A 56,711-nucleotide genomic window follows, 5' to 3' on the forward strand; every position below is an offset into this window, starting at 1 on the left:
TCCCCCACAAGGGGGGAGATCAGCTGTATTACTGTCTTTGCACAATCTGAAACGTTTCCGGTTGTGCAAAGGCAGTTATGCCAATGTGATCTCCCCCTTGTGGGGGAGATGTTCGACAGGACAGAGGGGGGTGATTGCCGCCTGTGCACGATTCATGGTTCGTGGTTCGACAAGCTCACCATGAGGGAGAGGGGTGGATGCAAGGCTAATCGCAGAGATCGCGGATCACGAAGGGTTGCAGAACTTGCTCCCTTCATCACCCCTCTCCCTCATGGTGAGCTTGTCGAACCACGCACCACGAACCTGCACCATACCCCGCAGCAACAAACATCGTCACCAGCAGTTTACACCCAAATCAGCTGTAATTGCTCAAACCCCTGAATGAACAGGCTGGGCAGACACCGTCACATCCTGAAGGCGCACGAAGCGGAAGCCTTTTTTCTGTAAGGCGAGCACGCCCTTGGCAACACCTTCTCCGGCCACACGGCTGGGCTGGTTGATGTGGGCGATGATGACGTCACCATCTTTGGCGGCGGAAATGCGCTTTTCCACCTGCCCCGCCATCAGCGAAGCGCCCATATCGGCATTGAGCGAGTAACCGGCAACGCGGTAGCCCATGTCGTGGATGATGCGCATGCCGTTTTCGCTGTAACGAGCCGTCGCGTCGCGATACCAGACCGGCTTGGCGACCGACGCTGTCAACATAGCATCGACACCGCCCTGAATCTCACTGCGGATACCCGCCTCGGTGCCAGCCGTTTTCAGCCCGAACATGGTCGGCTGGTTGTCGATAGCGGGGACATGGTTCAGCCCATGGTTCTCAAGTTCGAACAGATCGGGGTGCGTCTTCATGACGGCAAGCGCTTCGGCATTGCGCCGCATCCAGCGGGCGGTGACGAAGATCGTCGCCGGAATATGGTTTTCAACCAGCGTGTTCAAGATGCGCAGGTCCGTCTGGCCCGAACAGGCGTCGAGCGTCAAAGCCACCTGTGGAGAGACCGCACCGCCCTTGGCAATGTAGAGTTTTGGCTCGACGAAAGACGCCTGATCCTTGGCCGTTGCGATACCCGCAGGGGCGATCAGAAGAAGAGCAGCGATGATTGCAGAAGCTGAGCGCACGATATTGACCAATAATGAGGATTTCGCGCAGCTACACGCGCAGATCGCGTCCAAAATGCGGCATTGGCCCTGTGAACAGGGCCAATAACACTACTTTTTCTTCGCCGAAGCCTGCGCCGCCGCCAGACGGGCAATCGGCACACGGAACGGCGAGCAGGACACATAGTCGAGACCCGTCTCTTCACAGAAGTGAATCGAAGCCGGATCGCCGCCATGTTCGCCGCAAATGCCAAGTTTGATATCCGGGCGCGTTGCCCTGCCCTTTTCCACGCCAATGCGCACCAGTTCGCCCACACCATCCACATCGATGGAGACAAACGGGTCCTGCTCGATAATGCCCTTCATCTGATAGGTCATCAGATAGGATGAGGCATCGTCGCGCGAAATACCGAAGGTTGTCTGCGTCAGATCATTGGTGCCGAAGGAGAAGAACTCAGCCACTTCGGCAATCGAATGGGCACGGACAGCGGCACGCGGCAGCTCGATCATCGTACCGACGAGGTAGTTGATCTTGATATCCGCTTCCTTCATCACATCGGCAGCAACCGCATCGATGCGAGCCTTGACGAAATCAAGTTCAGCGCGAAGGCCAACCAGCGGCACCATGATTTCAGGCTCGATAGGCGCGCCGGTGGCTTCGGCGGCCTGTATGGCCGCTTCAAAGATCGCCCTTGCCTGCATCTCGGCAATTTCCGGATAGGAAATGGCAAGGCGGCAACCGCGATGCCCGAGCATCGGGTTGAACTCATGCAGGCTGTCAGTCCGCTCCCGCAGTTTTTGCGGGCTTATTTTCATGACAGCCGCAACGTCAGCAATTTCCTCATCCGTCTTGGGAAGGAATTCGTGCAGCGGCGGGTCGAGCAGTCGAATTGTGACCGGAAGGCCGTTCATGATTTCAAAGAGTTCCTTGAAATCAGCACGCTGCATCGGCAGCAGCTTGTCGAGCGCCGCACGGCGGCCCTTTTCGTTGTCGGCCAGGATCATCTCGCGCATGGCAAGAATGCGGTCGCCGTCAAAGAACATGTGTTCGGTGCGGCAAAGGCCGATGCCCTCGGCACCAAACGACCGCGCCATGCGGGCATCGGTTGGCGTGTCGGCATTGGCGCGCACTTTCATGCGGCGTGTGCGGTCGGCCCATTCCATGATCTTGGCAAAATCGCCTGAAAACTCAGGCTGCAGCATGGGCACGGCGCCCTTGAGCACCTGCCCGATACCGCCATCGATGGTGATGATATCGCCCTTTTTCAGGAGCACACCGGCGGCGAGCAGCGTTTCATTGCGATAGTCGACGCGCAGCGAACCCGCGCCCGAAACGCAGGGCTTGCCCATGCCGCGCGCCACCACGGCCGCATGGCTGGTCATGCCGCCGCGCGTGGTCAGGATGGCCTCGGCGGCGTGCATCCCGTGAATGTCTTCCGGGCTGGTTTCAATGCGCACGAGAATGGCCTTGCGTCCCTCGGACTTCAGCTGTTCGGCATCCTCGGACGAGAACACGATCTCACCCGTGGCGGCACCCGGCGATGCAGGAAGGCCGCTGCCGATGACATTGCGCTTGGCTGACGGGTCGATTGTCGGGTGCAAAAGCTGATCCAGCGACGCCGGATCAATACGCAGCACCGCCTCAGCCTGACTGATCAGGCCTTCATTGGCCATTTCAACCGCGATTTTAAGCGCTGCCTTGGCGGTGCGCTTGCCGGAGCGCGTCTGCAACATCCACAGCTTGCCGTTCTCGATGGTAAATTCGAGATCCTGCATGTCGGTGTAGTGCTTTTCCAGCCGGTCCGACACGGCGCAGAATTCGGCGAAAGCAGCCGGCATCAGCTTTTCCAGTGAAGGCTTGTCGGAACCAGCTGCAATGCGCGCATCTTCGGTGATGTTTTGCGGCGTTCTGATGCCCGCAACCACATCCTCACCCTGCGCATTGACCAGAAACTCGCCATAGAGCTTCTTTTCGCCAGTGGACGGATTGCGCGTGAAGGCAACGCCGGTTGCCGAGCGCTCGCCCATATTGCCGAACACCATGGCTTGAACACTGACCGCCGTGCCCCAGCTTTCCGGGATATTGTGCAGGCGGCGATAGGTGATCGCGCGGGCATTCATCCAGCTGGAGAATACGGCACCAATGGCGCCCCAAAGCTGCTTTTCCGGATCCTGCGGGAATGGTTCTTCCAGCTCTTCCTCGATCTTGGCCTTGTAAAGGTCGATAACGCCCTTCCAGTCATCGGCTGTAAGCGCCGTATCGATCTCATGGCCAAGATTGGCCTTGGTATCCTCAAGAATTTCCTCAAAGACAGAATGGTCAAGCCCCATCACCACATCGGAATACATCTGGATAAAGCGGCGGTAACTGTCATAGGCAAAACGCGGATCACCGGATTCGCGGGCGATGGCTTCCACCGTCTCGTCATTGAGGCCGAGATTGAGCACCGTATCCATCATGCCGGGCATGGACGCGCGGGAACCGGAGCGCACCGAAACAAGCAAAGGTTTTGACTTATCGCCGAAATCGCGACCCGTCACCTTGGCGATGTGACCAAGTGCTTTTTTGACATCGGCTTCAAGCGTATCGGGATAGCGGCGGCCATTATCATAAAACCAGCTGCACACTTCCGAAGTGATGGTAAACCCCGGAGGGACCGGCAGCCCAAGCGCGCACATTTCCGCGAGATTGGCACCTTTGCCACCCAGAAGATTGCGATCACCGGCGGAGCCTTCCGCCTTGCCGTCACCGAATGTGTAGACCCACTTCACCATTGCAGCCTCCCTGCCGCCGTCCATGTGCCGCAAAGCACTGATGAAGGTCTATTCGATAGAAAAGGCAAGCACCATCGAAAAATGCTGCATCGCAGCATTCAAATCGATTAGCAGGGTAAATCCGCGTTAATCTTTGAAATCCTTCGTCATTTCAAGCTTGAAGCAGTCCATAAGTCTAATGCTGAATTGGTGGGTTATAGTTCGTGGTTCGACATAACAACCATGAGGGCGATGGATGGATTGCAATGATAATCGCCAAGGGTGCCGAGCTTGGCTCCCTGCATCCCTCCTCTCCGTCATCCTCGGGCTTGACCCGAGGACCCACAATCTAAAAGCGCGGGGCATCCAGGTTCGTTTTAACCCGTTAGCCGTGGGTCCTCGGGTCAAGCCCGAGGATGACGGAGATGGATGGGGTGTGGGGAGTCAAGCTCTGCAACCTTGGCGGTTAGCGTTGCATCCACCCCTCTCCTTCATGGTTGTTATGTCGAACCACGCGCTATGCTCATGCAAGAACCTCTTGAACCACGCACTGATATGGTGAAATCTAGCTTGCCTCGCGCAGTTGCTCGGCGGTCTGGAGATCGACCGATACCAGCTGGCTGACACCCTGCTCGGCCATGGTGACACCAAAGAGGCGGTTCATGCGGGCCATGGTGATGGGGTTGTGGGTGATGACGACGAAACGCGTCTCGGTTGAGGCGGCCATCTCGTCCATCAGATTACAGAAGCGCTCGACATTATGGTCATCGAGCGGTGCGTCCACCTCATCGAGCACGCAGATGGGTGCGGGATTGGTCAGGAACACCGCAAAGATCAGCGCCATGGCGGTCAGCGCCTGCTCGCCGCCAGAGAGCAGCGTCATGGTCTGCGGCTTCTTGCCGGGCGGGCGGGCGAGAATTTCGAGGCCGGCTTCCAGCGGATCTTCCGATTCGATCAGTTGCAGCTCTGCCGTACCACCACCGAAAAGGTGGGTGAAGAGCCGCTGGAACTGGGCATTCACCACTTCGAACGCCGCAAGCAGCCGCTCGCGGCCTTCACGATTGAGGCTCTGGATCGCCTGACGCAGTTTTTTGACCGCCTCGATAATGTCTTCGCGTTCGCTGACAATCGCCTCAAGCCGCGCTGACAGTTCTTCCTGTTCTTCCTCGGCGCGCAGGTTGACGGCACCAAGGCGCTCGCGCTCGATCTTGAGCCGCTCCAGATTGCGATCCGTCGCATCGACATCGGGCAGCGGATCATTGGGGCCAAGGCCGGTCAGCTTCATTGCTTCGTGCGGGGCGCAGTTCAGCGCCTCGGCAATACGGGTTTCGGCGTCCTGGCGGCGTTCCTGCGCAGCGGCAAGGCGCTCCTCGGAGCGGGCCCTGCCCTCGCGCGCCGTGGCAAGCGACTGGATGGCATCGGTGGCGGCGCGGTCAAGTTCCTGCTGGCGTGCCTCGGCAATAGCAAGCCGGTCTCCGGCTTCCTTGCGCAAAGCTTCGGCTTGCGACAATTGCGACAGCAGCGCCCGGTTGCGTTCGGCAATTTCGTCAGGCGCATCCACCAAATCGGCAAATTCTTCCTCGGCTTCCTGGCGGCGCTCGGTCAGGGATTCGATCTGACGATCGGCATTTTGCGCACGATCATTCCAGCTTTTACGCTCAAAGCCGATGGATTCAAGCCGCCGCATGCGGTTCTCAGCTTCGCGGCGCAGACCTTCATGCGCCGCACGCGCTTCAGCAAGAGTTGCGCGATCCGTCATGACCTCAGCGGTGAGATGCGCAAGCCGGATATTGACTTCTTCAAGGTCCGGCGCGCGGGCCAAACGATCCTCGGCTTCAAGGTATTGCTCCTGCGTTTCGGCCAAGGTCTCGGCAAGACGTGATTTGCCTTCATCCAATGCGGCGCGGCGGCTGGAAAGCTGCCCGGCGGCGCGTTCGGCAGCGGCCAGTGCCTCGCGCGCGTCGCTGACACCACGCTGCATGGCGCGCCAATGATCACGGGCGGTGCGTTCATTTTCGACCGACTGGCGCACGGCAGCTTCCGCTGCGGCAATCGCCGCTTCGGCTTCACGCAAATGCTTTGTTGCCTCGACCACTTCGATATCAAGTTCGGCAAGGCGGTTTTTCTGGGCCAGACGCTGAGCGGCAGGTGTCGGCGCATCGGCGCTGGCCGTATAGCCATCCCAGCGCCAGAGCGCACCTGAACGGCTGACGAGCCGCTGTCCTGTTTTCAAGGATGTTTGCAGCCGTGCGCCATCAGCCTCATCGACGATACCGATCTGGGCAAGGCGGCGAGCCAGCTGGAGCGGTGCCTTGACGACGCTGGCAAGCGATTTGAGACCTGATGGCAAGGCGGGATCATCGCCAGCCCCATCCACGTCGCCCCAGAAAACCGGGGCGCTGCGATCAACAGGCGCGTCCAGATCTTCACCCAGCGCCGCACCGAGGGCGATTTCAAAACCCTTTTCTACTTTGACCGCCTCAACGACAGCGGGAAACAGATCGGAACCGCCGATATTGATCATTTTTGCCAAAGTCCGGGCTTCGGTCTCGATGCGGTTCAAATTGCTGCGGGCATCCTGCAAGGGCTGGCGCAACTGCGCTTCATTGCGGCGCGCCGTTTCAACGGCAGCTTCAGCGGCCAGCGCACCTTCTTCAGCGTGCTCAAGTGTAGCTTCCGCCGTTTCGACCAGCGCCTGCTTCTCGATGGGGTCGGCAAGGGCGGCGATCTGCGCCGTAATCCCGGCAAGATCGCGCTCCACATCGTCCATCTGCCGGACAAGACGCTCGCGGCGCTCAGCACTTTCGCGCAGATTCCGTTCAACCTGCGCCCGTTCGGCGGTCGCCTCGGCACGCTCGGCTGTCACCTTGGCAAGTGCTGCTTCACTTTCCTTCAGCTTGGCGTCGGCCCGTTCAAAATCAGCGCGGGTTTCCAGCTCGTGCTCACCCGCATTGGCATTGTCTTCATTCAGCGCGCGTTCTTCCGCATCGAGGCGAGCGATAATATCGGCATTATCGCGCACCATCTGCTCTTCGCGAGAGATATCGGATGTGAGCTGGGCAAGGCGCTTTTCCAGTTCCGACTGGCGGGCACGGATACGCTGGGCTTCTTCATCGATCTGTGAGCGGGCAATGGTCAGGCGCTGCAATGCCGCTGCGGCCTTGGCTTCCGCCTCGCGCAGATCGGGCAGTTTGTGCGCGCCAATGGCCTGTTCCTTGGCCGCATTCATCTGAACCTGCGCAAAATCACCGACACCCGATGTGGCCGCTGATAGAGCCGATTGCGCCTCGGCTTCCTGATTTTTGGCAACAGCCCACTTCAGATGCAGAAGAATAGCTTCCGAACGGCGAATATCCGCCGACAGGCTTTTGAAACGGTTGGCCTGGCGCGATTGCCGTTTCAGGCTCTCGATCTGAGTTTCCAATTCGCCAACGACATCTTCCAGCCGTTCCAGATTTTGCTCGGCTGCCCGCAGGCGCAGTTCAGCCTCATGGCGGCGGGTATGCAGACCCGAAATGCCAGCGGCCTCTTCCAGAAGTGCACGGCGTGCCTGCGGCTTGGCCTGAATGAGTTCACCGATGCGGCCCTGCCCGACCATGGAGGGTGAACGGGCGCCTGTCGACTGGTCAGCAAACAGCAGTTGCACGTCCTTGGCGCGGGCGTCCTTGCCATTGATGCGGTAGACCGAACCAGCCTCACGCTCGATACGGCGCGAGACCTGCAATTCATCGGCATCATTGAAGCTTGCCGGGGCGCTGCGGTCCTGATTGTCGAGGAAAAGCGTCACTTCAGCCGTATTGCGCGATGGGCGCGTGCCGGAGCCGGAGAAAATAACGTCATCCATGCCGGATGCGCGCATATTCTTGTAGGAGTTTTCGCCCATCACCCAGCGCAGGGCTTCCACCAGATTGGACTTGCCGCAGCCATTGGGGCCGACAACGCCGGTTAGCCCGCCTTCAATGACGAATTCGGCGGGCTCGACAAAGGATTTGAAACCGAGAAGGCGGAGTTTTGTGAAGCGCATCAGACGGCCCTTCCCCAAAACGCCATAGGGACGGACGCGATAAGGCGTCCGCCAGATTTCAACAGGCAGCTATCAGAGTAGACCGTCGATAATCGCTGACATTTCGTCAACCGATAGGGCTCCTGCATACTTCGTGCCGTTGATGAAGAATGTCGGTGTGGCATTCACGCCGAAATCCTTGGCTCCGCGGTCACGCGATGCATTCACATCATCCAGAAGTTTTTGGTTCGTCAAGCAAGCGTTGAACGACTCCTGTGTAAAACCGGCCAATTTGGAGATTTGCAGCAAAGGTTCTACCGCATTTGCCGATGCAGCCCATTGTTCCTGCTGTTTGAACAGCACATCAACCAGCGGATAATAACGATCCTCAGGGGCGCAGCGTGCCAGCATGAAGGCAGCGGCAGCGCGCGGATCGAACGGGAATTCGCGCAGGATGAGTTTTGCCTTGCCCGTATCGATGTACTTTTCCTTGATGGTCGGCAACGTCGCAACGGTGAAGTGCGCGCAGTGCGGGCAGGTCATCGATGCATATTCAATGATGGTGACAGGCGCTTCGGCCTTGCCCATCACGATATCCTTCAAGGGGCCCTGTTCCAGAAGCTTGGCCGGATCAATCTTGCCGGCAGCCTCAGGGATTTTCACATCGGATGGTACAGGCGTCGAAGCAGCAGCAGGCTTTGCCGCATCTTCTGACCATGCCTGGTTGCCCGCAGTTGCAGCGAGCGCCGCCGTCGATACGGCCGCGAGGGTCAGAATGTTTCGGCGTGTCAGCATTTCGGTCATAAGGATCACCTGTCTCCGGTGTTGATTATGCGTTGATTGACTCAATAGAGCCCCATGGCAGTCTCTTTAAGGCAGAGCTTGCATTCTGTCTTTGAATTTTTCGTGATCTGGACGGGAATAAAATCAAGTCAATGGGATAACGGGGTGGGTTGTTGGTATTTGGTGGTTTGAGTGTTGATGGGCTGACGAAGCTGTGGGGTGTGGTTCGTGGTTCGACAAGCTCACCATAAGGGAGAGTGTGGATGTAACGCTAATCACCTACGTTGCAGAACTGGACTCCCTGCAACCCACCCATGCCTGTCATCCTCGGGCTTGACCCGAGGACCCATAATTTAAAATGTTGAATATCCGGATTTACCTGATCTTTTTAGCAGTGGGTCCTCGGGTCAAGCCCGAGGATGACGGAGATGGATCATGAAAGGGAGCCAATCTGCGCGACCTTTATGCTGCAACCGCCGCACTCGAACCTAACGCTTGATCTTTTCCGCGTGGATGCTCTGGCCGAGGCGTTCCAGTGCCTCACGCAAGCTGTCATCCTCGATGGCTTCCACCACGCGGCTGATCTTGCCCTTTGTGGCAGCATCAACAGGCGGTAAAGCGCGCCGCTTCGGTGCGGGCAGAGTAATCGCCTTCTGCTCGATCTTGATGCGGCCGACGGCGGCGAAGCCCAAAAATGCGTTGACGCGGCTGATGATTTCGCCGGTTTCGTGCTGAATGCGCATGGCTGTAAAGCCCTGACAGGCGATAACCAGCGTTGCGGGCTGGAATGGGTCGTCTTCATGGGCGCGGCGCGGCCATAGCAATTTCAATGGACGCGACTGATCGCCGAGAGCCGGACCAACCACCTCTTCCCACGCCTGAACGAGTTCAATCGTGATGCCGGCGCGCTTGCGCAGGACAGGGTCGAGAATGCCCGATGCGGGATCCGCCAAAGGCCGGAATCCTCTTTGCTTGCGGTCATTGCTCATCGTACCAAATGCCTTGCATCAAGGAAGGGAAGTGTCAGCGGCCATTATAGCCGCGAAACCACTCAACAAACAAAGGAATACCCTCTTCCAGCGTCGTCTTCGGGCAAAAGCCCAGATCGCGCGTGGCAAGATCGATGTCGGCAAACGTGCGCTCGACATCGGCTGGCGGCATTGGTTCGAACTTTTTGATGGCTTCCCGGCCCACAGCCTGTTCGATGATCTCAATAAAGCGCAACAAAGCCACTGGATTATTATTGCCAAGATTATAAACAGGCGCGGTCTCATCGGGATTGGTCAGGATGCGATTGATCGCACCCAGCACACCGCTGACAATATCGTCGATGAAGGTGAAATCACGCGCCATCTTGCCGTGATTATAGACCTTGATCGGCTCGCCCTTTGAAATGGCATCGGTAAAGAGCCATGGGGCCATATCAGGGCGGCCATAGGGGCCGTAGACGGTGAAGAACCGCAAGCCAGTGGACGCGACCTTGTGCACATGGGCATAGGAATAGGCCAGCAATTCCGCCGATCGTTTTGTTGCCGCATAGACGGAAACCGGGTTGTTGACCGGATCGCTTTCGGAAAATGGCACTTTGGTATTGGCACCATAGACCGATGATGAACTGGCATAGACCACAGGTGGGTGTTTTGGCATGACGCGCGCCTGTTCGAAAACCGTCACCTGACCATGCACATTGGCGTCGACATAGGCGGCAGGATTTTCAACCGAGTAACGGACACCGGCCTGAGCCGCGAGATGCACAATGACATCCGCATCCATGTCTCGGGCAATGGCGGCGCGCAATTCTTCAGGTTTGGCGATATTGGCCCTGATAAAGCGGACACCAGCCAGACCTTCGAGCGCTGACAGGCGCGTTTCCTTGAGAGCGACCTGATAGTAATCATTGAGATTGTCGATGGCGACGACCTCGAAACCTTCACTGGCCAGCCGTCTTGCCACGTGAAAGCCGATAAAGCCTGCCGCTCCGGTAACAATCGCTTTCATTTCAATACTTTATCCCAAACACCCATTATTATTATGCAGCCAGAGCGGCCTTGTCATCTTCGGCGCGGTCTGCGATTTCCCGCATCGACAGATAGGGTATCGTGCCGGAAACCGAAGAAATGAGAAGCGTCATATAGATGAAAACCGCATCGGTGGCATCATGACCGAACATGATGCCGAACATGCCTGTTATCACATAACTGGTAACGAGCAGCAGCGAAAGCGCCATCATCAGATCACGGCCCGGTCCGGGTTCTTTCAACCTTGCCGCAACAATAGGCGCAGATAACAGCAGGAGCAGCGCCAGAATACCCAATACGCCACCGTCAACAGCAGCATTCAGAAACCCATTATGGACATGGGTGAATGTCATATATTTCTCAACGGGCAATTCCAGAGCCTCATTGACAGACCGCATGCGATTTTGCGGACCCTGCCCGATGAAAGGTGAAGCAAAGAATGCCTTCTCGGCACCGCTCCACAGCTGAATCCGGGCGCCCAGCGAACTCATATTATCAGGCTTTTCATCGAGTTGGACGATATCGATCTGCAAGGCGCGATAACGATCAAGGATTTTGGGTATCGCAGCCAGGGCCACCACGACAAGCAAAAGTACAATCAAAACTTTTACCGTTCTGTTGATCGTCGGCAATGTCTGACCGCGCAGATACCAAAACAGAATGGCGCAATGAACGGGAATCACCAGCCATGCGGACCGGGTTCCGGAGAGAAACGCGCAAATTATACCGCAGGTGAAACCGGCAATTGCAATTATGCGTTCGGTCCTACTTTCTGAATGGACATTGAGCAGTGAAATACTGCCGAAAAGAACCGTGAAAAGTCCGAACACAGCGGCATTACCTGCACCGCCTGCTGCCCGGCTCTCAATAAACAGCACCTGAATAATGCTGTAGATCAGAGCCCCAATCATCCCGATGCCTGCGCCTGTAACAAAGAACGGTACGAGGCGCCCCTGCAAACTCACTCTGAGACGAGGGATAAGTGCCCATACCGCCAGAAACGGGATCATTTTCAGGAGATATTCGCCGCCCTTTGCCAGATTGGGGCTGAGAACAACGGTGAGAGCCGTGACCAGGACATAGGTGGTGAAAATCCACGCAATGACGCGATCCTGCCGTGTCATCTGATACGGATAGCGCTTCAGGCTCAGTGAAATGATCGCCCAGAGGAACGCGCACACCAGCGTCACCGATGTTCCGCTGACCAGCAAACCCGGGAAAAGCGCAAACAGAAACGTGAATATACGATTGTTCCGGTCGATACCGATCAAACGCCCTTTGGTGGGAAGCAGCAGGGCGTTGGTCAACTGAGCTGGAAACATTTATGAATCCGAATATTCTTGAATTTGCGATCGCAACCGTTTCATAAGAAATGTCACACCACTTCCCTGTAAAGCAGTTTTGGATTGATGCAACCTATAACCACTAAACTGCTACTATGGTATAATTCCCACCATCGAATTTTACCCTGGCGCATAACGCCTGATGAACACAAGTCAGGAATTGTGGCAGATCCTTACCGAATCTGGCTGTCGGAAATCATGCTTCAACAGACAACGGTTGAGGCAGTAAAGCCCTATTTCCTGACCTTTATAGACAAATGGCCAAGCGTTATGCACCTCGCTGCGGCCACTCAGGATGATGTCATGCGGGCATGGGCCGGGCTTGGTTATTATTCGCGCGCCCGCAACCTGAAGAAGTGCGCCGATATTATCGCGGCCGATTTCGACGGGCGTTTTCCTGATGATTTTATAAAGCTTAAATCATTGCCGGGGATTGGCGATTATACTGCGGCGGCCATTGCATCCATCGCCTTTGACAGGCCGATTGCGGTTGTTGATGGCAATGTCGAGCGCGTCATTACACGGCTTCATGCTTTGGCCACGCCGCTGCCCGCGGCAAAACCCGAGATCCGGCGCCTGATGCAATTGCTGACCCCAGACAAACGTCCGGGTGATTTTGCCCAGGCGATGATGGATCTCGGTGCGACGATTTGCACACCCAAGCGCCCGGCCTGCGTGATTTGTCCGCTCAATGACAATTGCGAGGCGCTTAAAACCACCGACCCCGAATTTTTCCCGGTAAAGGCACCCAAAAAGGACAAGCCGGTTCGTCTTGGCGCGGCATTCGTGGCAATTTCGACCGAGGGTGAAGTCTATCTACGCGGACGGGCACAAACGGGATTGCTCGGCGGTATGGCTGAAGTACCGACAACAGAATGGACATCACGGATCGACGGCGAAACCGGCGTCGAAGCTGCGCCGTTCAACGCAAAGTGGCTGCCCAGCGGTTCGATTACCCATATTTTCACGCATTTTGAACTGCGGCTGACGATCTATCGGGCGGAGAATATTCAAAAACAGGCCAGCAATGACGGCTGGTGGATACGCATTGAAAATCTGGACGGCGAGGCATTGCCGACGGTCATGAAAAAGGCCATTGCTGCCGCGATACCGGATGCATTCGAGAAGAGAAGGAAAGAGGCATGACACCCGTCAAACACATCGTTTTCGACATCGGACAGGTTCTTATTCACTACGATCCCGATGTTGCTTTTCGCAGTGTCATCCCTGATGAGACCGAGCGTAAATGGTTTTTCGAAAACATCTGTACCCATGAATGGAATCTTGAACAGGATCGTGGCCGCAAATGGGCCGATGCCGAAGCGCTGCTGATTGCCGATTTTCCTGATCGGGAACATCACATTCGTGCTTTCCGGCAGAACTGGCACCAGATGATCACCGGTTCAATTGATGATAGTGTCGTGATCATGCGCAAGCTGATCGCCGACGGGCATGATGTGACCATGCTGACGAATTTTGCGTCCGATACGCTGCGGGAAGCTTGGCAGCGCTTCCCCTTCCTGACCGAAAGCCGTGGTGTGACCATTTCCGGCGATATCGGCCTGATCAAGCCTGACAAGGCGATCTACGACCACCATGTTGCAACGTTTGGTGTTGACCCTGCTGCAACACTCTTCATTGACGACAGTGCAAAGAATGTCGCTGGCGCACAGGCTGCCGGCTGGCAGTCGGTGCAGTTCATCAATCCGCAGACGCTGCGCGCAGACCTTCATCATCTCGGCATTCGTGTCTGAACCAGAACGACGAAACGCCCAAGGCAGCAACCTTGGGCGTTTCGAGATCAGAGCGGCACTGGAGGTCTCGTCCGATCGGATTAAGGGTTAGATGCCAGCGGACGCCATTCCGTCGCGAACCTGCCTGCGCAGTTCATCAATGGGTTTCAGCTTGCCGTCCTCTTCATAGTGCCAGAACGTCCAGCCATTGCAGGCATCAAAACCTTGCACCTTGGCGCCCATGCGGTGAATTGAACCGGCATCGCCATTGCTGGAAACAGTGCCGTCAGCCCGCACGATAGCGGCGTGACGCTGGCGCGCATCGCTCAAAACCACACCCGGCTTGAGCAAGCCCGCTTCAACAATGCTGCCAAAGGCAACGCGCGGTTCTGCACGCTTGCCGGTCATGACCTTGAGTTCGGCTCCGCCGAGTTCCTCGACCGAGGCAATCCGGCTCATCGCCGCGTCGATATATTTCTGCTCACGTTCAACGCCGACAAAATGGCGGCCAAGGCGTTTGGCGACCGCGCCGGTTGTTCCTGATCCGAAGAACGGATCGAGAATGACATCACCGGGCTTGGATGAAGCCATGAGAAGACGGGCCAAAAGGGCTTCCGGCTTCTGTGTCGGGTGGACTTTGTCGCCATTCTCATCTTTCAGACGCTCCGCACCGGTGCAGATGGGAAACAGCCAGTCGGACCGCATCTGCAGATCGTCATTGGCAGCCTTCATCGCTTCATAGTTGAAGGTGTAGCCCTTGCCTTTCTGATCGCGCGACGCCCAGATCATGGTTTCATGCGCATTCTGGAAGCGGCGGCCACGGAAATTCGGCATCGGGTTGTTCTTGCGCCAGATAATGTCATTGAGCATCCAGAATCCGAGATCCTGCATGATCGCACCAACGCGGAAGATGTTGTGATAGGAGCCGATGACCCAGATCGTGCCATTCGGCTTCAGCACGCGGCGGCAGGCAAGCAGCCATGCGCGGGTAAAGGCATCATAGGCCTGAAAACTATCGAACTGGTCCCAATGATCATCGACAGCGTCGACCTTTGACTGGTCGGGGCGATGCAGATCGCCATCAAGCTGCAGATTATAGGGAGGGTCGGCGAAAATAACATCAATCGAATGATCAGGGAGACGATTGAGGGCGGCAACACAGTCGCCTTTGAGGATCGTGTCGAGCCAGGACGATTGCGGTGCAGCCTGGGGCAGGTCATTGACGAGACGAACAACGGACATGGGATACTCGATTACTGGAGACGCGTTACTGAACTGTCCTTATGGTTACCGAGCAGGGTAAACATCGCGTTAAAGCCAATCGATATCTCCGGCGATATCTCTGACCGGTGCGCTTTTCTTTGACGCCCCGGCAATAAGAGTGTAGTCGATGCCGGTAATCCCCCAAGCTTGACCCAAAGCTGCTCAATGCAGCTATTTTTCACGAACAGGTATGACGGAATGGAACCCCAGCTGATTATTTTCGACTGCGATGGCGTGCTCGTTGATTCAGAGATACTCGCCGCTGAAGTCGAATCGAAACTGTTGACAGAGTCGGGTTATCCGATCGAACCGGAGGCCATTGCCGAACGCTTCGCCGGACTAACCTGGACCGACATTCTCATTCAGGTGGAAAAAGAATCCGGCGTGCCGATCTCCGCCTCGCTTATTGAAGAATCCACGCGCCAGATGGATCACAAACTGCGCAATGAACTCAATGTCATCGATGGTATTGAGCAGGTCGTTGCCGCCCTGAAATATCCCAAATGCATAGCGTCGAACTCGACCAGCGCTGCATTGAAGATGATGCTGGAGCAGAGCACGCTCTATGACCTCTTCGCCCCGAACATTTTCTCGGCACGCGAAGTGGGAAGCCAGAAGCCAAAGCCTGCCCCTGACGTTTTCCTGTTTGCGGCAAAACATTTCAATGTCGAACCCGCCCGCTGCATCGTGATCGAGGATTCATCGCACGGCGTCCATGCGGCAGCAACTGCTGGAATGCGTGTTATCGGCTTTACCGGCGGTGCCCATACTTATCCGGGTCATGCGGACAAGCTAACCGATGCCGGTGCTGAAACCGTCATCAGCCGCCACCGCGACCTGCCCGCCGTTCTCGAGGCAATGGCCGTCTGGTCCGAGGCTGTATAAGCTTCAACCTATTATCTCTCGAAGAGCCATCACCAGCCGGTCGCACTCGGCGTCTGTGCCGATGGTGATGCGAAGATAATCATGAATCCGTGCTTTGGGGAAATGCCGGACCAGAATTGCCCTGCTCTTGAGCTGGGCAGCAAGGTGCGCCCCGGATTGAGCCGGGTGTGCGGCAAAGACAAAATTGGCCAGGGATGGGAGCACCTGAAAACCCAGATCACGCAGGGAAGCGGACAAACGCTCCCGGCTGGCTGTAATCAGGCGACAGTGTTCTTCAAACCAGACATGATCTTCCCAAGCCGCAATGGCCCCTGCCAGAGCGAGGCGATCAAGCGGATAGGAATTGAAACTGTCTTTGACCCGTTCCAGAGCCTCAATGAGGGGCCTTTGCCCGATGGCAAAGCCGATTCGAAGACCGGCAAGAGCGCGTGATTTCGAAAAAGTCTGGGTCACGAGCAAATTTGGATAAAGCTTCACCAGCGGTACAGCACTTTGCGCGCCGAAATCCACATAGGCTTCATCAATAACCACGACCTGATCCGGGTGATCTGCCACCAAGGTTTCGATATCGCTCAGCGGCAGGGCGCAGCTGGTGGGTGCATTGGGATTCGGGAGAATGATCGCGCCGCATGGCTGCCTGTAATCGGAAACATGCACCGTCATGGCATCGTCGAGAGGCACTTCGCGGAACTCGATCCCGTAAAGGCGGCAATAGGTTGGATAGAAACTATAGGTAACGTCAGGAAAAAGCAGCGGAGCGTCATGCTTCAACAACGCCTGAAAAGTATGTGCGAGCACCTCGTCAGAGCCATTTCCGATGAAAACCTGATCAGGATTGACGCCGTGGCTTTCTGCAATCGCCGCGCGCAACTGGAAAGCTGTCGGGTCCGGATAGAGGCGAAGCGAGTCCGTTACTTCGTTCGAAATGGCCGCCAGAGCACGCGGCGACGGCCCATAGGGGTTTTCGTTGGTGTTGAGCTTAACCAGATCACGCAGGGTGGATTGCTCCCCGGCGACATAGGGCGTCAATGCATGAACAATAGGGCTCCAGAAACGGCTCATACAAATTCTCCGATAAAGCGATCTCTTGCATCTGATTTTTGCAACATCGCAAAACCGGATTGTTATAGCAAAAGCCCAACCAGATGTTTTCCGCAAGGAAAGCCGCACGCAACAACTGTTGCGCGCGAATTCGTTCTGTGAAGGTAAAGCGATACTACGTCCGGCTAAAGGCCAGCGCGACGTGCGGCCTTCTTTATTTATTTCTTCTTTTTGGTTTTCGTCTTTGCCTGCGTATCATCCGGACCTTCATCAAATCCGATGAAAATCTGAACATCCTTGGCTGATGGTGCCGGGAAGCTGACATTGGGATCGTTGAAAATGAACTGTGACGCAGCTGACGTGTCGGTTGCCGAAATCGGCTGCTTGTACAGTTTGGAATAGAGCACGTTCGAGCCCTGCATCACGGCAACACGGATCGGCATGGTCAGCGTACCGGCACTGAACTTCGGACCTGGAACCACTTTGCCTGAGACCGCGACATTCATGGTCAACGTACCTTCACCGCGCTTGCAGGACCGGCTCTGATCGCCAATCGAAGCCTGATAGATCAGGTTTTCTGGCGCTTTGGGTGCCTTGCCGTAATTATTGAAGATAGCTGTACCTTCACGGATCGTCACCCCAGGGCAATAGGCGGTCAGCTCGGTTGCCGTGATACGGGCCTGCGCTTCCGCTACTGCCGGGTCCTTTGATGGATCTTTTTCACCGGTTGTGCTGCAGCCTGCAAGACCCACAGCGAAAATCATGCCGCAAAGTTGATAGAAGGGCAGAGATTTATGTGTTTCTGACTTCATGAACTGAACTTTCCTTGACGAACGAACCTGTTCTATACCAACGGTAAGGTAAGAATACGACGGTGCTTTCCAGCTTTCTGCCACAGGAGTTGGCTGGCTCGCAAGCGCGGTACAAAAGGCGAATGATATGAAATATGCAAGTACTCGTGGAGAAGCGCCTGTTTTGGGCTTTTCCGACGCCCTTCTGGCTGGTCTGGCGCGTGATGGTGGTCTTTATCTGCYTCAGGAGTTTCCACAGTTTTCCGCAGATGAGATTCGCGCGCTGCGCGGCAAAAGCTATGAAGACGTCGCCATCCGTGTTCTGACCCCATTTATTGCGGGTGATATTGATCAGGCTGATTTCGAACGCATGGTGCATGAAGCCTATGCCACTTTCCGCCACAGCGCTGTCTGCCCATTGGTCCAGACCGATCACAATGAATTCGTGCTTGAACTCTTCCATGGCCCGACCCTTGCCTTCAAGGATGTGGCGATGCAGCTTCTCGCCCGGTTGATGGATTATATTCTCACCAAACGCGACCAGCGCGCGACGATTGTCGGCGCCACATCTGGTGATACCGGCGGCGCTGCCATTGAAGCCTTCGCCAACCGCGACCGCACCGATATTTTTATTCTGTTTCCGCACAATCGCGTTTCGCCGGTACAGCAACGCCAGATGACGACTTCCGCTGCGTCAAATGTGCATGCGCTGGCCATCGAAGGCAATTTTGACGATTGCCAGTCACTGGTCAAAGGCATGTTCAACGATCTGAATTTCCGTGATGCGCTGTCACTGTCCGGTGTGAATTCGATCAACTGGGCGCGCATCATGCCGCAGATCGTCTATTATTTCACAGCAGCTGTTTCCCTCGGCAGCCCTGATCGTCCGGTGTCGTTCACGGTTCCCACGGGCAATTTCGGCGATATTTTTGCCGGTTATGTTGCTAAGCGCATGGGTCTTCCCATCGACCGGCTGGTGATTGCCACCAACGATAATGACATTTTGACCCGGACACTGGAAACGGGAAGATACGAAACACGCGGTGTGATGCACACGACCTCTCCGTCCATGGATATTCAGGTCTCCTCCAATTTTGAGCGTCTGCTGTTTGAAGCCCATGACCGGGATGCCGATGCGCTGCGCCGCCTGATGAGTGGGCTGACGCAATCGGGAAGTTTCACCATTGCGGACGCGCCTTTGAACAAAATCCGCGCCGAGTTCGACGCGGGACGCTCGACGAAGGCTGAAACGGCAGTGGCAATCAAAGATGTTCTCGATCAATCGGGCTATCTGCTTGATCCGCATTCGGCGATCGGTATCAAAGTCGCGCGTGAAAAGGTTCAATCTGGAACACCGAGTGTCGTTCTTGCGACCGCTCATCCGGCCAAATTTCCTGATGCTGTTGAGGCTGCAAGCGGCATCCATCCGGCGCTTCCGCTTTGGCTTGGCGACCTCATGCAGCGAAAAGAACACTATACGGTACTTCCCAACGACCTTAAAAATGTGGAAGAGTATGTAAGCCGTCATTCAAGAGCGGCGAAGTAAGGAGCATTGCATGGGCGTTGAAATCAGTCGCCTCTCCAACGGTCTGACGATTGCGACAGAGACAATGCCGCATGTGGAGAGTGTAGCCCTTGGCATCTGGGTCAAGGCAGGATCACGTAACGAGGCGAGCAATCAGCACGGTATTGCCCATCTTCTCGAACATATGGCTTTCAAAGGGACGGAAAATCGCTCTGCCTGGAAAATAGCCGCCGATATTGAAGATGTGGGCGGCGAGATCAATGCCGCTACAAGCGTTGAAACAACATCCTTCTACGCCCGCGTTCTGCGCGATGACATGCCGCTGGCGATCGATATTCTTGCCGACATTCTCAACAGTTCCAAATTTGACGAGGAAGAACTGGAACGCGAGAAAAACGTCATCATGCAGGAAATCGGTGCGGCGCATGACACGCCCGATGACGTTGTCTTCGACCGGTTCACCGAAACCGCGTTCAAGAATCAGACCATTGGCCGGACCATTCTTGGCACACCGGAAACCGTCCAGTCCTTTTCCTCTGCCAATCTGCGAACCTATATGGATGACCAGTACAGCGCCGAGCGCATGGTCGTTGTCGCTGCAGGCGGCGTCAAACATGATGATTTCGTCCGCGAAGTCGAAAGCCGTCTTGGCTCCTTCCGGGCAAAGACAACAGCGCCCGAGCCTGATGTCGCGCATTATGTTGGCGGCGATTTCCGCGAACAGCGCGAGTTGATGGACGCTCAGGTCGTTCTCGGCTTTGAAGGCCGTGCCTATCATGTGCGCGACTTCTATGCCTCACAGCTTCTCGCCATGATCCTTGGTGGCGGCATGTCATCGCGGCTGTTTCAGGAAGTGCGCGAAAAGCGCGGGCTTTGCTATTCGGTCTATGCGTTCCACTGGGGCTTTTCCGACACTGGCGTTTTCGGCATCCATGCCGCTACGGGCCGCAATCACCTAAAGAAGCTCGTACCCGTCATCATCAATGAACTGCATGAAGCCGCCCGCAATATCGGACAGGACGAACTCAACCGCGCGCGGGCGCAATATCGTGCCAGCCTGCTGATGTCACATGAGAGCGCTGCAAGCCGCGCTGGCCAGATTGCCCGCCAGTTGCTGCTTTACGGCCATGCCGTTTCGACCGAGCAGCTGGTGGAGCGTTTGTCCAAGATCACGACCGAGCGCCTGACCGATCTTGCCGGACGGCTTTTCATCGACTCGTCGCCGACCTTGGCTGCGGTTGGTCCCATCGCACCTTTGATGAAATATCAGGATATTCGTCAAGGGTTGGCACCGATAACGCCGAGCCAGCGAAAAATAGCGGTCTAACGGCTCAAGCGCCATGATCGCCCTGCCCTTCCTGAAAAGCGCTTCGCTCTCACTGCAGGGCGAAAGGCTTTATCTGCGAGCCCCGCAGGTTTCCGACTATCGGGCCTGGGCCCATCTGCGCGCCCAGAGCCGGGATTTTCTGACGCCGTGGGAGCCGCTCTGGGCGGATGATGATCTGGAGCGCAGTTCATTCCGGCACCGGATTCGCCATTATGACGAGGAAGCAGCGGCAGGAACGGCGCATCCGTTTTTTCTTTTCCACAATTCTGATTCACGTCTTCTGGGCGGCATCACGCTTGGCAATATCCGGCGCGGGGTCGGCCAGAACGGTATGATTGGCTACTGGACAGGCGCGCCCTATGCCGGACAGGGCTATATGGGCGAGGCTCTAAGCCTGCTGATATCCCATGCTTTTACTAAAGTACGGTTGCACCGGCTGGAAGCGGCCTGTATTCCAAGCAATGAAAGATCGATCCGCCTTCTCGAAAAAGCCGGATTTCAGAGGGAAGGACTGCTACGCTCCTACCTCAAAATAAATGGTATGTGGCAAGACCATCTGCTCTTCTCGCTCTTAGAAGACGATGTGCGACGCTAAAATAAAGGTTACATTCGTGGCATCATTGACCGGACTCATGCTGAAAGGCTTATCGAGGATTTTTGTCCTCATCTTTTTGATGACGTCCATGCTGTCAGCCGCCAACGCGTTTGAAACCATCAAGATCACCAAGGAAAGCACTGCTCTCGATCTCTCCAAAGCCGTGGAGATTTACCGGAATCAGGGCGAGACCTTCCAGATTTCCACTGCACCGGGCACGGATGGTATTGTCCGCCGCATCGAAGTGCAGGCCAATGACAGTCGCTCAACAGGCGATTGGGCGGCGTTCTCGCTGGCCAATCCCACTGACGAGCAGATCGACCGTCTGATCGTCGCGCCGCATTTCCGTCTGGTCGGTTCGGGTTTCATCTGGCCGGACCTCGGTTCGACACGCATCACCTCGATTACCCCCAGCGAGGGCTTTGCCCTCGACCGGCAGGCCAGTGAAGATGCCGACATCTTTCTTGTCACGCTCAATCCCGGTTCGGTCATTACCTTTGTCGCTGAACTTGCTTCCCCCAACCTGCCGCAGGTCTATGTGTGGGAGCCGAACGCTTACAAGGATACGGTCAATTCCTATACGCTTTATCGCGGTATCCTGCTCGGCATTGCCGGTCTGCTCGCGCTGTTCCTGACCATCCTTTTTGTCGTCAAGGGAACCTCACTTTTCCCCGCAACGGCCGCCATGGCATGGGCAGTTCTTGCCTATATCTGCGTGGATTTCGGTTTCTGGAACAAGCTTATCGAGATAACGCCCGGCAATGAGCAGATGTGGCGAGCGGGCACCGAAGTGGCGCTTGCAGCGACACTGGTGATCTTTCTGTTCACCTATCTCAATCTCAACCGGTGGCATGACAATTTCAGCTATGGCGCTCTGACATGGATCTTGGGCCTTGGTATCCTTTCCGGCGTGGCGATTTTTGATCCGCCCATTGCTTCGGGTATCGCGCGTTTCTCGTTTGCGCTGACCATCATTGCCGGCATTGTGCTGATCGGCTTCTTTTCGTTCCGAAGTTATGACCGGGCAATCATGCTCATACCGACATGGCTACTTCTGCTTGTCTGGATGACGGGAAGCTGGCTGACCGTATCGGGCATTCTCGCCAATGATATTGTCCAGCCTGCGCTGGGCGGTGGTCTGGTGCTGATCGTCCTGCTCATTGGTTTCACGGTCATGCAGCACGCCTTTTCCGGCGGCGCTTTGCAGCAGGGTCTGTTCTCTGACGTGGAGAGACAGGCGCTGGCTATTATCGGCTCGGGCGATATCGTCTGGGATTGGGATGTGCCGCGCGACCGCGTTGTCACCACCCCTGATCTCACCAATTTCCTCGGCGCTTCGGCAAGCTCGCTGCATGGGGCTGTGCGCAACTGGCTGCCGACCTTGCATGCGGATGATCGCGACCGCTTCCGCACCACGCTCGACGTCATTCTGGAAAACCGCCGCGGCCGCATTTCGCAGACATTCCGCCTGCGCGCCAATGATGGTCATTATTACTGGTACACGCTGAAAGCCCGGCCTGTTATCGGTTCGGATGGTGAAATTGTCCGCTGTGTCGGCACGCTTATCGATGTGACCGAACAGAAAAAAGCGGAAGAACGCCTGCTGCACGATGCGGTGCATGACAATCTGACCGGCTTGCCAAACCGCGAGCTGTTTCTTGATCGCCTCGGTTCTGTCATCACCATGGCGCAGACTGAAAGCAAGATTCGCCCGACTGTCTTCATCATCGACATTGATCGCTTCAAGCAGGTGAATGATGGTCTTGGCATGTCGGCGGGTGACACCTTCCTTTTGACCGTATCGCGCCGTCTGCATCGACTGTTGCGCCCGCAAGACACGCTGAGCCGCCTTTCCGCCGATCAGTTCGGCCTCATTCTGGTATCGGAAGTCGAGCCCGCCCGCATTGCCGCCTTTGCCGAAGCGGTCAAACAGGCGATCCGCGCGCCGATTGCCTTTGCCAAACGCGAGATTGTGCTGACCGCTTCGCTTGGTCTGATCACCTGGACGTCAGGCAGTTCCGCCTCACCTGAGGACCTGGTGAAAGATGCCGAGCTTGCCATGTTCCAGGCAAAGCGCTTTGGCGGCGACCGGATCGAACCATTCCGCCCGGCATTCCGCGCTGTTGGCAGTGACAAGCTGCAACTGGAATCCGATTTGCGCCGGGCGCTGGAACGCAGCGAAATTCACATTGCCTACCAGCCGATTGTGCGGCTTGAGGACAATACGATTGCCGGGTTTGAAGCCCTTATGCGCTGGGATCATCCGCGCCGGGGTTCGATACCACCGTCTGAATTTATCCCGATTGCCGAAAGTTCCGGCCTCATCGTGCAGCTTGGCCTGTTTGTCATGCAGCACGCGGCGGAAGATCTCGTCAATTGGCAGCGCACGATTGGCGCGACGCCATTGTTTGTCTCGGTGAACATATCAAGCAGCCAGTTGATCCGGCAGGACCTGATTGACGATGTGCGTTCGGTGCTGACAAAAACCCAGATAGATCCGGCGAGCCTCAAACTGGAACTGACGGAATCCCTGATGATGGAAAATCCTGAACGTTCCGCCCATGTGCTTTCGAGCATCAAAGCGATGGGCGTCGGGGTTTCCTTGGATGATTTCGGCACGGGTTATTCGTCCCTCTCCTACCTCACCTCTTTCCCCTTCGACATGATCAAGATCGACCGGTCATTCCTCAAGGCCGAACAGCCACAGAAGGTGACGCTGCTACGCTCCATGATCAGCATGGCGCATGACCTTGGTCTTTCGGTTGTCACGGAAGGTATCGAGAACGAGAGCGATGCGCTGCAACTGCGCCAGATGGGCTGCGAATATGCCCAGAGCTTCATGTTCAGCCCGCCATTGACGCTTGATGTCGCAACAAAACTGCTGCGCGAGCAGTTCCAGCAGTCGAAGGCTTCCTAGGAAAAGCGGTTAAGCGTGCCCGGCCACGGTGGCAAGGCGCGAAGGGTCAACGCCCATATAAGCCAGAAGCCGGTCGTACTTGCTTTCAAGGTCCGTATCAAAAAGCAAATCCTGCGGCGCACGGCAGGTCAGCCAGCCATTATTGGCGATCTCGTTTTCAAGCTGGCCTGAAGCCCAGCCTGAATAGCCCAATGTCATCAGGGCACAGCGCGGGCCACGGCCGCCGGATATAGCGCGCAGAATGTCCACTGTTCCGGTCAGGCAAATCTCTTCCGAGACGGGCATGGTTGAATCGGTCAGATAATCATCGGAATGCAGGACAAAGCCACGGCGCATCTCGACCGGCCCGCCATTGCGCACGATAAAATCGCGCGTACAGTCGGGCAGCATGATCGCCTGATGTTCATCAAGGACACCGAGTTGAACAAGGATTTCGGAGAATTCCATTTCCTGCGGGCGATTGATGATCAGCCCCATCGCACCCTTTTCCGAGTGCGCACAGACATAAATGACCGAACGCGCAAACCGGCTGTCATCCATTCCCGGCATTGCCAGAAGGAATTGACCATTCAGAAATCCGGTCTCTTTGTTCGCCGTTCTGAAAATCTCCATCAAATAAAGGTATCAAGGATTGCGTAAATGACAACGGTCTTGCGCAAGGAAATGTAAAAAGAGCCCAAATCCTGGCCCTTTCGGCTTCCAAATAACACGTTGCTCACACAGAAATGATGAGCAAATTCTATCATATCCTTGATAAGGCCCTGAAGCCCTGTAATTGTCCGCGCATGAAAATGAACATAATTTTTACAGCTGCTTTTGCCATGCTGGCTTTTGTTTCGCCAACACTTGCCGGAAATTCGGACTGGACAAGAACAGCCGGCGGCAGTGTCCGGCTGATTGTCGACAATCCGCAGAAGGGCGCAAGTGAGGTGCGGGGTGCCGTCCAGATCAATCTTGATCCGGGCTGGAAAACCTATTGGCGCGAACCCGGCGATGCCGGTGTGCCGCCGGAACTGGCGCTTTCGCAGGAAGGCAATATCAAGAGTTATTCGCTGGGCTTCCCGGCGCCGCACCGTTTTGAAAATGGCGGGGCGAAATCGGCTGGCTACAAAAAGTCCGTTTCCTTTCCGGTTATTCTGACGCTGACCGATCCGTCCAAACCGGCGCAATTGAAGGGCCACGCATTTCTCGGCATCTGCGAAGCAATCTGCATTCCAGTTACGGCTGATTTTGACATTACCGTTGACAATAACCCGACAGATGCATTGACCAAGACGCTCGTCAGCGATGCGTTCGCCGCTTTGCCTGACAAGGCTTCTGCCGCCTTCGGTATCAAAAGCGCGGTGCGCCGGGATGACCACGTCAAGGTAACAGTCCAGCTTCCTGTAGATCAGCCGCCGACTGACCTTTTCGTTGCCGGGGAAGGCGGTGTTACATTCGGCATGGCCAAGCTGAAAAGCCACGAGGCCTCAAGCGCCGTGTTTTCCGTTCCGGTGCTTTCGGGCAAGGACAAGAAGTCTGTCACGCTGAACTATACGCTGGTTCAGGGGGAAAAGGCTGTTTCGGGTAAACTCGACGCGCAGGAATAGCAGCAAACGCCCTCGACTTTTTGCCGCGCACACCCTATCTGCCTTAGGTCTCAATTCCTCATTTCATCAGGGAGCCAATTCATGACAATCAAGGTAGGCGAGCGTTTGCCGGACGCCACGTTCAAGACGAAATCCGATGACGGTGTCAGCGAAGTGCGCTCCGATGCGCTGTTCAAGGGCAAGAAGGTCGTGCTGTTTGCCGTGCCGGGTGCTTTCACCCCGACCTGCAGCATGAATCACCTGCCCGGTTATCTTGAGAACCGCGATGCCATTCTGGCAAAGGGCGTGGATACCATTGCCGTTGTTGCCGTGAATGATCCGCATGTCATGGGCGCATGGGCCAAGGCCACCAATGGCGAAGGCAAAATCCAGTATCTCTCCGATGGCAATGCGACCTTCACCAAGGCTGTCGGCCTCGATATCGATCTTGCTGCCGGCACCATGGGCGTACGCTCCAAGCGTTATTCCATGCTCGTTGAAGACGGCGTGGTCAAGGAACTGAACATCGAGGATTCGCCGGGTCAGGCAGTGACTTCGAGCGCAGCAACCCTGCTCGGCCAGCTGTAATCAGCGCCATTCACGGGATATCCAGAGGGCCGGTTTTCCGGCCCTTTTTAATATCGCCAAGAATTTTGATGGCTCATTCATGTGATGTCATTGGATTTGGGAATATTGCTGTGTACGATCACACTTTCACACCTTGGGAGTGTTTGCACCGATGACACCGGATGAGTTGAAGATCGTTCGCCGCGCCTATGCAATGCAGATCGCAGCCATTGCCGGGGCTGCTGACCAAGGCGTGGAAGATGCTTTCGCCAAGGTACCGCGGGAGGAATTTCTTGGACGCGGACCATGGCAAATCCTGCGTTGGCAACGGCGCTCCTATACACCGACACCAAGCGCTGATCCGGTTTATCTTTATACCAATGACCTTGTTGGTATCCTGCCCGAACGGCACATCAACAATGGCGAACCTTCATTGCATGCTTTCCTGCTTGCGCAGGGTGCTCCCCGGGAGGGTGAGCATATCGTGCATGTGGGTGCAGGTGTCGGTTATTACTCGGCGATCATGGCGCAATTGGTCGGAGCCTCGGGCAAAGTCACGGCCATTGAATATGATCCGGAACTAGCCGAAAGGGCACGCGCGAACCTTGCGGCCTATCCCAATGTGACCGTGGTCCAAGGAGACGGAAGCACTGTTGCATTCGACGCTGCCGACCTGATCTATGTGAACGCCGGAGCAACGCGGCCCGCTGATAACTGGCTCGACAACCTCAAAGAAGGCGGAAGGCTGATCCTGCCGCTGACAACCGACAATGGTTTCAGCAGCGACTGGAGCAAGATCAAACAGCGCGGCGCCATGTTTCTGATAACGCGCGAGGCAGAAGCGTTTCGCGCCAAATGGATATCACCCGTCGGCATATTCCCCTGCGTGGGCATGCGCGACGAGGCGTCGGAAAAGGCTCTTGCCAAGGCATTCGAGCAGGGCGATTACACGCGGGTCACGCGCCTCTACCGGACGGATGATATAGAGGCGGAACGCTGCTGGGTTCGTGCACCCGGCTGGTCCCTCGCCTACGCATAAGTTGTTCTGAGCGCTTTGTCTGCAGCTTTCGGACGATCGATACACACAATGAACTTTGCTAAAAAAATGAGAACTTAACGCTGCTCCGTCCGCATTTTACGATCCGGTCTCGCAATAGCCCAAAAAGTACTACCAACCAGAGCGCCCAATATACAGGCGGCTCCTGGAACGTATGGGCGGTGCAAAACCGTATCAACAAGTACGTGTATTCCGAACTGAATACCATATTCCCCAAAAGCCCAGCCGCCGATCAACAGAGCGCACCAAGACAGCAAAGCTATGCCGGAAAACACGGAAGCGTACATCAATATGGAGGTACGGCGGTTTGACCAAAGAAGTCGGTGAGCAATGGCCCCGAAAGTCAAAATTATGCCATATCCGAGCATCGCCCCAATTGCTATGGCTACGGAAAATAGTTCCATTTGACTAAAGTGTTCCATGAAATCCGGTGTTTTCCAAAAAACCGCGGCATAGACAGCCGCCAGAAGCGGAACCCACAGCGGTGACACCAAAAAGGCGGAAAGCGTTCGTCTCATTTTGAGTTATCTCAATCTATTAGCACCTAGAGCTAATAGGCTCTCTTCACATATATCAAGACCTGTTCTTGAACGGCGCCATACCGGCACGGGCAAGTTCATCGGCGCGTTCATTTTCCGGATGCCCGGCATGGCCTTTGACCCAATGCCAGACAACCTTATGGCGCTTGCGCGCCTCGTCAAGGGCCTGCCACAACTCGGCGTTCTTCACTGGTTTCTTGGCCGCTGTTTTCCAGCCATTGCGCTTCCAGCCTTCGATCCAGCCGGAAATACCATCGCGGACATAGACAGAGTCCGTATAGAGATCGACGGAGCATGGCTCTTTCAGCGCATTGAGCGAAGCAATGGCGGCCATCAGTTCCATGCGATTGTTGGTCGTGTCTGCTTCACCGCCTGATAGTTCTTTCTCATTACCGTTCCAGCGCAGCACCGCGCCCCAGCCGCCGGGGCCGGGATTGCCGGAGCAGGCACCATCGGTGAAAATCTGGATAGACTTCACGAGGCAGTACCCGCAGGCATCAGGCCATATTCCGCCGCCGACTTGATCTGGCGATGGAAGCGCATGCGGCGCACATATTCCATCGGGTCTTTCTTGACGACGAAACTGCCTTCGGGAACTGTCAGCCAGTCATAAAGGCGCGTCAGCATGAAACGCAGGGCCGAACCGCGTGCAAGGATCGGCAGGCTCTCCGCTTCCTCAGCCGAGAGCGGACGCACGGAATTATAGCCGCGCAGCAAGGCAGTGCCCTTGGTCAGATTGAAGGAATGGTCCTTTTCAAAACACCACGCATTCAGGCACACCGCAACGTCATAGGCGAGCAGATCGGTACAGGCGAAATAAAAATCGATGAGGCCGGAAAGCTTGTCGCCAAGAAAGAAGACATTATCTGGAAACAGATCCGCATGGATGACGCCTGTTGGCAGATGCTTTGGCCAATGCGCCTCGAAAAATGCAAGGTCGGCCTCGGTCTCGTTTGCCAGTCCGGGCTCAACCCGGTCCGCATTGTCTTTCGAATTGTTCCACAGCGGCCGCCAGCCATCGACAGAGAGCGAATTCTTGCGCCGCATAGGGAAATCCGCACCCGCCACATGCATGCGCGCCAGCGCCTCGCCAAGAGCATGACAATGCTGCACGGTGGGCCTGCGCATCCACATGCCTTCAAGGAAGGTCACAATCGCCGCTGGACGACCCGCAAGCTCGCCAATACTGGAACCGTTTTTCTGCACCACAGGCAAGGGACAGCTGATGCCCTTGCCCGCAAGGTGCTGCATCAGGCCGAGAAAGAACGGCAGATCATTGCTGTTCACCCGCTTCTCATACAGCGTCAGGATGAACGAGCCTTTGCTTGTATGCGCAAGATAATTGGAATTTTCGACGCCTTCGGCAATGCCCTTGTAAGAGAGCAGTTCGCCGATGTCGTAGTCCTTGAGAAAATGCGCGAGATCGATTTCGTTGATATCGGTATAGACAGCCATAATCAGTGGGTTCCGTTGACGAAAGCCATATCGCCACTGGTCAGTTCCACATCGCGCAAATCGCGCATGACGTGGAAATTTTCGGTTTCAATGGTTGTTTCGGCAAGTTCGATCGACACGGAATAGCGCTCCGAAAAGGCTTGGATGATTTCATCGACAATGATTTCAGGCGCAGATGCACCGGCGGAAAGGCCAACCGTCGAAATATCGCCAATGGCATCCCAATCGATATCCACCGCCCGCTGCACGAGAAGCGATTGCGAGGCACCGGAACGCTCGGCCACTTCTACGAGACGTTTCGAGTTGGATGAGTTCGGCGCTCCAACCACCAGAAACAGGTCGCAGCCCGGCGCTGCTTCCTTCACCGCGTCCTGACGGTTTGTCGTGGCATAGCAGATGGATTCGGCTGCCGGTGCGGTCAACTCCGGGAACCGGTTCTGCAGGGCAGCGATGATCCCGGCAGTGTCATCGACGGATAGCGTTGTCTGGGTGACGAAGCCCAGATTCTTCGGATCGTGAGGCTGATAATTCTCGGCATCCTCAATGGTCTCGATCAAAGTTACCGCGCCTTCAGGCAATTGCCCCATCGTTCCGATAACTTCGGGATGACCGGAATGGCCGACCAGAATGACATGCCGCCCAAGCCGCTGATGGCGCATGGCCTGCTTATGCACTTTGGAGACAAGTGGACAGGTTGCATCGAGATAAAACAAGTTCTTTTGCTCTGCATCTTCCGGCACCGATTTCGGCACGCCATGCGCAGAGAAGACCACGGGCTGGCTGCGGTGCTCTGCCGGGATTTCGTCGAGTTCTTCGACGAAAACGGCACCGCGCGCCTGCAAGCCCTGCACCACATAACGATTGTGGACGATCTCATGCCGGACATAAACTGGCGCACCATATTTCTTCAGCGCCAGAACCACGATCTGAATGGCGCGATCCACCCCGGCGCAGAATCCGCGCGGTCCGCACAGGCGGATTGTCAGTGGTTTCTTGTCAGCCATGGTCACAGGTCTCGCGGAATTCAAAGCTTTTGATATGCACCTTGGAATTGGGCGGCAATCAGCGGGAAGTCAAGTCCGAAGGTTCAATTTGTAGTTTGGCATCCCGCTTTCGCCTGATCATGGAGATGATGACAATCGCCAGCAAAGTCGCAGCAAGCCCATACCAGGTCACCGCATATTGCAGATGGCTGTTGGGCAGATCGATGATTGTTACGCCGCCAATGGGAAAGCCGCCGGGATTGGGCGTTTTGTCCGCATCAATAAAAAACGGCACCAGCTGCTCCGGATTGATGCTGGACTGCGCCGCCATGGTAGGCAGGTCTTTCCAGAAGTAGATGTTCTTGACGAGATCATTGTCCGGCAAGATCGAGGATGGCTTTCCATCCAGCGGGTTGCGGGCAAGTCCGGTGACTGTCACCGGCCCCGCAACTTCGCCCTGCTGGCGCGTCGATGCATTCTTCTGGTCATAGGGCACGAAACCCCTGTTGACAAAGACGGCTCGCCCATCGTCGAGTTGCAGAGGCGTATAGACGAAATAGCCAGAGTAACCATCATAGGTCGAGAAGAAATGCCGCTCTCGATCATTAAGCAGGCGCCCGGTAACCGTGACAGGACGGTATTCGACATCATGCTCCTGCGCCCAGATTTTTTCGATATCAGCCAGCGGCTGCGGCTCGGAATGGGTGCGCGCGGCGATGGTTGCCAGCAATGCTTCCTTCCATTGCAGGCGCTCCACCTGCCATGTGCCAAGTCCGATCAGGACGGCAAAGAGAAGCGTGCTGAGGATCAGAGTGATCCATGGAAACCGGGTTGGTCTTACGGGCATTGCAATATCACTCATGGGAAGCGGGAATATCAAGCTGCCCTTCCGCAGCTTTGTTTCTGTATTGAAGGGCGATCAGAACCCCCTTCATCCAGCGCAGGGCCATCAGGCAAAGCACCAGCGCCAGTGGAATCCACAGGATGAAATGCACCCATAGCGGCGGATTCAGCGTTACTTCCATCCATAGAGCAAGCCCAACGACAATAAAGCCGATCAGCAGCATGACCAGCACTGCCGGACCATCACCCGAATCAATAAAGGAATAGTCGAGGCCGCAACTGGAGCACTGGCGGGCGGGCGTCAGGAAGCCGTCAAAGAGTTTCCCCTGTCCGCAGCGAGGGCAGCGTGCCTTTACACCAGCCGCGAAAGGGTCAACTGGCGGATAAAGGGCTTTGTCTTCAGTCATGGGTTGATCTCGATCGGTGTTCCATCCTGGACCAATGCCCAGATTTCATCCATTTCGCGATTAGTGACGGCAATACACCCATCTGTCCAGTCGATAAGTTGAAGCATCCATCCCCACCAGCCATAACCATTGGCCGCACCATGGATCATGATCAGACCGCCGGGCGATACACCCATGGATTTGGCTGCCGCCGTATCCCGTGCATTCGGATAGGAAATGTGGATGGATTTGTAGGCCATGCTTTTGGGGTTGCGCCAATCAAGAACATAGCGACCCTCCGGGGTTCGCTCGTCGCCTTCCCAGCGCTTGTGGCCCTCAGGCCGCGCACCCAGCGCTATCGTATATTGCTTGATCACCACGTCGCCAGATAACAGCTGCATTCGCCGTTCCGCTTTTTCAACGCGGACCAGATCAACCTTGCCCTCGTTCGCCTGCGCCTTTGCCGCAAAGAGCGGGAACAGTGCCACGAGAAATGCCGACGATATAATCAGATGCCTTATCATATCCGATGCATGATGCAGGATTACGCCAAAAGAATGAGGGCGGTCATGTTTCCATAACCGCCCCCTGTAATGTCCTGATCTGATGACCTGTTTATTCGACAGCCATCGGTGCGCCCCATGAGGCCCACACATAGATCGAGAAGAACAGGAACAACCAGACCACGTCCACGAAGTGCCAGTACCAGGCGGCAGCTTCGAAGCCGAAATGCTTCTGCGGAGTGAAGTCACCCCGCATGGAGCGCAGCAGGCAAACCAGCAGGAAGATTGTTCCGATGATTACGTGGAAGCCGTGGAAACCCGTAGCCATGAAGAAGGTTGCGCCGTAGATCGAATCCTTGAACGCGAACGGTGCATGCGCGTATTCATAACCCTGCACGAATGAGAAGAGCATGCCGAGCAGCACGGTCAGGGTAAGACCGCTGATCAGGCCCTTGCGATCATTGTGGATCAAGGCATGGTGTGCCCAGGTTACTGTCGTGCCCGACAGAAGCAGGATGATGGTGTTGTAAAGCGGCAGGTGCAGCGGGTCGAGAACCTCGATGCCCTTGGGAGGCCAGATACCGCCTGTGAAGGCAGCACGGGCAACCTGCTCTGCTTCGCCGGGGTATAGGCTGGCATCAAAGAATGCCCAGAACCAGGCAACGAAGAACATCACTTCCGACGCGATGAACATGATCATGCCATAGCGCAAATGCAGCGAGACAACGCGGGTGTGGTGCCCTTCCTTGCTCTCCTTGATCGTATCCGACCACCAGCCGAACATGGTGTAGAGAACGATGGCAAGACCAATCAGGAACAGCCAAGGCTGTGCCAGATTATGGCCGAACAGGTGCAACTCACCGCCATTGTGGTAGCGCATGTAAGCGATGCCGCCGATAGCCATGACAAAAGCGCCGACCGAACCGAGGAACGGCCATGGGCTTGGATCAATGATATGGTAGTCGTGGTTCTTTGTGTGCGCTTCGGCCATTTTAACCCCCGCAAGTTCTATTCATCTGTTTCATCACTGACAAAGCGTCAGCGCAAGTTCAAAGCTGTCCCGACGCCTTGTCTTTCTTCACATTGGCGCTGGCGGCAACCGGTGCCGGCATCGCAATTGGAAAGAAGGTGTAGGACAGGGTGATTGTATTGACGCCCTTCAATTCTTCCGCGTTGACGATGTCAGGGTCAACGAAGAAAACGACGGGCATTTGCATGTCTTCGCCCGGCTTCAGGACAGTGTCCGTAAAGCAGAAGCACTCGACCTTGTTGAAGTAGGCACCCGCTGCCTGCGGCGTCACGTTGAACGCGGCGCGGCCAGCAGTCGGCTTATCCAGAATATTCTTGGCTTCGTAGTGGATGAGCTTGGTTTCGCCAATATTCATCGTCACTTCGCGTTGCACCGGCTTGAACTGCCAAGGCAGGCCATCCGACGTATTGGCATCGAAGCGAACCGTGATCTTCTTGTCGAGGATCGTATCGGACATCTGCTCAACCCGCTGCGTCGTGCCGCCATAACCAGTAACCTGACAGAACATCGCGTAAAGCGGCACCGCCGCAAAAGCCATGCCGACCATGCCGAAAAAAAAGGCAATGCAGGAGATCGCAATCGTGCGGTCTGAAACCCGGCGCTTCGGCGTTGCTGCGCTATCGGTGGCTGGTGTCTGGTTCTCTTCCACTGGGCTGCTCATCACATCTGCCGTTCGAGAATCTTCGCACCGAGCTTGGCCCAGGTGCCGACATAGACAAGAATCACAAAGGCCGCCAATGCCAGCGCCAGCGCGATGGAACGGCTGCGCTGCGCGCGCTTCTGCTTTGGTGTCAGTGTTACGCGATCATCACTCATGTCATGCACCTGCCAGAAAAAGCGCCTTGCGCACGAGAATCTCGCCAAGAAGCACCGCATAAAGGCTGAAAAGATAAAAGATCGAGAAAGCGAACATTTTTTTCGCAGGCTTGATCATCGCTGGACCAACAGGCGCGCGCCATACGGTCCACGCGTAGAACGTGAACATGGCGCCGACACCGATGGAAAAGACGCCGTAGACGATACCGGCAAAACCCATGATCCATGGCAGCACGGCGACAGGAACAACCAGAAGCGTGTAGAGGAAAATCTGAAACTTTGTCGATGCTTCGCCCATCACATTGGGCATCATCGGAATTTTCGCCTTCTCATAATCATCTGACATGAACAGCGACAGCGCCCAGAAATGGGGCGGCGTCCACAGGAAGATGATGAGGAAAAGCACAATACTTTCAACGCCGACCGAATTGGTCACGGCGGCCCAGCCAATCATCGGCGGGAACGCACCGGCGGCACCACCGATAACAATGTTCTGCGGCGTCGAGCGCTTCAGCCACATCGTATAGACGACGGCATAGAAGAAAATGGTAAAGGCCAGCAGGAAAGCCGACAGCAGATTGACGAAGAGGCCCAGCGTGACCACGGAGAATGCGGACAGCAGCAGACCGAAGGTCAGCACTTCTTCCCGCGTAATCCGGCCCGCTGGAATCGGGCGATTGGCCGTGCGCTTCATGATCGCGTCAATATCGGAATCGTACCACATATTGAGAGCGCCGGAGGCACCAGCACCAACAGCGATGCTCAGGATGGCRATAACGGCCAGAACGGGATTGATGTGGCCGGGCGCAGCCATCAGACCAACAACGGCAGTGAACACCACCAGTGACATGACGCGTGGCTTGAGCAAGGCAATGTAGTCCGACGCATTGGCTTCAGACAGGCCAATCCCGGTTTCTACAGCTGCATTTTTCTTCAGTACGGCCATTCGCTCAGTCTTGTTCGTTTTAACTTGAAGGTATCGGGGCCGCTGGGGTTCAGCGGCCCGGATTTTACTTACTTGATGCGTGGAAGCTGTTCCCACTGATGGAAGGGTGGCGGTGACGACAGCTGCCATTCCAGAGTGGTTGCACCAGGACCCCAAGGGTTGGCACCGGCTTCGCGCTTCTTGGCAAAGGCTTCAAAGACGCCGAACAGGAAGATCAGCACGGCCACACCGGAGATGTAGGAACCGATTGACGATACTTCGTTCCAGCCTGCAAATGCATCCGGATAGTCGATGTAACGGCGCGGCATACCGGCAAGTCCGAGGAAGTGCTGCGGGAAGAACACCAGATTGACGCCGATGAACATGACCCAGAAGTGCGTGTGCGCAATGGTGTGGTTGTACATGTAGCCGGTCATCTTCGGGAACCAGTAGTACCAGCCCGCGAAAATTCCGAACACCGCACCCAGCGACAGCACGTAATGGAAGTGCGCAATCACGTAATAGGTGTCATGCATTGCACGGTCGAGACCGGCATTGGCCAGCTGCACACCCGTCACACCACCAACGGTGAACAGGAAGATGAAGCCGATTGCCCAGACCATTGGCGGCTTGAACTCGATGGAACCGCCCCACATGGTGGCAATCCACGAGAAGATCTTTACGCCTGTCGGCACGGCGATAACCATCGTCGCGAAGACGAAGTAGCGCTGTGTGTCGAGCGACAGACCCACGGTGTACATGTGGTGCGCCCAGACGATGAAGCCGACAACGCCGATGGCGACCATGGCATAGGCCATGCCGAGATAACCGAAGATCGGCTTGCGCGAAAAGGTAGAGACGATGTGGCTGACAATGCCGAATGCCGGCAGGATCATGATGTACACTTCCGGATGACCGAAGAACCAGAACAGATGCTGGAACAGGATCGGATCGCCGCCGCCTTCCGGTGAGAAGAATGTTGTACCGAAGTTGCGGTCGGTCAGAAGCATGGTGATGCCGCCAGCCAGCACAGGCAGGGCCAGAAGCAGCAGGAATGCAGTGATCAGAACGGACCAGGCAAACAGCGGCATCTTGTGCAGCGTCATGCCGGGAGCGCGCATGTTGAAGATCGTGGTGATGAAGTTGATCGCACCAAGGATCGACGACGCACCGGCAATGTGCAGCGACAGAATGGCAAAATCCATCGCCGGGCCGGGCTGGCCGGTTGTTGAGTAAGGCGGATAGATCGTCCAGCCGCCACCCGTGCCGAAACCACCGGCAGGACCGGGAACGAACATGGAAAGGATCAGCAGGAGCAGCGCTGGCGGGAGCAGCCAGAACGAAATGTTGTTCATGCGCGGGAAAGCCATGTCAGGCGCACCGATCATGATCGGCACCATCCAGTTGGCAAAACCACCGATCAGCGCGGGCATGACCATGAAGAAGATCATGATCAGACCATGTGCCGTCGAGAACACATTGTACATCTGCTTGCCGGCGTCGATGGCTGCATCGCCCTCGAAACCGTAAACCATGGATGCAAGGCCGTGGAAAATCTGAATGCCGGGCTGCTGCAGCTCGGCGCGCATGGCGATCGAAAGACAACCACCAATGATACCGGCAATGATCGCAAAGATCAGATAAAGTGTGCCGATATCCTTGTGGTTCGTCGAATAAACCCAGCGCGTCCAGCCTGTCGGCTTATGAGCGTCATGGGCCTCGTGAGCTGCAGAACCTGCCATCAAAGTGCTCCCGTTCCTCAATAATTCGCGTCAACCAGCTTAGTTGCCGGCGACGTTTACGTTCTTGTCTGCGTCGATTTTAGCGGTGAGTGTCTTGTATGCGCCCGGAAGATCTTTCCCGGCAGCAGCAAACCACGCATCATACTGGCCCTGCGAAACCACATGGATCGCAATCGGCATGAACGCATGGTCCTTGCCGCAAATCTGCGAGCACTGACCATAATACATGCCTTCTTTATCAGCCTTGAACCATGTTTCGTTGCTGCGACCGGTGACAGCGTCCATCTTCACGCCGAAAGCAGGCATGGAGAAGGAGTGGATCACGTCAGCACCGGTCACCAGAAGGCGGACGGTTGTGTTCACAGGAACGACCATTTCATTGTCAACTGCGAGCAAACGCGGATAGGCCTTGCGGTCTTCCTTGCCTGCGGCAGCACGATCACCATCCTTGAGCATGACGGAGTCGAATGAAACAGGCGCATCTGCCTGATATTCGTAACCCCAATACCACTGGTAACCGGTCGCCTTGATTGTCATCTTGGCTTCTTCAGGCGAATATTGCGCGGTCAGAAGCTGGAAGGATGGAATTGCCAGGAAGAGAAGAATAACAACCGGGCCAACGGTCCAGACAACTTCCACAGCGGTGTTGTGGCTGGTCTTTGACGGAACCGGATTGGCACTGGCGCGATAGCGGTACATGACCCAGGCCAGAAGCCCCATTACGAACAGTGTAATCGGGACGATGAACCACAATGTATAGTGCTCGAACCAGACGATCTGCGCCATAATGGCAGAAGCAGCCGGCTGGAACGTCATCTGCCAAGGCTCAGGCTGTGCAGCATATGCAGTACCGGCACTTAACAGGCTTCCCAGGACACCCATCAGCGTGACAAAGTTCTTCTTCACCTAGAAATCTCCCGAATGAAGCTTCAATTCCATACGTTAATACCGGGCTTCATTGTGGCCCGGTGATATGCCGCGTTCAAATCACACATTAGCCTACATCGCAAGGAAGGCGAACGTGATCCCGTGCGGCATTTTTGCGCGCAGCTTGCCTCCTGTGGATGACAGCATCTTGTAAAGACGTATGTTTTTTGACTTTCACTGTGATTTTACTGCATGAAGGGCACATGGCTCACAATCCGGCCATTTTTACATTACACCAGACATATGAGAGCCGCTGTATGCTGGGGAGTGTTTGAGCGGTATTCTTTTCATCCGGGCCTCGGCGGTTTAACGTCTGGATGATTCGTTTTGGAGCCTACATGTCCTCTTTCGCGCTACGTAGCATCGCCCTTGGTCTGCTTTCCCTGTCTATTGCCGGTTTTTCCGGCGGTGCCATGGCAGCGCAGCAAAGCGGCACCGTCAAATCAACCCATGGCGCATGGTCGATCCTGTGCGACACCCCGGCAGGGGCAAAATCAGAGCAATGCGCTCTCATTCAAAATGTCGTCGCGGCTGATCGCCCGGAGATGGGGCTTTCGGTGGTGGTTCTCAAAACCGCTGACAACAAGGCGAAAATCCTGCGCGTGCTTGCACCGCTCGGTGTGCTTCTGCCCAATGGTCTTGGTCTGAATGTCGATGGCAAGGATATTGGCCGCGCCTATTTCGTCCGCTGCTTCGAAGATGGCTGCTATGCGGAAGTCATTCTGGAAGACCAGCTTGTCCAGACCTTCAAGACAGGCAAGGCCGCCACCTTCATCGTCTTCCAGACCCCGGAGGAAGGCATCGGTATTCCCGTCGAACTCAATGGATTTGGCGAAGGTTTCGACGCCCTTCCCTGAGCTTTGAACAAGTTTTCTGTTGTAGCGGGCCGGGCGAGGCCCTACATCCGCTTCGTAATAACGTAAACGGATGATCCATTATGAAAAGCCTCATCGATAGTTTTGACGCACCGCGCGAAAAAATCCTCGAAACCGTCAAGCAAAGCCTTGATGGTGCCGATGATGGTGAGCTTTTCATCGAATACCGCGAATCGGAAGGGCTCTCCTTCGATAATGGCCGGTTGAAGAATGGTACATTCAATCAGGATCAAGGCTTTGGCCTGCGCGCCGTTGCGGGTGAAGCTGTCGGCTATGCCCATGCGGGCGAGCTTTCGCTTGGCGCACTCAAGCGTGCTGCCGATGCCGCCTCGGCTGTACGCACCGGTTACACCGGCGCCTATACCGCTGCGCCTCCCGGAACCAACCGCAGCCTTTACAGCGATGAAAACCCGATCGGTTCGCCCAGCTTTGAAGCCAAGGTTAAATTGCTGCAGGAGATTGATGCCTATCTGCGTGCCAAGGACCCGAAGGTGCGGCAGGTATCGGTTTCGCTGGCAGGATCGTGGCAGCAGGTGGAAATCCTGCGCGCTGACGGGCATTTCGTCCGGGATATCCGCCCGATGGTGCGCCTCAACGTTTCTGTTGTCGTCGGTGATGGCGACCGGCAGGAAAGCGGCTCCTACGGGGCCGGTGGCCGCAAGGGCTTTGGCGAATTCATCACTGCCGAAAAATGGCAGCATGCGGCTGATGAAGCCTTGCGTCAGGCACTGGTCAATCTGGAAGCCATCCCAGCTCCGGCCGGAACATTTGACATTGTTCTGTCCAACGGCTGGCCGGGTGTCATGCTGCACGAGGCTGTCGGCCATGGCCTTGAGGGTGATTTCAACCGCAAGAAGACATCGGCCTTTGCCGGTCTGCTCGGCCAGAAAGTAGCCTCAAAAGGTGTGACCGTTGTTGATGATGGCACGATTTCCGAACGTCGCGGTTCACTCACCGTCGATGATGAGGGCATGCCGACCAACAAGACGGTGCTGATCGATGACGGCATTCTTGTCGGCTATATGCAGGACCGGCAGAACGCGCGTTTGATGGGTATGCAGCCGACGGGTAATGGACGGCGTGAATCCTATGCCCATGCGCCGATGCCGCGCATGACCAACACCTATATGCTCGACGGCGACAAGACGCCCGAAGAAATCATCGCTTCGGTGAAGAACGGCATTTATGCGGTTTCGTTCGGCGGCGGTCAGGTGGATATCACCTCCGGCAAATTCGTCTTCGGTTGCACCGAGGCCTATATGATCGAAAACGGCAAGATCGGTGCGCCTGTCAAGGGCGCAATGCTGATCGGCAATGGCCCCGATGCCATGCAGCGCATTTCCATGATCGGCAATGATCTGCAACTCGATACCGGCATGGGCAATTGCGGCAAGGGCGGCCAGTGGGTGCCCGTCGGCGTCGGCCAGCCGCATCTGCGCATGGACCAGATGACCGTGGGTGGAACGGCGGTCTAACGACCGCCTCCCCTATTTCTTCGACAGGAGTGCGACGGCTTCGACGTGCGAGGACCAGAGAAACTGGTCAATCGGCACAACGCGGTCGATCTTGTAGCCGCCTTTGACAAGAATGCTCAGGTCACGGCCAAGCGTCACCGGGTTGCAGGAAACAGCCGCCACTTTTGGTACATTGGATTTGGCAATCTCGATGGCCTGTGCTTCGGCACCGGCACGCGGCGGATCGAAAACCAATCCGGTGAAGGGCGCGAGTTCGCGGGCAAGGAATGGCCTGCGGAACAGATCACGGCGTTCCACACTCACCGGCTTCAAGCCCTGAACATGGCGCGCGCCACGATCCAGCGCATCAAGGGCCGCCTGCTCGCTTTCCACCGCATGGACAGCGGACTTTTCCGCCATCCGCAGCGCAAAGGTCCCGGAACCACAAAAGAGATCAAGGGTTTTTTTGGCTTTGGCCAGATGTCCAGTCACCAGTGCCGACATGGCTTCCTCGGCTTCCATCGTTGCCTGCAGGAAACCGCCCGGCGGAATGTAAACAGGAACCTTGCCGAAATGTACCAGCGGCTTTTTCGGCTCGACGATGATTTCGCCTTCAAAGCTTAAGCGCGCAAAACCCTTCTTCAGCACAAGATTGGTCAGCGCATGGCGCTTGCCCGCATCCGGTGCGCCGCAGCCCGAGGCCATGATATCGAGGCCGGAAGCCGTCGCCGTCACGGTGAGCTTGAAGGGTTTCATGCCGCCGCCAAGCACCGCCACAACCTCGCGCAGATCATCCAGCCGGGAGACGATTTCCGGGACGGTTACCGCACATTCGGTGATATCGATGAGTTCATGGCTCTGGTGGCGATTAAACCCAAGCACGGCACCATGATCGCTGGTGCGCACGGCAAAAACCGCCCTGCGGCGGGTTTGCGGCGCACAGGGAACCAATGGATCGAGTTTGAATTGCAGCCCACGACCGCCAAGCGCTTCCTGCACCAGCGCGCGCTTCCAATCCTGATAGGCACCAGCCTGCCAATGCTGGAGGGCGCAGCCGCCGCACTCTTCGAAATGACGGCACGCCGGATCAATCCGCTCCGGCGATGGTTCAAGCAGGGCCATCATGGTTGCGCGGCCATTTTCCAGCGCGACATTGGCGGTTTCGCCGGGCAGAGAAAACGGCACATAGACGCTGCCCGCTGCCGTTGCAGCAATGCCATCGCCCCCGGCGCCCATCCGCTCAATTGTTACGCGCGTGCTCATCAGCTCTTCAATCTTTTCTCTTCAAACCGGCCAGAAGATATTCGCGATTGCCATCGCCGCCTTCGATAGGCGAAGGGCAAAGCCCCAGGGCTTTCCAGCCCGGCAATCCATCCAGCCAGTTCCTTAGAGCATTTACAACGCGTTCGCCATCCATTGGATCGCGCAAAATGCCGCCCTTGCCGATTGCCTCGCGCCCCGCCTCGAATTGCGGCTTGACGAGAAGAACGCAATGACTGCCGGGCTCGGCCAAATCGAGTGCCGGTGGCAGGGCGAGTTTCAGCGAGATAAAACTGACATCCGAAACCACCAGACCGATTGCCCTATCAGTCAGATGCGCGCGGGAAAGCTCCCGCGCATTCAGGCTTTCAAGGTTAGTGACGCGGATATCAGCGCGCAAACTGTCATGCAACTGGCCATGGCCGACATCAACAGCGGTGACATGCGCCGCGCCGCGTTCCAAAAGGACCTGCGTGAAACCGCCGGTGGATGCGCCGATATCCAGTGCATTGACACCACTCACATCAATGGAAAAATGATCAAGCCCGGCAATGAGTTTCAGCGCGGCGCGCGAAACATAGCCGCTTGCCGGATCGTCGACACTGATATCAGCAGTATCGTTGAAGGTCGCACCGGGTTTGGTGACAACAGCGTTATCAACAGTGACCGTGCCGCGCACGATGGCATCCCGTGCACGCGAGCGGCTGGCAAACAGGCCCTTTTCAACGAGCAGTTGATCGAGCCGCATTGCCAATTATGCGCGCGCCGGAGCGGCCAGCGTGTTGCGGCCAAGCGCTGCAAATACGGTCTGAACAATGCCCGCCCGATCCAGCCCTGAGCGTGCATACATGGCCTCCGGCTTGGCATGGTCAAGGTAAAGGTCTGGCAGCGTCAGCGTGCGAACCCGCAAGCCATGGTCCAGCAGGCCATCGCGGCTGAGGAAATGCAGGACGTGGGAAGCAAAGCCGCCGATAGCGCCCTCTTCCACCGTCACCAGAACCTCATGCTCGCGCGCCAGACGGCGGATCATGTCCTCATCCAGTGGCTTGGCAAAACGGGCATCGGCAACGGTTGTCGAAAGTCCCGCCGCATCAAGTTCATCGGCGGCGGCCAGACATTCCTGCAGGCGCGTGCCAAAGGATAGAAGCGCGACCTTGGAACCCTCGCGGATGATCCGGCCCTTGCCGATCTGCAATATTTCACCGCGTTCCGGCAGATCAATGCCAACGCCATCACCGCGAGGATAGCGGAAGGAAATCGGGCCTTCGTCGTAGTCCGCAGCCGTGCGCACCATATGGCGCAGTTCCGCTTCATCCGATGCGGCCATGACGACAAAGCCCGGCAATGCCGCAAGGAAGCCCGTATCAAACGAACCCGCATGGGTGGCACCGTCAGCACCGACCAGCCCGGCCCGATCAATGGGGAAACGCACAGGCAGGTTTTGCAGGGAAACGTCGTGCACGACCTGATCGTAGCCGCGTTGCAGGAAAGTGGAATAGATCGCAGCGAACGGCTTGAAGCCTTCCGTTGCAAGACCTGCGGCAAAGGTCACCGCATGCTGTTCAGCAATGCCGACATCAAACACCCTGTCAGGAAAGACTTCACCAAAGAGATCAAGCCCGGTTCCGCCCGGCATGGCGGCAGTCACGGCAACAATCTTGTCGTCGTGGCGCGCTTCCTCGATCAGGCTGGTTGCGAAAATCTTGGTATAGCTTGGTGCATTGGCGGGTGGTTTGGCCTGCGCGCCGGTGATGACATCGAACTTGTTGACGCCGTGATATTTGTCGGCGGCGGCTTCCGCCGGGGCATAGCCTTTGCCTTTTTGCGTGACGACATGCACGAGCACGGGGCCATTCATCGTATCGCGGACATTTTTCAGAACAGGCAAAAGATGGTCAAGATTATGCCCATCGATAGGCCCGACATAGTAAAAGCCAAGCTCTTCGAACATGGTGCCGCCGGTCCAGAACCCGCGCACATATTCCTCCGAAAGCCGCGCCTTTTCCTGCAGGAATTTCGGCAGTTTCTTGGCGAGTTGCTTGGCCGTCTCGCGGATGGAGCGATAGGTCCGCCCCGATACCAGCCGCGCCAGATAGGCGCTCATGGCGCCTGTGGGCGGAGCAATCGACATATCATTGTCGTTGAGGATGACGATCAGCCGCGCGTCGAGCGCTCCGGCATTGTTCATCGCCTCATAGGCCATGCCCGCAGACATGGCGCCATCACCAATAACCGAGATCACATTGCGCTTTTGGCCCGAGAGCTTGCTGGCAACCGCCATACCGAGACCAGCGGAAATCGACGTGGAGGAATGCGCTGCACCGAATGGATCATATGCGCTTTCGCTGCGCTTGGTGAACCCTGAGAGACCGCCCTCCTGCCGCAAGGTGCGGATACGGTCACGGCGGCCAGTCAATATCTTGTGCGGATAGGCCTGATGGCCGACATCCCAGATGATCCGATCATGAGGCGTATCAAAAACATGGTGCAAGGCAACGGTGAGTTCCACCACACCCAGACCCGCACCGAGATGACCGCCGGTGGTTGAAACAGCATCCACCAGTTCCGCCCGCAACTCCTGTGCCAGCTCAGGCAGATCCGATTCCGGCAGGGCGCGTAAATCCGAGGGGATTATGACGCGATCAAGCAGCGGTGTTTCCAGTTTCTTCGCCAAAGCACAGGTTCCAGTTCCAGGGTCACTTCTTGCGGTTTCCTAGATGAATTCGGGGCAAGCAGCAAGAAGTGCAGCTTTCTCCTTACCCATGTCAATTTTCAGGCAGGGGTATGAACTCTTCCTCATCACCCGGTACGATATCAAAGCGGCCCGAGCGCCATTCTTCCTTGGCCTGCTCAATCCGCTCTTTTGAAGACGAAACGAAATTCCACCAGATATAGCGCTTCGATGGCATGGTTGCACCGCCGAACAGCATGAAATGCGCACCTTGCGGTGCGGATATGACAATTTCATCGCCAGTTCTGAAAGCCAGCAGGCGGTCGGCAGGAAAACTCTCGCCCGATATCTCAACCGATCCATCCAGCGTATAGATCGCCCGTTCCTCGGCGGCATTCGCTGGTATCTGGATATGCCCACCCGGTTGCAGGCGGATGTCGACATAGAGCGTTTCCGCATGCTGTTTGACGGACGATCCCGCCCCATGAAACGCGCCCATGACCACACGGGCTTCCATTCCGGCCTCATGCAGAACAGGCAATTCCCCCGCCGCCGTATTGGCGAAGGTCGGGTCGATTTCTTCCAGATGATCGGGCAGCGCCAGCCATGTCTGCAAACCGGATATGGGCAAAGGCTGGGTGCGCAACTCCTCAGGCGAGCGTTCGGAATGGACGATACCGCGTCCCGCCGTCATCAGATTAACATCGCCCGGACGGATGACCATTTCGGTCCCAAGACTGTCGCGGTGACGGATATTGCCGTCGAAGAGATAGGTCACTGTCGACAATCCGATATGCGGATGCGGGCGCACATCCAGCGCATCATCAGGGCGCAGGATCGCAGGGCCCATGCGGTCGAAGAAAATGAACGGTCCGACCAGCCGCCGCTTTGCCGTCGGCAGGGCGCGGCGAACCTGAAAGCCACCAATATCGCTGGTGCGTGGAATGATGAGCGTTTCAATCGAATCAACGGCTGTCGTGTCGCCGGGGTGCGGATCATTGCCGGGGAAAAAGCTCATCAATGCTGCTCCAACCTATTGGAGCCGCATCATAGCGTCTCGCAGCTTACCTGAACAGCCGTGCCTATTCCGGGTCGAGCGGCTCGGTGCCGACGGGCTGGCCATCGCGGCCCAGCCTGATCTTCTCAACCTTGTCCTCAGCGGCACGCAGCAGCGTATCGCAATGTTTTTTCAGGGCTTCGCCGCGTTCATAAATGCGGATGGACTGCTCAAGCGGCACATCGCCGCGCTCCAGATCATCCACAATCTTTTCCAGTTGATCGAGCGCCTGCTCAAAACTCATGGCGGCGATATCGGAGTTGGGTTGTACATCGGCCATGGTTTCAACCTTTCATCAAACGTTTGATATGTGCGCCTGCGGAGAGCGACATGCCCTTGAGGTCGTAGCCGCCTTCCAGCAGGCTGACAACCCGGTTCGACGCATACTTCCCAGCTCTTTCCAGCAAAACGCCGGTCGCCCAGTCAAAATCATCTTCGTCCAGATTGATCTCGGCCAGTGGATCGCGATGATGCGCATCAAAACCGGCCGAAATGATGATCAGATCCGGTTTGAAACTGTCGATGGAAGGCAAAACACGCGTGTTGAACGCCTCGCGAAAGTGCTCGCTTCCGGTCTGCGGCGCCAATGGTGCATTGACGATATTGCCCGCACCGGTTTCATCCTTGGCCCCCGTGCCGGGATAAAGCGGCATCTGGTGCGTGGAGCAATAAAGCACCGACGGATCGTCCCAGAAAATATCCTGCGTGCCATTGCCGTGATGCACATCCCAATCAACAATAGCAACGCGCTCAGCCCCATGCGCCTTCTGCGCGTGGCGAGCGGCGATGGCTGCGTTGTTGAACAGGCAGAACCCCATGGCGCGGTTGCGCTCCGCATGATGGCCCGGCGGACGCGACGCCACAAAAACATTATCCGCCCGGCCCGCAAACACATCATCAACAGCCGCATTGGCCGCACCTATGGCGGTGAGCGCCGCTTCCCAGCTCTTCGGACTGACGGATGTATCCGCATCGACGCGGGTCATTCCCTCCTCCGGCACAGCCTGGCGCACCCGCTCGACGAAATGCTCGGGGTGCGCATAAAGTATGGTCGCTTCATCGCCCAGTGGCGACAGCGTACGATCCAGCGCATCAAAAGCACTGTCCTCCAAAACCTTGGTAAGCGCACGCAAGCGGTCCGGCCGTTCAGGGTGACCGACAGGCGTTAGATGTTCCAGATAGATCGGGTGCGAATAAAGACGGGTGACCATATCGGCTTTCTGCAACTGTGAATGGATATCAGCACAACCCTAAGGTCGCATGGAGAGAATTTGCACAGACGCCGCGCTTTGCACAAGAGGCAAAGGGCAGATGAGTGCGCCTCTTTCTCCGGTGGCAAAACTCGGACACGTTCAACCGGCGATGGCAAGAATCTCTGAAATTTCGTCGAAAATTCCGACCAACGTCTAATTGACGATGGCTTGCTTGTTATAGGAATATTGTCCTTTTAAGGGATAGTATTCATGACATTGCATGGTGAACATTCTTCCAGAAATCTCCGGCTCCGATGGCACATTTCCGCCAATGAACTGCAACTCAAAGCGCTGAAGATAGCGCCGCATAGCAGCCTGCGCAGCAAGCAATATCGCCAGCTTGAAAACGAGCGGGCGATGCTGGAGGCGGAACTCCGATTTCAGGCGGAAATCGACCTCTGGCGAAAGTATGACCCAGACCAGCCGCGCGAGCCTGCGGGAACCCGCGAAGGCGGGAGGTGGATCGATGGCGGAGGTGCGGGCGTCGGTGTGACGGCCGCTGTCACTGCGCATGATGATAGTCAGGGGCGCACCTCAGGAACGTCCTGGCTAGATGGTGCTGCAAATGCATTCGGTAGTGCGGCAAATGCACTGCGCCCATTAGTGAACAAGATTCCAGGCGCTGCGACACTCACCGAAATCTTGAATGGAGTGCGATGGACCGATGATATTGGCGGCCATATTGCAGAATACAACGAACTTGTTGCGGACGTTGGAAATGATAGCCGTCTTGTCCCAATTATATCGTCTCGCGCGCAGGCATACACCAAGGGAAAAGATGACGCGAAAACTTGGGCTGCAGTTGCTGCGCTTTCCCGTGAAGAGGCCGCAAAATACTGTCCTTACTTCATGCGAGTTCAGCACATGTTGAACGAGGCCACGCGAGAGGCTGGGCCAGTCTCGAATTATGGTTCGATGACTCTTCGCGGCACTGCAATCCACTCCTTGCTCAGGGATAAAGTTAGAAGCGTCGGAAGCCCTAATCTTCGAGCTGAGATATCATTCCTTAAATCAGTTAGCGGCTCGCTCTCAGATCGCGTCTATCCATCAAGTCCAGACGCTTCAAGATGGGTAAAGTACGGCACGAAGGGCTCCGTCCGTGTGGATGTCTACGACAGAGCCTCAGAGAAGCTTGTCTGCGTCTACGACGCGAAAACCGGAGAAAGTGACATCACAGTTCCGCGCTTGGGCGAAATTGGCAGAACAGTCGCAAGATATTTTGGCGAAGGCACACAATTTTTTGTTATGGGGATGAAACCATTCGAATGACTACAATCAAACAAGTCAAAGAAACTGTCCAACCCCTCCTCGAACGTCATGCTGATTTAGCGTTGGTCGGACGATACCTTATCCTGACGCCGGTGCGGCATTTCGTTCGCGGTGTCTTGATTGATGCCAGTGGTGATCGGAACATTTTCGTCCCTGCCACGAGTGTCTGCCTCACATTTGATGGAGATGCCACTCAGGGTATCGGATGGGGAGACCATTTAATCTATCTCTCTTTCGAAGAAGCTGATCCCGATCTGTTCTATAAAAGGAGAAATGATCCCCGCTTCGGCAAATGGGATACCCGCTACCCTGAAAATATCGAGTTGATGCTGCGCTTTATCGAGGCTTCGTTGGAGCCACTGCGTGAGATGACCACCTTCGAGCAGATGACGGCTTTTGCCCAACGCCCCGAGAATAATCTCACCCCATTCGAGTTCATGTATTATGCGCGGTTCCTGCTGGCAGCGGCCATTGGCGACTTTGAAACCGCAAGACATATCATCGAAAAACGAGAGGGAATGCGGCTGAGTCTGGAAGCTCATTACCCCTCACTCTGTCCGGCCCTCATTGCCGAGGACCGGGCAGAAGTGGCCAAATGCCTGCATGAACTGGAAGCCAAGACGATCAAAAACCTCAAACTATCGAAATACTGGGAATCCACGCCCTTCCCGCTGGAACGCGAGGCGACCCAATGACGACCGGGGCGCAAATTCGCAAAATGGTAAAACCGTTGCTTGAACGTCATAGCGATCTGGCAATGGTGGGCCGTTTCATGGTCGTTGGACCCATTCATCACCTTCGGCGCGGAATTTACCTGGACTACTGTCGAACACCCGAGATGTTTAACCCAAGAACCGTGGTCGATATCCTCATACCACCGAGTGACGCCGGCTATCTGGGTCGAGGTGATTACCTTACTGACCCCGGAAGGGGCTTTTGGGACGCTACGAATCCCGACGCCGTCCAACGGTTTTTTGATTTGCTCGAAGATAAAATTCTTCCGAGACTGCGCTCCACGAAGACGTTCGATCATTATCGGGTATTGACCGAACGATATCGCGCTTCGGGTGATTATTATGACAGGGATCGTTTCTTTGAAATGCTGATTGCAACGGCAGTTGGCGATTTCGACCTTGCTCAATCTATCGTTGAGCCGTTGCCCGATATGCAATTTTATCTCGCATATTTGGCACCGTCTTTCTATCCCGCACTGCTAGCCAGAGATCGCGCGGAAATTGCAAAAATCCTGCACGCATGGGAAGCCCAGACGATCAAGGCATACAAGCTGGAGAAGTTCTGGGAACCGACACCCTTCCCGCTGGAACTTGAGGTGTCCAAATGACCACGATCACGCAAGTCAAAGAAATCATCCAACCGCTCCTCGCGCGCCATGCTGATTTAGCGCTGGTCGGGCGATACCTTATATTGACGCCAGTGCGACATTTCGTTCGTGGCGTCTTTATTGATCGCAGCGGCGATCGTCACATCTTCGTTCCAGCCACCAGCGTCTGTCTCACATACAGCGGATCGACCACTCAAGGCATCGGATGGGGAGACCATTTAATCTATCTCTCTTTCGAAGAGGCTGATCCCGATCTGATCCATAAAAGGAGAAATGATCCCCGCTTTGGCAAATGGGATACCCGCTACCCTGAAAATATCGAGCTGATGCTGCGCTTTATCGAGGCTTCGCTGGAGCCATTGCGTGAGATGACCACCTTCGAGCAGATGATGGCTTTTGCCCAACGCCCCGAGAATAATCTCACCCCATTCGAGTTCATGTATTATGCGCGGTTCCTGCTGGCAGCGGCCATGGGCGACTTTGAAACGGCAAGACATATCATCGAAAAACGAGAGGGAATGCGGCTGAGTCTGGAAGCTCATTACCCCTCGCTCTGTCCGGCCCTCATTGCCGAGGACCGGGCAGAAGTGGCCAAATGCCTGCATGAACTGGAGGCCAAGACGATCAAAAACCTCAAACTATCGAAATACTGGGAATCCACGCCCTTCCCGCTGGAATGACGGGATACCCCGCCTTAAGCCTCACTCAAAGCCTGAGTGAGGTCCGCGATCAGATCATCCGGATGTTCAATGCCGATGGACAGCCGGATGGTCGAATCCAGAACGCCGATCTTCTGCCTGACATCCACAGGCACGCCTGAATGGGTCATGGTAGCAGGATGGCTGGCAAGGGATTCTGTTCCGCCGAGGCTGACCGCCAGTTTGAGGATTTGCAGCGCATTGAGGAATTTGAAGGCTGCGGGCTGGCCGCCCTTGATATCAAAGGAGAAAGTTGAACCGGCCCCCGTGCATTGCGCGGCAAATGTGCGGCCGAGCGGCGAGTTTGCATCGTGGTAGGGCAGATAGTGGATCTTTTCCACTTTCGGATGATCGCGCAGGAAATCGGCGATGGCCAGCGCATTGTTGTTGGCCTTTTCCATGCGGATGCTTAGCGTTTCCAGCGAGCGGCCCAGCATCCAGCAGGAATGCGGATCAAGCTGGGTGCCGATGGCACCGCGCAGCGCCTTGACCTGTTTCATCACGACTTTCGATCCAAGCGCAGCACCGGCAATGAGATCGGAATGGCCGCCGACATATTTGGTCAACGAATAGAGCGAGATGTCGGCACCATGCTCGATGGGGCGCTGGAACACTGGCCCGAGCAAGGTGTTGTCACAGGCGATGACGGGTGTGTGCCCCTGCTTTTCGCCGATCGCATCGGCAACCCTACGGATCATCGCCACATCCACCAGACTGTTGGTGGGGTTGGCAGGTGTTTCGATGAGAATGATGGAAACGCGTCCCTTGGTCATGGCTTGGTCGGCGGCTGCCTGCACGGTGGCTTCGTTGACCCCATCGGCAAAGCCGACTGCCGCCACGCCCATGTTGAGGAACGTCTTGGCCAGCAGCGTTTCCGTGCCGCCGTAAAGCGGTTGCGAATGCAGCACCGCATCGCCGGGGCGCACAAACGCCAGCAGTGTCGTGGCAATCGCCGACATGCCGGAGGAGAACAGGGCGCAGCTTTCCGTACGCTCATAGACGGCCAGACGATCCTCGACGATCTCGCTGTTGGGATGGTTGAAACGCGAATAAACAAGACCGGCGCCGACGCCCGCCGGCGGTTCCTTGCGGCCAGAGACGAAATCGAAAAAGTCGCGGCCTTCCTCGGCGTTCTTGAACACAAAAGTCGAGGTCAGAAAAACAGGCGGTTTTACCGCGCCTTCCGACAATTCAGGATCAAAACCATAATTGAGCATCAATGTTTCGGGATGCAATTTGTGGTTGCCGATGTGGGTCTTGTACGGATGGGGAGCGGCCATGCGAATCTCCTTGGGCGAATCTTGGGTATGAGAGATGGAGTGTCTTAAGCAAATTATATCAAATGCAGTGATCAATCCTTGCTTTTTGTGATCAAATTGCATTGATTGCGGCAAACAATTGCCAAGAATGAAAAGATATGACGCAGAAAATTGCTGACGAGACTGACAGACGCATTTTGAAGGAATTGCAGGCGGACGCGCGGATCACCAACAACGAACTGGCCGAGCGCGTCGGGCTGTCGCCCTCGCCCTGCCTGCGGCGTTTGCGGCGCATGGAGGAAGCCGGAATCATCCGGGGCTATACGGCGCTGATCGATCCCGTGATTGAAGGCTGGACCATGGCAGCCATCGCCACGATCCGCCTCAGCCGCCAGCATGAGGACGAAATCGTCATGTTCGAGGAAGCTATTCGCGGCTGGGACGAAGTGCTGGAATGCCACCTCGTCACCGGCTCGCGCGATTATGTGCTGAAAGTGATGAGCGCCGGGCTGGAACAGTATGAGCGCTTCATAAAGGAAAAGATCGCCCGACTGAAATGTGTGGCGTCCATCGAGACCAGTTTTGTCATGAACACGATCAAGGAACGCCGGGTTTAGGGGGGCTGACGTTGCAGGGTTGTTGGTCGTGGTGCGTGGTGCGTGGTTCGACAGGCTCACCATGAGGGAGAGTGAGGATGCAACGCTAATCGCAAAGATTGGGCGCAAAAAGGTTTAGCGCTAAAGGTGCAGCGCAAAGGTTGCGGAACTTGGCTCCCTTTCATCACCCCTCTCCCTCATGGTGAGCTTGTCGAACCACGCACGATGTTGATGCAGCCATCAATTCAATAGCCAGACGCGAAAGCGAGTGTGGTGATGGGGGAGTATGTTCCGCAATTGAAATGTTGGTGGATGCAATCACCCCCCTCTGTCCTGTCGGACATCTCCCCCACAAGGGGGGAGATCACATTGACATGAACGCCTTTGCATAACAGGAACAGTTTCAGATTGTGCAAAGGCAGTAATAACAGCTGATCTCCCCCCTTGTGGGGGAGATGTCCGACAGGACAGAGGGGGGTGAGCGCCACAGCTGCATGGTTCGTGGTTCGTGGTTCGACAAGCTCACCATGAGGGAGAGCGAAGCTGCAAAGGTAATCTCCACAATTGCCGAACTTGACTCCCCCCAAGCCCTCATGGTGAGCCTGTCGAACCACCAAGCAATTCCGCAACGTCGGACTGAAGTACCACCGCAATCTGCTCGGCAGTTTCCAGGGTGACATTCATCTGGCCCGCTTCAATGCGGCTGACATAGGCCTGATCTGCGCCAATTCGCATGGCCAGCTCTTCCTGCGAAATGCCAAGAGCACCCCGTCGTTCCTTCACCGCCAACCCAAATCGCTTTTTGATATCCATAGGTGGCACGAAGCCGCTCCCTCTCCCTCATGGTGAGCCTGTCGAACCACGCACCGAGAGGTTTTTACAACTTATCAACCAAAAGAATCGAGCCCCCTCAACCCATCTCAGCCTAGATAATATCCGTCCGCGTAATCTGGATACCAAACCCCTCAAGGCCGACATAGTGCCGTTCGCGTGAAGACAGCAGCCGGATTGAGGTGATGCCGAGGTCTTTTAGAATCTGCGCGCCGAGGCCGATCTGGCGCCATTCTTCTTCGCGGACCTTGGCTTCGGCGTGGGCTTCGCGCTCCTGCAGGGTGGCGCGGTTGCGGTCGTCGTCACGGCCAACGCCGACGGAACCTTCGCGCAGATAAACAATCACGCCACGCTTTTCCTCGGCAATGCGCTTCATGATGCTGTCGAGCGTGTTGCGGGTGCCGAACACGTCGCTGAGGATGTCCTCGCGCTGCAGGCGAACAGGCACATCCTCGCCGTCGCGGATATCGCCATAGACGATGGCCGCATGGTGCATCGGCTCCCATGGCAGCGCATAGGTGATGGCCTTTGCCTTGCCGGCACAGGTATCGATCTCATATTCGCCGATGCGCTCGATCAGGGTTTCCTTGCGCTGGCGATAGGCGATGAGGTCAGCCACCGTCACCTGATGCAATGTGTGCGTTTCAGCAAAGCTGGCAACTTGCGGGCCGCGCATGACCGAACCATCATCATTGACGAGTTCACAGATGACGCCGACGGGTGGCAGACCGGCAAGCTTGCACAGGTCAACGGCGGCTTCCGTATGGCCGGAGCGCATCAGCACGCCGCCCTCGCGCGCGATCAACGGGAAAATATGACCGGGACGCACAAAGTCGGTCGCGCCCGCATTGGGATTGGCCAGATTGCGCACGGTCAAGGTGCGGTCATCGGCGGAAATGCCGGTGGTGGTGCCGTGCTTGTAGTCGACCGTCACCGTGAAGGCGGTTGAATGGGGCGCATCGTTCTCAGCCACCATGGGCGTGAGGTTGAGGCGCTTGGCGTGTTCGCGCGGCATGGGCGTGCAGACGATGCCTGATGTGTGGCGCACGATGAACGCCATCTTTTCCGGGGTGCAGTGAACGGCAGCAACGATCAGATCGCCTTCGTTCTCGCGCCCGTCATCATCCATGACAACGACGATTTCACCGCGTTCGAAAGCGCGCAGCGCATCGACGACCCGTTTTTGATTGTAAGCCATTGTTGCGCCTCTTGCTTAAATGCGACCGGTCTGGCCGCGATGTCTGAGATAATGATCGGCAATTGCGCAGGCAACCATGGCTTCGCCAATGGGTACAGCGCGGATGCCAACACAGGGATCGTGGCGGCCCTTGGTCATCACATCCACCTGCTTGCCATCGGCATCGATACTCTGGCGCGGGGTGAGGATTGATGATGTGGGCTTGACGGCAAAGCGCGCGACAACCGGAGCGCCACTGGAAATGCCGCCGAGAATGCCACCGGCATGATTCGACAGGAAAATCGGCTTGCCGTGATTGTCCATGCGCATCTGGTCGGCATTTTCCTCGCCGCTAAGCTTGGCCGATTCGAAACCGTCGCCGATTTCAACGCCCTTCACCGCATTGATGGACATGAGATAGCTGGCAATATCCTGATCAAGCTTGCCATAGACAGGCGCGCCGAGACCGGCAGGCACGTTTTCCGCGACAATCTCGACAACTGCACCAATGGACGAACCGGCCTTGCGGATACCATCGAGATATCCGGCAAAGACATCGACAGAGCCGGGGTCCGGCGTGAAGAACGGGTTGTTATTGACCTCGTCCCAATCCCAGCGGTCGCGGTCGATGCTGTGAATACCCATACCCACAAGCGCACCGCGCACGATCAGGCCGGGCACGACCTTGCGGGCAATGGCACCGGCGGCTACGCGCGCTGCGGTTTCGCGGGCTGATGAGCGGCCGCCGCCGCGATAATCGCGAATGCCATATTTCACGTCATAGGTATAATCCGCGTGGCCGGGGCGATACTGGCGGGCGATATCGCCATAATCCTTGGAGCGCTGGTCCGTGTTCTCGATCATCATCGAAATCGGCGTGCCGGTTGAAATCATCGTCACACCGTCATCCTGCAGCATGAAGCCGGACAGGACTTTTACCTGATCGGGCTCGCGGCGCTGGGTGGTGTATTTCGACTGACCGGGCTTGCGCTTGTCGAGATAGGCCTGAATCTCGGCCTCGCTAAAGCTTATGCCGGGGGGGCAGCCGTCAACCACGCAACCAAGCGCGATTCCATGGCTTTCACCCCAGGTTGTGACACGAAAAAGATGACCGAAAGTATTATGCGACATGAGGGTATCCGGTGTTGTGTCAGGGGGTTTTATGAGCGTTTACGCCTGTGGTCAAACCCGCCGCTGAAATTCCTTGTTCCGCCACGAAAAAAGCAATTGTTTTGCCACAGTTGGACGCTTTAAGTTGAGCAACAAATCGGCCACCAGATTTTGATTAAAGAGGATATCAAAATGCGTTTCATCGTCGCAACATTCATGTTTGTCGCTTCCCTGCTTCCAGTCGGCGCGCTCGCCGACGATGCGCAGGGCACGATCACCAAAATCGATGAAGTCAATTCGACCATTACGCTTGATGATGGCAAGGTCTACAAACTGCCGGGCGAGTTCGATTTCAGCGCCATCGACAAGGGTATGAAGGTCACAATCATGTTTGATCTGGTCAATAAAGAGCGCTTCATCACCGATATTGAAGAGACGGTGCAATAAGCATCTGTTTGCAATGATTTAGACCTGGGTGGTTACATCCAGGTCAGGTGGCCCTTTTCAAGGCGCAGAATTTTATCCTGAGTGATGGAAAGATTCGCGGCATCGTGGCCATCAAGCCCTTCGACCATCTGAAAAATTGTCCGCATACAGCCACCATGCGTCACGCACACGGTCGGCTCCCGGACTTCCGATAGCCAGTTTCCCATCCGTTTTGCCAATGTTGCATAGCTTTCAGCCGTTGGGCCGGGTGGAATAAAATTCCATTTGTCTCTGGCGCGTGCGGCGACCATTTCGGGCGAGCGGAGTTCAATATCCGCCATCATATAGCCCTGCCATTCGCCGAAATTCACTTCCATAAGGCGGTCATCGGTGCGGTAGGCCCATGGGTCAATGCCCATGCGTGTTCTGATCCGCTCCATCGTGTCGCGCGTGCGGCGCAGGGGGCTGGCGACAAAGTCAAAGCCTGCACCCTCACCGATCAATGATTTCAGGAGATCGCCATTGCGCACGGCCTGCAACTGGCCGCGCTCATTGATATCGACGTCTTCCTGCCCCTGAATGCGTTCGGACACGTTCCAGTCTGTCTCGCCGTGACGCGAGAAATAAACAATCGAGTCCGGCAAATGCACTTTAAGGTCAGTCCTTGACGACAGAGATATCCGGTGCGTCCACAGCCTTCATGCCAACGACATGATAGCCGCTGTCGGCATGGTGAATTTCGCCCGTTACCGAGCGCGACAGATCAGAAAGGAAATACAGACCGGCATCGCCAACTTCTTCGATGGTAACGGTACGGCGCAATGGTGCGTTGTACTCGTTCCATTTAAGGATGTAGCGGAAATCGCCAATACCTGATGCCGCCAGCGTCTTGATCGGGCCAGCTGAGATCGCGTTGACGCGGATATTATCCGGACCAAGATCGACAGCCAGATATTTCACACTGGCTTCCAGCGCTGCCTTGGCGACACCCATGACGTTGTAATTCGGCATGACTTTTTCTGCGCCGTAATAAGTCAGCGTCAGGATCGAGCCGCCATCGGTCATCAGCTTTTCGGCACGCTTCGCAACGGCGGTGAGCGAGAACACCGAAATCAGCATGGTCTTGGTGAAATTTGCTTCCGACGTATCGACATAGCGGCCAGTCAGTTCATCCTTGTCGGAGAAGCCGATGGCATGCACCAGAAAGTCGATTTTGCCCCACTTTTCTTCCAACGCCGCAAAACACGCGTCGATGGTCGAGGCATCAGAAACATCACAATGGCCGCAAAGAAATGCGCCAAGTTCCTGAGCCAGAGGCTCCACACGCTTCTTCAGCGCATCACCCTGATAGGTAAAAGCAAGTTCGGCACCGGCATCATGGGCAGCCTTGGCAATGCCCCAGGCGATCGACCGATTATTGGCAACGCCCATAATAAGTCCGCGTTTACCTTGCATCAAACCAGTTTTGGCGGTCATTTACCAACCCTTCACGAAAGACATATGATTGATTTGCGGTATCGCACAGCCCGCGCCGGGCTTCAAGCATCGTGTCAGTTTCGTCAAGGATTTTCGGGAACCGTTGATTTTCAGAGACTCGAATCGCGCAGAAATGCTTCCAATGCCGCGTCACCATGCTCGGGCAACATGACGCGAACATGAACAAAAAGATCGCCATGACCATCCGGCTTCTTCGGCAAACCCTTGCCTTTCAGCCGTAAAACCCTGTCAGAACTGGTCCAAGGCGCGATTTTTACCGCCACACGGCCATTTAAAGTCTCAACTTCCTCACGCGAACCCAGCGCCGCATCACGCAACGCCACCGGCAAATCCATATGCAGGTCGTGGCCTTCCACTTTGAACTTCGGATGCGGCTTGAAACGGATTGTAACCAGCGCATCGCCAGGTGTTCCGCCCGGAATTGCCTCACCCTGACCCTTCAGGCGAATCGTTTGACCGTTTTCAACCTGTGCGGGAAGCTTGATCGCCAGTCTTTTGCCGTTCGGAAAGACAGCCTCG

At 56.1% G+C, this 56,711-nt stretch carries 55 protein-coding genes (1 of these 55 running past the window's edge); 18 read left to right on the forward strand and 37 right to left on the reverse strand.

All coding sequences use genetic code 11. From position 1 onward, the window contains the following. Window positions 1-369: 369 nt before the first annotated feature. The 7 genes from AB4Y96_RS00005 to AB4Y96_RS00035 all read right to left on the reverse strand — a co-directional run bounded on the left by AB4Y96_RS00005 (window position 370) and on the right by AB4Y96_RS00035 (window position 11,978). Entirely contained in the window at window positions 370-1,122 is a 753-nt protein-coding gene (locus tag AB4Y96_RS00005; protein WP_441915250.1) for a polysaccharide deacetylase family protein, read from the reverse strand. Window positions 1,123-1,209: 87 nt separating this feature from the next. Further along, complete coding sequence (gene ppdK / locus AB4Y96_RS00010) at window positions 1,210-3,873, reverse strand: pyruvate, phosphate dikinase (RefSeq protein ID WP_441914843.1); 2,664 nt, start codon at window positions 3,871-3,873, stop codon at window positions 1,210-1,212. 544 nt (window positions 3,874-4,417) lie between these two features. Beyond that, window positions 4,418-7,876, reverse strand: coding sequence for a chromosome segregation protein SMC (smc, locus tag AB4Y96_RS00015; RefSeq protein ID WP_441914844.1), 3,459 nt, complete (start codon window positions 7,874-7,876; stop codon window positions 4,418-4,420). A 72-nt stretch (window positions 7,877-7,948) separates the two neighbouring features. Continuing rightward, entirely contained in the window at window positions 7,949-8,659 is a 711-nt protein-coding gene (locus tag AB4Y96_RS00020) for a DsbA family protein (protein ID WP_441914846.1), read from the reverse strand. Between the two features lie 467 nt (window positions 8,660-9,126). Next, window positions 9,127-9,627, reverse strand: coding sequence for a DUF721 domain-containing protein (locus tag AB4Y96_RS00025; RefSeq protein ID WP_091880871.1), 501 nt, complete (start codon window positions 9,625-9,627; stop codon window positions 9,127-9,129). A gap of 34 nt (window positions 9,628-9,661) precedes the next feature. Beyond that, window positions 9,662-10,636, reverse strand: coding sequence for an SDR family NAD(P)-dependent oxidoreductase (locus tag AB4Y96_RS00030; protein WP_441914849.1), 975 nt, complete (start codon window positions 10,634-10,636; stop codon window positions 9,662-9,664). A gap of 31 nt (window positions 10,637-10,667) precedes the next feature. Next, a complete protein-coding gene (locus AB4Y96_RS00035) occupies window positions 10,668-11,978 on the reverse strand; it encodes an O-antigen ligase family protein (RefSeq protein ID WP_441914850.1) in 1,311 nt (436 codons plus the stop codon). 87 nt (window positions 11,979-12,065) lie between these two features. Here AB4Y96_RS00035 and mutY point away from each other — a divergent pair, with 87 nt between their 5' ends. Both mutY and AB4Y96_RS00045 read left to right on the forward strand, forming a co-directional pair. Continuing rightward, window positions 12,066-13,145, forward strand: a complete 1,080-nt coding sequence (gene mutY, locus AB4Y96_RS00040; protein WP_441914852.1) for an A/G-specific adenine glycosylase — start codon at window positions 12,066-12,068, stop codon at window positions 13,143-13,145. Continuing rightward, the gene (locus AB4Y96_RS00045) at window positions 13,142-13,753 is read left to right on the forward strand and encodes an HAD family hydrolase (protein ID WP_091880877.1); all 612 of its coding nucleotides are present in this window, start codon (window positions 13,142-13,144) and stop codon (window positions 13,751-13,753) included. The genes mutY and AB4Y96_RS00045 overlap by 4 nt, the downstream gene beginning before the upstream one ends. 87 nt (window positions 13,754-13,840) lie before the next feature. Here AB4Y96_RS00045 and AB4Y96_RS00050 read toward each other — a convergent pair whose 3' ends face one another. Then, the gene (locus AB4Y96_RS00050; RefSeq protein WP_441914853.1) at window positions 13,841-14,974 is read right to left on the reverse strand and encodes a site-specific DNA-methyltransferase; all 1,134 of its coding nucleotides are present in this window, start codon (window positions 14,972-14,974) and stop codon (window positions 13,841-13,843) included. Between the two features lie 219 nt (window positions 14,975-15,193). Here AB4Y96_RS00050 and AB4Y96_RS00055 point away from each other — a divergent pair, with 219 nt between their 5' ends. After that, window positions 15,194-15,880 carry an HAD family hydrolase gene (locus AB4Y96_RS00055; protein ID WP_441914855.1) on the forward strand — a complete coding sequence of 229 codons (687 nt, stop codon included), beginning with the start codon at window positions 15,194-15,196 and terminating at the stop codon, window positions 15,878-15,880. A 3-nt stretch (window positions 15,881-15,883) separates the two neighbouring features. On the opposite strand, the gene hisC is transcribed toward AB4Y96_RS00055, so the two are convergent. Next, window positions 15,884-16,942: a histidinol-phosphate transaminase gene (gene hisC / locus AB4Y96_RS00060; RefSeq protein ID WP_441914857.1), complete on the reverse strand. Its 1,059-nt coding sequence runs from the start codon at window positions 16,940-16,942 to the stop codon at window positions 15,884-15,886. Between the two features lie 197 nt (window positions 16,943-17,139). Continuing rightward, complete coding sequence (locus AB4Y96_RS00065; RefSeq protein WP_441914859.1) at window positions 17,140-17,733, reverse strand: hypothetical protein; 594 nt, start codon at window positions 17,731-17,733, stop codon at window positions 17,140-17,142. Window positions 17,734-17,860: 127 nt separating this feature from the next. Between AB4Y96_RS00065 and thrC the strand changes: the two genes are divergently transcribed. The 4 genes from thrC to AB4Y96_RS00085 all read left to right on the forward strand — a co-directional run bounded on the left by thrC (window position 17,861) and on the right by AB4Y96_RS00085 (window position 24,076). Further along, window positions 17,861-19,258: a threonine synthase gene (thrC, locus tag AB4Y96_RS00070; protein ID WP_441914861.1), complete on the forward strand. Its 1,398-nt coding sequence runs from the start codon at window positions 17,861-17,863 to the stop codon at window positions 19,256-19,258. Window positions 19,259-19,268: 10 nt separating this feature from the next. Next, window positions 19,269-20,564 (forward strand): M16 family metallopeptidase, encoded by a 1,296-nt coding sequence (locus tag AB4Y96_RS00075; protein ID WP_091880883.1) that lies wholly within the window; start codon window positions 19,269-19,271, stop codon window positions 20,562-20,564. A 13-nt stretch (window positions 20,565-20,577) separates the two neighbouring features. Next, complete coding sequence (locus tag AB4Y96_RS00080; protein WP_091880884.1) at window positions 20,578-21,159, forward strand: GNAT family N-acetyltransferase; 582 nt, start codon at window positions 20,578-20,580, stop codon at window positions 21,157-21,159. A 79-nt stretch (window positions 21,160-21,238) separates the two neighbouring features. Continuing rightward, entirely contained in the window at window positions 21,239-24,076 is a 2,838-nt protein-coding gene (locus AB4Y96_RS00085; RefSeq protein ID WP_441915251.1) for an EAL domain-containing protein, read from the forward strand. 9 nt (window positions 24,077-24,085) lie between these two features. Here AB4Y96_RS00085 and AB4Y96_RS00090 read toward each other — a convergent pair whose 3' ends face one another. Next, window positions 24,086-24,688, reverse strand: coding sequence for a YqgE/AlgH family protein (locus AB4Y96_RS00090; protein ID WP_091880886.1), 603 nt, complete (start codon window positions 24,686-24,688; stop codon window positions 24,086-24,088). Between the two features lie 179 nt (window positions 24,689-24,867). Here AB4Y96_RS00090 and AB4Y96_RS00095 point away from each other — a divergent pair, with 179 nt between their 5' ends. The 3 genes from AB4Y96_RS00095 to AB4Y96_RS00105 all read left to right on the forward strand — a co-directional run bounded on the left by AB4Y96_RS00095 (window position 24,868) and on the right by AB4Y96_RS00105 (window position 27,250). Beyond that, window positions 24,868-25,665: a protein-disulfide reductase DsbD domain-containing protein gene (locus AB4Y96_RS00095; protein WP_441914863.1), complete on the forward strand. Its 798-nt coding sequence runs from the start codon at window positions 24,868-24,870 to the stop codon at window positions 25,663-25,665. An 81-nt stretch (window positions 25,666-25,746) separates the two neighbouring features. Further along, window positions 25,747-26,232: a peroxiredoxin gene (locus tag AB4Y96_RS00100; RefSeq protein WP_091880888.1), complete on the forward strand. Its 486-nt coding sequence runs from the start codon at window positions 25,747-25,749 to the stop codon at window positions 26,230-26,232. Between the two features lie 151 nt (window positions 26,233-26,383). After that, complete coding sequence (locus AB4Y96_RS00105) at window positions 26,384-27,250, forward strand: protein-L-isoaspartate O-methyltransferase family protein (RefSeq protein ID WP_441914864.1); 867 nt, start codon at window positions 26,384-26,386, stop codon at window positions 27,248-27,250. Window positions 27,251-27,324: 74 nt separating this feature from the next. On the opposite strand, the gene AB4Y96_RS00110 is transcribed toward AB4Y96_RS00105, so the two are convergent. The 13 genes from AB4Y96_RS00110 to coxB all read right to left on the reverse strand — a co-directional run bounded on the left by AB4Y96_RS00110 (window position 27,325) and on the right by coxB (window position 37,372). Then, complete coding sequence (locus tag AB4Y96_RS00110; RefSeq protein WP_441914866.1) at window positions 27,325-27,786, reverse strand: hypothetical protein; 462 nt, start codon at window positions 27,784-27,786, stop codon at window positions 27,325-27,327. Between the two features lie 55 nt (window positions 27,787-27,841). Then, window positions 27,842-28,285 carry a ribonuclease HI gene (gene rnhA, locus AB4Y96_RS00115; RefSeq protein ID WP_091880893.1) on the reverse strand — a complete coding sequence of 148 codons (444 nt, stop codon included), beginning with the start codon at window positions 28,283-28,285 and terminating at the stop codon, window positions 27,842-27,844. After that, window positions 28,282-29,262 (reverse strand): homoserine kinase, encoded by a 981-nt coding sequence (locus AB4Y96_RS00120; RefSeq protein WP_441914868.1) that lies wholly within the window; start codon window positions 29,260-29,262, stop codon window positions 28,282-28,284. Before AB4Y96_RS00120 ends, rnhA begins: the two co-directional genes overlap by 4 nt. Before the next feature lie 2 nt (window positions 29,263-29,264). Then, window positions 29,265-30,266, reverse strand: coding sequence for a 4-hydroxy-3-methylbut-2-enyl diphosphate reductase (gene ispH / locus AB4Y96_RS00125; RefSeq protein WP_441914870.1), 1,002 nt, complete (start codon window positions 30,264-30,266; stop codon window positions 29,265-29,267). Window positions 30,267-30,324: 58 nt separating this feature from the next. Then, on the reverse strand, window positions 30,325-31,092 hold the full coding sequence (locus tag AB4Y96_RS00130; protein ID WP_441914871.1) for an SURF1 family protein: 768 nt from the start codon (window positions 31,090-31,092) through the stop codon (window positions 30,325-30,327). Between the two features lie 7 nt (window positions 31,093-31,099). Further along, a complete protein-coding gene (locus tag AB4Y96_RS00135) occupies window positions 31,100-31,495 on the reverse strand; it encodes a DUF983 domain-containing protein (protein ID WP_441914873.1) in 396 nt (131 codons plus the stop codon). After that, window positions 31,492-31,998 (reverse strand): L,D-transpeptidase family protein, encoded by a 507-nt coding sequence (locus tag AB4Y96_RS00140; RefSeq protein ID WP_091880900.1) that lies wholly within the window; start codon window positions 31,996-31,998, stop codon window positions 31,492-31,494. Before AB4Y96_RS00140 ends, AB4Y96_RS00135 begins: the two co-directional genes overlap by 4 nt. 91 nt (window positions 31,999-32,089) lie before the next feature. Continuing rightward, a complete protein-coding gene (locus tag AB4Y96_RS00145) occupies window positions 32,090-32,968 on the reverse strand; it encodes a cytochrome c oxidase subunit 3 (protein ID WP_441914874.1) in 879 nt (292 codons plus the stop codon). 58 nt (window positions 32,969-33,026) lie between these two features. Then, window positions 33,027-33,668 (reverse strand): cytochrome c oxidase assembly protein, encoded by a 642-nt coding sequence (locus AB4Y96_RS00150; RefSeq protein ID WP_441914875.1) that lies wholly within the window; start codon window positions 33,666-33,668, stop codon window positions 33,027-33,029. Beyond that, window positions 33,668-33,823 carry a hypothetical protein gene (locus AB4Y96_RS00155; protein ID WP_091880905.1) on the reverse strand — a complete coding sequence of 52 codons (156 nt, stop codon included), beginning with the start codon at window positions 33,821-33,823 and terminating at the stop codon, window positions 33,668-33,670. The genes AB4Y96_RS00150 and AB4Y96_RS00155 overlap by 1 nt, the downstream gene beginning before the upstream one ends. Before the next feature lies 1 nt (window position 33,824). After that, window positions 33,825-34,769 (reverse strand): heme o synthase, encoded by a 945-nt coding sequence (gene cyoE / locus AB4Y96_RS00160; RefSeq protein ID WP_441914877.1) that lies wholly within the window; start codon window positions 34,767-34,769, stop codon window positions 33,825-33,827. 68 nt (window positions 34,770-34,837) lie between these two features. Then, window positions 34,838-36,490 carry a cytochrome c oxidase subunit I gene (ctaD, locus tag AB4Y96_RS00165; RefSeq protein WP_441914879.1) on the reverse strand — a complete coding sequence of 551 codons (1,653 nt, stop codon included), beginning with the start codon at window positions 36,488-36,490 and terminating at the stop codon, window positions 34,838-34,840. A gap of 39 nt (window positions 36,491-36,529) precedes the next feature. Then, window positions 36,530-37,372: a cytochrome c oxidase subunit II gene (gene coxB, locus AB4Y96_RS00170; protein WP_091881193.1), complete on the reverse strand. Its 843-nt coding sequence runs from the start codon at window positions 37,370-37,372 to the stop codon at window positions 36,530-36,532. 383 nt (window positions 37,373-37,755) lie between these two features. Between coxB and AB4Y96_RS00175 the strand changes: the two genes are divergently transcribed. Next, the gene (locus AB4Y96_RS00175) at window positions 37,756-38,274 is read left to right on the forward strand and encodes an invasion associated locus B family protein (RefSeq protein WP_223611539.1); all 519 of its coding nucleotides are present in this window, start codon (window positions 37,756-37,758) and stop codon (window positions 38,272-38,274) included. An 80-nt stretch (window positions 38,275-38,354) separates the two neighbouring features. Further along, window positions 38,355-39,767 (forward strand): metalloprotease TldD, encoded by a 1,413-nt coding sequence (tldD, locus tag AB4Y96_RS00180; RefSeq protein WP_441914881.1) that lies wholly within the window; start codon window positions 38,355-38,357, stop codon window positions 39,765-39,767. A gap of 12 nt (window positions 39,768-39,779) precedes the next feature. Here tldD and AB4Y96_RS00185 read toward each other — a convergent pair whose 3' ends face one another. From AB4Y96_RS00185 to AB4Y96_RS00210, 6 genes are all read right to left on the reverse strand, one after another. Then, window positions 39,780-41,021 (reverse strand): class I SAM-dependent RNA methyltransferase, encoded by a 1,242-nt coding sequence (locus AB4Y96_RS00185; protein WP_441915252.1) that lies wholly within the window; start codon window positions 41,019-41,021, stop codon window positions 39,780-39,782. Then, complete coding sequence (locus tag AB4Y96_RS00190; protein ID WP_441914883.1) at window positions 41,017-41,754, reverse strand: TlyA family RNA methyltransferase; 738 nt, start codon at window positions 41,752-41,754, stop codon at window positions 41,017-41,019. Before AB4Y96_RS00190 ends, AB4Y96_RS00185 begins: the two co-directional genes overlap by 5 nt. A gap of 6 nt (window positions 41,755-41,760) precedes the next feature. Beyond that, complete coding sequence (gene dxs / locus AB4Y96_RS00195) at window positions 41,761-43,680, reverse strand: 1-deoxy-D-xylulose-5-phosphate synthase (RefSeq protein ID WP_441914885.1); 1,920 nt, start codon at window positions 43,678-43,680, stop codon at window positions 41,761-41,763. A 91-nt stretch (window positions 43,681-43,771) separates the two neighbouring features. After that, window positions 43,772-44,695, reverse strand: a complete 924-nt coding sequence (locus tag AB4Y96_RS00200) for a pirin family protein (protein ID WP_091880918.1) — start codon at window positions 44,693-44,695, stop codon at window positions 43,772-43,774. A gap of 64 nt (window positions 44,696-44,759) precedes the next feature. Then, window positions 44,760-45,014 carry an exodeoxyribonuclease VII small subunit gene (locus AB4Y96_RS00205; RefSeq protein WP_091880920.1) on the reverse strand — a complete coding sequence of 85 codons (255 nt, stop codon included), beginning with the start codon at window positions 45,012-45,014 and terminating at the stop codon, window positions 44,760-44,762. A gap of 4 nt (window positions 45,015-45,018) precedes the next feature. Continuing rightward, window positions 45,019-45,945, reverse strand: coding sequence for a histone deacetylase family protein (locus tag AB4Y96_RS00210; protein WP_091880921.1), 927 nt, complete (start codon window positions 45,943-45,945; stop codon window positions 45,019-45,021). A gap of 252 nt (window positions 45,946-46,197) precedes the next feature. Between AB4Y96_RS00210 and AB4Y96_RS00215 the strand changes: the two genes are divergently transcribed. From AB4Y96_RS00215 to AB4Y96_RS00230, 4 genes are read left to right on the forward strand one after another with little or no spacing between them, the layout of a single operon-like run. After that, the gene (locus AB4Y96_RS00215; RefSeq protein ID WP_441914887.1) at window positions 46,198-47,256 is read left to right on the forward strand and encodes a hypothetical protein; all 1,059 of its coding nucleotides are present in this window, start codon (window positions 46,198-46,200) and stop codon (window positions 47,254-47,256) included. Next, window positions 47,253-47,951: a hypothetical protein gene (locus tag AB4Y96_RS00220; protein WP_441914889.1), complete on the forward strand. Its 699-nt coding sequence runs from the start codon at window positions 47,253-47,255 to the stop codon at window positions 47,949-47,951. The genes AB4Y96_RS00215 and AB4Y96_RS00220 overlap by 4 nt, the downstream gene beginning before the upstream one ends. Continuing rightward, window positions 47,948-48,598, forward strand: a complete 651-nt coding sequence (locus AB4Y96_RS00225; RefSeq protein WP_441914890.1) for a hypothetical protein — start codon at window positions 47,948-47,950, stop codon at window positions 48,596-48,598. The genes AB4Y96_RS00220 and AB4Y96_RS00225 overlap by 4 nt, the downstream gene beginning before the upstream one ends. After that, entirely contained in the window at window positions 48,595-49,278 is a 684-nt protein-coding gene (locus AB4Y96_RS00230; protein ID WP_441914892.1) for a hypothetical protein, read from the forward strand. The genes AB4Y96_RS00225 and AB4Y96_RS00230 overlap by 4 nt, the downstream gene beginning before the upstream one ends. Before the next feature lie 14 nt (window positions 49,279-49,292). On the opposite strand, the gene AB4Y96_RS00235 is transcribed toward AB4Y96_RS00230, so the two are convergent. Next, window positions 49,293-50,576, reverse strand: a complete 1,284-nt coding sequence (locus tag AB4Y96_RS00235; RefSeq protein ID WP_441914893.1) for a cystathionine gamma-synthase family protein — start codon at window positions 50,574-50,576, stop codon at window positions 49,293-49,295. 137 nt (window positions 50,577-50,713) lie between these two features. On the opposite strand from AB4Y96_RS00235, the gene AB4Y96_RS00240 reads away from it, so the two are divergent. Then, complete coding sequence (locus AB4Y96_RS00240; RefSeq protein ID WP_441914894.1) at window positions 50,714-51,172, forward strand: Lrp/AsnC family transcriptional regulator; 459 nt, start codon at window positions 50,714-50,716, stop codon at window positions 51,170-51,172. A gap of 570 nt (window positions 51,173-51,742) precedes the next feature. Here the strand turns inward: AB4Y96_RS00240 and AB4Y96_RS00245 are convergent. The 3 genes from AB4Y96_RS00245 to aroC form a co-directional block, all read right to left on the reverse strand. Continuing rightward, window positions 51,743-51,964, reverse strand: coding sequence for a helix-turn-helix domain-containing protein (locus AB4Y96_RS00245; RefSeq protein ID WP_441915254.1), 222 nt, complete (start codon window positions 51,962-51,964; stop codon window positions 51,743-51,745). Between the two features lie 112 nt (window positions 51,965-52,076). Further along, window positions 52,077-53,180: a 3,4-dihydroxy-2-butanone-4-phosphate synthase gene (gene ribB / locus AB4Y96_RS00250; RefSeq protein WP_091880937.1), complete on the reverse strand. Its 1,104-nt coding sequence runs from the start codon at window positions 53,178-53,180 to the stop codon at window positions 52,077-52,079. A gap of 15 nt (window positions 53,181-53,195) precedes the next feature. After that, window positions 53,196-54,290 carry a chorismate synthase gene (gene aroC / locus AB4Y96_RS00255; RefSeq protein WP_441914895.1) on the reverse strand — a complete coding sequence of 365 codons (1,095 nt, stop codon included), beginning with the start codon at window positions 54,288-54,290 and terminating at the stop codon, window positions 53,196-53,198. A 171-nt stretch (window positions 54,291-54,461) separates the two neighbouring features. On the opposite strand from aroC, the gene AB4Y96_RS00260 reads away from it, so the two are divergent. Beyond that, on the forward strand, window positions 54,462-54,716 hold the full coding sequence (locus AB4Y96_RS00260) for a DUF1344 domain-containing protein (RefSeq protein WP_091880941.1): 255 nt from the start codon (window positions 54,462-54,464) through the stop codon (window positions 54,714-54,716). Between the two features lie 32 nt (window positions 54,717-54,748). Here AB4Y96_RS00260 and AB4Y96_RS00265 read toward each other — a convergent pair whose 3' ends face one another. The 3 genes from AB4Y96_RS00265 to AB4Y96_RS00275 form a co-directional block, all read right to left on the reverse strand. Next, window positions 54,749-55,339: a histidine phosphatase family protein gene (locus AB4Y96_RS00265; RefSeq protein ID WP_441915255.1), complete on the reverse strand. Its 591-nt coding sequence runs from the start codon at window positions 55,337-55,339 to the stop codon at window positions 54,749-54,751. A 13-nt stretch (window positions 55,340-55,352) separates the two neighbouring features. Further along, the gene (gene fabI / locus AB4Y96_RS00270; protein ID WP_091880942.1) at window positions 55,353-56,171 is read right to left on the reverse strand and encodes an enoyl-ACP reductase FabI; all 819 of its coding nucleotides are present in this window, start codon (window positions 56,169-56,171) and stop codon (window positions 55,353-55,355) included. A gap of 110 nt (window positions 56,172-56,281) precedes the next feature. Then, window positions 56,282-56,711, reverse strand: the 3' end of a protein-coding gene (locus tag AB4Y96_RS00275; RefSeq protein ID WP_441914898.1) for a DnaJ C-terminal domain-containing protein. It continues 491 nt past the right edge of the window; 430 of the gene's 921 nt are visible here — the last part of the coding sequence; its start codon lies off the right edge, out of view; its stop codon occupies window positions 56,282-56,284.

Origin of the sequence: Phyllobacterium sp. TAF24 (assembly GCF_052113785.1) — a bacterium.
GTDB lineage: Bacteria > Pseudomonadota > Alphaproteobacteria > Rhizobiales > Rhizobiaceae > Phyllobacterium.

What these genes read in the sequence shown, in the direction of transcription:
- ppdK (WP_441914843.1), bottom strand. Translation starts at nt 3,873, where the DNA reads ATGGTGAAGTGGGTCTACACATTCGGTGACGGCAAGGCGGAAGGCTCC.
- smc (WP_441914844.1), bottom strand. Translation starts at nt 7,876, where the DNA reads ATGCGCTTCACAAAACTCCGCCTTCTCGGTTTCAAATCCTTTGTCGAG.
- AB4Y96_RS00020 (WP_441914846.1), bottom strand. Translation starts at nt 8,659, where the DNA reads ATGACCGAAATGCTGACACGCCGAAACATTCTGACCCTCGCGGCCGTA.
- AB4Y96_RS00025 (WP_091880871.1), bottom strand. Translation starts at nt 9,627, where the DNA reads ATGAGCAATGACCGCAAGCAAAGAGGATTCCGGCCTTTGGCGGATCCC.
- AB4Y96_RS00030 (WP_441914849.1), bottom strand. Translation starts at nt 10,636, where the DNA reads ATGAAAGCGATTGTTACCGGAGCGGCAGGCTTTATCGGCTTTCACGTG.
- AB4Y96_RS00035 (WP_441914850.1), bottom strand. Translation starts at nt 11,978, where the DNA reads ATGTTTCCAGCTCAGTTGACCAACGCCCTGCTGCTTCCCACCAAAGGG.
- mutY (WP_441914852.1), top strand. Translation starts at nt 12,066, where the DNA reads ATGCAACCTATAACCACTAAACTGCTACTATGGTATAATTCCCACCAT.
- AB4Y96_RS00045 (WP_091880877.1), top strand. Translation starts at nt 13,142, where the DNA reads ATGACACCCGTCAAACACATCGTTTTCGACATCGGACAGGTTCTTATT.
- AB4Y96_RS00050 (WP_441914853.1), bottom strand. Translation starts at nt 14,974, where the DNA reads ATGTCCGTTGTTCGTCTCGTCAATGACCTGCCCCAGGCTGCACCGCAA.
- AB4Y96_RS00055 (WP_441914855.1), top strand. Translation starts at nt 15,194, where the DNA reads ATGGAACCCCAGCTGATTATTTTCGACTGCGATGGCGTGCTCGTTGAT.
- hisC (WP_441914857.1), bottom strand. Translation starts at nt 16,942, where the DNA reads ATGAGCCGTTTCTGGAGCCCTATTGTTCATGCATTGACGCCCTATGTC.
- AB4Y96_RS00065 (WP_441914859.1), bottom strand. Translation starts at nt 17,733, where the DNA reads ATGAAGTCAGAAACACATAAATCTCTGCCCTTCTATCAACTTTGCGGC.
- AB4Y96_RS00075 (WP_091880883.1), top strand. Translation starts at nt 19,269, where the DNA reads ATGGGCGTTGAAATCAGTCGCCTCTCCAACGGTCTGACGATTGCGACA.
- AB4Y96_RS00080 (WP_091880884.1), top strand. Translation starts at nt 20,578, where the DNA reads ATGATCGCCCTGCCCTTCCTGAAAAGCGCTTCGCTCTCACTGCAGGGC.
- AB4Y96_RS00085 (WP_441915251.1), top strand. Translation starts at nt 21,239, where the DNA reads ATGACGTCCATGCTGTCAGCCGCCAACGCGTTTGAAACCATCAAGATC.
- AB4Y96_RS00090 (WP_091880886.1), bottom strand. Translation starts at nt 24,688, where the DNA reads ATGGAGATTTTCAGAACGGCGAACAAAGAGACCGGATTTCTGAATGGT.
- AB4Y96_RS00095 (WP_441914863.1), top strand. Translation starts at nt 24,868, where the DNA reads ATGAACATAATTTTTACAGCTGCTTTTGCCATGCTGGCTTTTGTTTCG.
- AB4Y96_RS00100 (WP_091880888.1), top strand. Translation starts at nt 25,747, where the DNA reads ATGACAATCAAGGTAGGCGAGCGTTTGCCGGACGCCACGTTCAAGACG.
- AB4Y96_RS00105 (WP_441914864.1), top strand. Translation starts at nt 26,384, where the DNA reads ATGACACCGGATGAGTTGAAGATCGTTCGCCGCGCCTATGCAATGCAG.
- AB4Y96_RS00110 (WP_441914866.1), bottom strand. Translation starts at nt 27,786, where the DNA reads ATGAGACGAACGCTTTCCGCCTTTTTGGTGTCACCGCTGTGGGTTCCG.
- AB4Y96_RS00120 (WP_441914868.1), bottom strand. Translation starts at nt 29,262, where the DNA reads ATGGCTGTCTATACCGATATCAACGAAATCGATCTCGCGCATTTTCTC.
- ispH (WP_441914870.1), bottom strand. Translation starts at nt 30,266, where the DNA reads ATGGCTGACAAGAAACCACTGACAATCCGCCTGTGCGGACCGCGCGGA.
- AB4Y96_RS00130 (WP_441914871.1), bottom strand. Translation starts at nt 31,092, where the DNA reads ATGCCCGTAAGACCAACCCGGTTTCCATGGATCACTCTGATCCTCAGC.
- AB4Y96_RS00135 (WP_441914873.1), bottom strand. Translation starts at nt 31,495, where the DNA reads ATGACTGAAGACAAAGCCCTTTATCCGCCAGTTGACCCTTTCGCGGCT.
- AB4Y96_RS00140 (WP_091880900.1), bottom strand. Translation starts at nt 31,998, where the DNA reads ATGATAAGGCATCTGATTATATCGTCGGCATTTCTCGTGGCACTGTTC.
- AB4Y96_RS00145 (WP_441914874.1), bottom strand. Translation starts at nt 32,968, where the DNA reads ATGGCCGAAGCGCACACAAAGAACCACGACTACCATATCATTGATCCA.
- AB4Y96_RS00150 (WP_441914875.1), bottom strand. Translation starts at nt 33,668, where the DNA reads ATGAGCAGCCCAGTGGAAGAGAACCAGACACCAGCCACCGATAGCGCA.
- AB4Y96_RS00155 (WP_091880905.1), bottom strand. Translation starts at nt 33,823, where the DNA reads ATGAGTGATGATCGCGTAACACTGACACCAAAGCAGAAGCGCGCGCAG.
- ctaD (WP_441914879.1), bottom strand. Translation starts at nt 36,490, where the DNA reads ATGGCAGGTTCTGCAGCTCACGAGGCCCATGACGCTCATAAGCCGACA.
- coxB (WP_091881193.1), bottom strand. Translation starts at nt 37,372, where the DNA reads ATGGGTGTCCTGGGAAGCCTGTTAAGTGCCGGTACTGCATATGCTGCA.
- AB4Y96_RS00175 (WP_223611539.1), top strand. Translation starts at nt 37,756, where the DNA reads ATGTCCTCTTTCGCGCTACGTAGCATCGCCCTTGGTCTGCTTTCCCTG.
- tldD (WP_441914881.1), top strand. Translation starts at nt 38,355, where the DNA reads ATGAAAAGCCTCATCGATAGTTTTGACGCACCGCGCGAAAAAATCCTC.
- AB4Y96_RS00190 (WP_441914883.1), bottom strand. Translation starts at nt 41,754, where the DNA reads ATGCGGCTCGATCAACTGCTCGTTGAAAAGGGCCTGTTTGCCAGCCGC.
- AB4Y96_RS00200 (WP_091880918.1), bottom strand. Translation starts at nt 44,695, where the DNA reads ATGAGCTTTTTCCCCGGCAATGATCCGCACCCCGGCGACACGACAGCC.
- AB4Y96_RS00205 (WP_091880920.1), bottom strand. Translation starts at nt 45,014, where the DNA reads ATGGCCGATGTACAACCCAACTCCGATATCGCCGCCATGAGTTTTGAG.
- AB4Y96_RS00210 (WP_091880921.1), bottom strand. Translation starts at nt 45,945, where the DNA reads ATGGTCACCCGTCTTTATTCGCACCCGATCTATCTGGAACATCTAACG.
- AB4Y96_RS00215 (WP_441914887.1), top strand. Translation starts at nt 46,198, where the DNA reads ATGACATTGCATGGTGAACATTCTTCCAGAAATCTCCGGCTCCGATGG.
- AB4Y96_RS00220 (WP_441914889.1), top strand. Translation starts at nt 47,253, where the DNA reads ATGACTACAATCAAACAAGTCAAAGAAACTGTCCAACCCCTCCTCGAA.
- AB4Y96_RS00225 (WP_441914890.1), top strand. Translation starts at nt 47,948, where the DNA reads ATGACGACCGGGGCGCAAATTCGCAAAATGGTAAAACCGTTGCTTGAA.
- AB4Y96_RS00230 (WP_441914892.1), top strand. Translation starts at nt 48,595, where the DNA reads ATGACCACGATCACGCAAGTCAAAGAAATCATCCAACCGCTCCTCGCG.
- AB4Y96_RS00235 (WP_441914893.1), bottom strand. Translation starts at nt 50,576, where the DNA reads ATGGCCGCTCCCCATCCGTACAAGACCCACATCGGCAACCACAAATTG.
- AB4Y96_RS00240 (WP_441914894.1), top strand. Translation starts at nt 50,714, where the DNA reads ATGACGCAGAAAATTGCTGACGAGACTGACAGACGCATTTTGAAGGAA.
- AB4Y96_RS00245 (WP_441915254.1), bottom strand. Translation starts at nt 51,964, where the DNA reads ATGGATATCAAAAAGCGATTTGGGTTGGCGGTGAAGGAACGACGGGGT.
- ribB (WP_091880937.1), bottom strand. Translation starts at nt 53,180, where the DNA reads ATGGCTTACAATCAAAAACGGGTCGTCGATGCGCTGCGCGCTTTCGAA.
- aroC (WP_441914895.1), bottom strand. Translation starts at nt 54,290, where the DNA reads ATGTCGCATAATACTTTCGGTCATCTTTTTCGTGTCACAACCTGGGGT.
- AB4Y96_RS00260 (WP_091880941.1), top strand. Translation starts at nt 54,462, where the DNA reads ATGCGTTTCATCGTCGCAACATTCATGTTTGTCGCTTCCCTGCTTCCA.
- fabI (WP_091880942.1), bottom strand. Translation starts at nt 56,171, where the DNA reads ATGACCGCCAAAACTGGTTTGATGCAAGGTAAACGCGGACTTATTATG.